This window comes from Brevibacillus laterosporus (assembly GCF_030489605.1).
Taxonomy (GTDB): Bacteria; Bacillota; Bacilli; order Brevibacillales; family Brevibacillaceae; genus Brevibacillus_B; species Brevibacillus_B laterosporus_E.
In genome coordinates this window covers 115,343-173,013 of sequence record NZ_JAUKFY010000004.1, presented here as the reverse complement: position 1 = coordinate 173,013, position 57,671 = coordinate 115,343, and the positions used below count along the sequence as shown (strand labels likewise).

Genomic DNA, 57,671 nt, shown 5'->3' with positions numbered 1-57,671 from the left:
GAAAGGCAGACCTACGAGTAATTCGAATGCAAGGCTGGAAACGAGAGATGACATGGGATCAAACTGGATTGTTATGGGTAGCTCCTTCTCCTAATCTGCCCACAGTAGAGTCTGCTTGGTTATATGCTGCTACGGGATTGATAGAAGGAACCAATCTTTCAGAGGGAAGAGGGACCACTCGTCCATTCGAATGGGTTGGTGCACCTTTTATTCATGCTCATCGTTTGCGAGCAGATCTTGCCGGGGCAAATCTTCCTGGGATAGCAATTCGGGAAGCACATATGGAACCAATGTACGGTAAATATAAGGGACAAGCCATTCACGGTGTGCAATTGTATGTAACAGATCGAACAGCTTATAATAGCACATTAACGGGGCTTACCTTGCTTCATCTTATTAGAAAGCGTTATCCCCAGCATTTTAAATGGAGAGACGATAACTGGATTCATTATATGGCAGGTACGCGCTCCCTGCAGGAAGCAGTTGATCAGCAAAACCTAACCTTACAGGCCCATAATCCCCAGCAAATAATTCAAAAATGGAGAGCAGCTCTACAACCATTTGTAAAGGTGCGTCAAAAATATTTGCTGTATCGTAAAAGTGGATCAGGGAAACGTGATAAGGGAATACGCGATGAAATGAACCAGGCGATTGAACAGGCCATTGAGGACAAGATTATCCCGGGTGCCGTCGTAGCGATTGTTACAAGAGGACAAAGAAAAATACAGCAAGCCTATGGACATGCCTATCTATATCAAAATAAAGCTGGCAAACTGGCAGAAAAGCCTGTAAAAATGACGGATACACATTTATTTGACATCGCTTCTCTGACAAAGCTATTCACGGCTGTGTCCATTATGCAATTGGCAGAAAAACGAATGCTGCAGCTAGATAAGCCAGTAGCTGCCTATCTTCCCGCTTTTGCGAGCAAGGGAAAGCAGGATATTACTATTCGGCAGCTTTTGATTCATACCTCTGGATTTGCTCCTACTATGCGGCTGTACAGAGTACCGGGGGGGCGTGAGCAACGAATGAAGGCTGTACTCATGCTTGGACTCAAAAATCATCCCGGTGAAAAAATGGTGTACAGTGATCTTAATTATATTGTACTGGGGTATCTGATTGAACAGCTAACAGGGAAACGGCTGGATCAATATATGCAAGAGAATCTGTTTCAACCATTGGGAATGAAGCACACAGGGTTTTGTCCGAAAATAGATAGGCAGAAAATCGTAGCCACTGAACAGCAGCCTTGGACAATGCGCGACATGATCTGGGGAAGCGTTCATGATGAAAAGGCTTGGGCTTTGGACGGCGTCGCTGGACATGCTGGATTGTTTAGCAATGCAGACGATCTAGTGCGATTTGCTACGATGATTCTTCATAACGGAAAAGCAAGGGGAAAACGGATACTTAAGGCTGAGAGTGTACAAGAAATGCTCACGAATCAATTATCAGATAATTGCTCGAAAGAAATGGGGCTTGGATTTGAGCGGAATCAAGCCTGGTACATGGGGCATGGTTTTGTCACGCCTAGCGTGGGACATACTGGATTTACGGGCACTTCATTGTTAATCAATCAACAACAACAGTTTATCGTGCTGTTATTAACGAATCGAGTGCATCCGACCAGAGAAAAGCCTTCCCTTAATGCGTTGCGCCAAAAAATTGCTACCTTGGCTGCAATAGAAGGGGAGTAATCAACATGTGACGGAGGCCTGTATTCATGAAACGGAAGCATATTTTTGCTTATACGTCAGTTAGCTTGATTCTTCTTGCTTGTTTTTTCATTCCCTTTTTATCAAGAGACAGGGCAGATACCATGCGAACAACAACTGTGTCCACGACCCACCCCACAGATTTATTGTTGGCGCAAAATCTGCCTGAAACGCCGAAGACATATCCCGCCACGCAGATTCAACTACAAGCGTTGCATACCTATGCTGATGGCCATCTGTCTATGGTGCAAGCTAATGTAAGCTGGAGCTCTAGCAATCCGCAAGTAGCAACCGTTACGAGAGAAGGGCTTTTAACGATACAGGATAAATTGGGTCAAACAGTCATTTTAGTGTCAGATGGAACCTACCATGACCGATTGGTGCTTGAAAAGACGGACAAGAAAAGTGTGAAAGTCATTACCGAGCAACAGGGCAGATACGATGTTATTTCTCGAATGCTCGCTAACATGAGCGTGGCTGAAAAAGTAGGACAGACATTAATGCCGAGTTTTAGTATGTATGGCGGCAAACCTTTTCATGAGTTGACGCCAGAGATTGCAAATCAGATAAAGAGGCTTCAGCTAGGAGGTATCATTTTATTTAAAGACAGCCTAGATGAGACCAAACAAATTGTTCAATTGACAAATGCTCTACAGAAAAATCAGCATAAATTTGGCTTACTTATCGGTACAGATCAGGAAGGCGGAATTGTTTCGCGACTAAAGCAAGGAACGAATATGCCAGGTAATATGGCATTAGGTGCAACACGAAATCCGAAGCTAGCATATCAGGCTGGACAATCAATGGCAGATGAACTGCTCTCACTCGGGATTAATTTGGATTTTGCACCAACTGTAGACGTCAATAATAATTCTAAGAACCCAGTGATTGGGGTGCGTTCTTATGGTGAAAATCCACAATTAGTAGCCGAAATGGGTACTTCCTTTATTGCAGGCATGCAGGATGCAGGGGTCGTAGCTAGCGCAAAGCACTTTCCCGGACATGGCAATACATCGGTAGATTCCCATGTTGGTTTACCAGTTATTTCGTATGGGAAAAAACAGTTGGAGCAAGTAGAGTTCATTCCGTTTCGACAAGCGATCAAGAAGGGGGTGGATTCTGTTTTAGTCGCTCACATAGCCTTTCCACAGCTAGAGCCTATAAGGGTAGTGTCTCATCAAAAGGACAAATCCGTTTTTCTTCCAGCTACACTCTCACCTAAGCTTGTTCAAGGGTTATTACGCAGAGAGTTTGGCTATGATGGCTTAGTTATTACGGATGCTATGGATATGGGAGGGATTACACAGCACTTCGAGACTGTAGATGCCAGTATTCGTGCAATGAATGCTGGGGCAGACATTATTTTAATGCCCCCAGATGTTGAAAAGGTTAGTGTAGGAATGCAGAAGGCAGTCATGTCGGGAACAATTAAGAAGGAACGTTTGGATGAAGCAGTTAGACGGATTCTAACAGTGAAGATTAGAAGAGGAATTTTTCCGCAGGAACAGATGCCACATGTTCCTATTCTTCAACAAATCGCAGAGAAATCAGTCACTTCACCGGCTCACAAACAAGTGGAGCGAGCTATCGCTGAGCAATCAATCACAGTAGTTAAAAATGATGAAATACTGCCGCTCGATCCTTCTTCTGGACAAAAAATAGCTGTGATTGGGTCGCGATATACGAGTGAAATGACTAGGGCAATCCAGAAATATCATCAAAATACAGTAGCCATTAAGCTTTCCCATGTGATTAAAGCACAGCAACAACAACAGATGGAGCATGCCGACATTTTGATGGTTTTACCCGACTCATCCGCAGGAGGCATAAAGCCGGTAAATCAAATCATAAAAAAGCTGATTGACCAGAAGCAAAAGCCGGTAATTATGATTTCTACACGAAACCCATATCAGCTTACTGATTTTCAAAAGGTCCCTGTGTATGTGGCGCAATATGGAAATGCAGATGCAAGCTTTCAAGCCACAGCAGCGATTCTGTTTGGTCAAGGGAAATCCAAAGGGAAGCTGCCCGTTACAATATATGATACGAAAGGCAACATTTTGTATCCCTACGGTCATGGACTGTGAACTGTGTGTTTGCAAATGGAGTGAAAGCGGAAGACGTTGCACATACTAACAAAAAAGTTGTAAAGGTAGGTTTATGTATGTGGATTGCTTCTAAACTAGGAATAGTCTTGATGCTGTGCGGAGCTTTTGTCTGTTCCTCAGTCACCGCTTCTGAACAAAAGATTCCCGATTCCATTAAAATGCGCAAAGTGGCCCTGATTATAGACGATTTTGGCAATAATATGCGGGGAACAGAGGAAATTCTTAATTTACCTATTCCATTAACGATTGCAGTCATGCCATTTTTACCAAGTACAAAAAAAGATGCTGAGATGGCCCATCAAAAGAAACATGAAGTAATTGTTCACATGCCAATGGAACCGATGAAAGGGGCTAGAAAATGGCTAGGACCCGGAGCACTTATGGCTAACTTAAGTGATGAGGAAATCCGCGATCGAGTGAACAAAGCAATTGACGATGTTCCGCACGCGATCGGTATGAATAATCATATGGGGTCTAGAATTACCCAAAATCCACGTATCATGCGGATAGTATTGCAGGTATGTAAAGAGCGAGGACTTTTTTACATTGACAGTAAAACCTCTTATAGAAGCATTGTGGGGCAGGTCGCTCGGGATTTACAGGTTCCTTATATTGAAAACATGGTCTTTTTAGATGATGTGCATACGTCTTCACATATTGCGAAACAACTGAGACTTATTAGTGAAAAAGTAAAGCAAAATGAAGTATGTATTGCTATTGGCCATGTGGGCCCTGGAGGAAAAAAGGTTGCTCAAGCAATCCGCAACTATTTACCTCAGTTACAAAAAGAAGCCACAATTATGCAGGTATCCCGAATGGTAAAAGAGAAACAAGCGACACCAACAAAGACAGACGAGGGAACGAAAAAATAAAGAAAAAAGCTATACCTGTAACCTTTTGTGGAGCATTCGCTGTTTATTCTTTAATCAAAACTGTTTATTCCTTCCTATAAAAAGTAACAATTCATAACATCTCCCACAAGGGATGGACAGTATGTTACAATAGGAACTGTACTAGCTATTTATGTACAGATAGGGAGGTGAGATGCACGTGGTGGATGAATTAATTGGTTTGTCATTACCTTATGTTTGGTTGCTCTTCTGGGTATCTGTAATTGTGGTTCCATGCTGTCAATTATTATTTACTCACATCGTTGGTAAACATCAGTCAATGCAATACGAAGAACGTTTTGAATGGCGTCAGCAGCTTGTGACAATGCCAATGCGTTCGTCTTTTATTAAATTATATCGACGAGTACCTATTCGGAAAGAGAAGCGAGCAACCACGTCATCTGATGATACACTCCCAAACCCTCTCCTTGTTAGTTTATAGAGTTTGTAAACAATAAGGAGGATTTGTTCATGAAAGCTGTACGTAAATCATTACCTGTATTTTTATTTGGTGCTCTGGTGGTATTGCTGAGCGGATGTAGCAATACTGCTCCGATAACATCAGATAGTCCTGGTATCTGGGATCACTTTTTTGTTTATCCATTTTCGTGGTTAATCCAAAACGTTGCTAGCGTAACAGATGGTAATTATGGGTTAGCGATTGTCATTATGACGTTGTTGATTCGAACACTTTTATTGCCTCTCATGATGAAGCAAATGAAAAGTGGAGCTGCCATGAAAAAGCTGCAACCCCAGATTGATAAGCTGAAAAAAAAGTATAGTAATTCCAATCAAGACCCTAAACAGGCCCAAAAAATGCAAATGGAAATGATGGAATTGTACAAATCAAGCGGAGTTAATCCAATGGCGGGCTGTCTCCCTGCTCTGGTTCAAATGCCGATCTTAATGGCATTTTACTTCGCGATTCGCCGTACACCAGAGATTGCTGACCATTCATTTATGTGGTTTAACTTAGGACATGCCGATCCATATTATATCCTGCCTTTACTAGCAGCAGCTACAACCCTGTTCCAAACGATGCTGTCGACGAAAATGACTCCTGCCATGGGAGCTAATAATATGAAAATTTTCTATTACATGATGCCGATTATGATTTTTATGGCAGGAATGAATTTACCAGCAGCCCTTCCGTTATATTGGGTCGTGGGTGGAGTATTTTCGCTCGTGCAAACCTATTTTTTAAATAAGGTTTATCATGTGCCATTAACTTCGTCTGCAAGTGCTAAATAAAATAAATGATCATGAAAGAGGATAGTTATCCATTTGAAGGGGATAACTGTCCTTTTTTTATTAAAAATGCTGCTAAGCAAAACCAGCATATGAACTAGGGGGCAGCGATATTTATGTGAATGGCCTATTCATTTTTATACAACACCAAGGTAATGGTAGGTGAAAAAGCAGGAAATTTGAAAGTAATAAGGAGTCTAGTTAGTTCAGGATAATCCTGCCAACATGTCGAACTTATAAGGAAGAGTACCATGATTATACATATTGAGCAGGTTCATGATGATAAGCATACCATCAGAGAAATAGTAGAGAGCCCTCTGACGGAATAAAATTGTTGGAGGGCTGTTCGATTTTCGTCTAAGGCTTGCTATTTCATGTTTTTCTTCAAAAAAATGTACAAGAAAACAAAATATTATTCTATATCCTTTAAGTAGTTGAACATACAAGCCATTTTTGATCTTTCTAATAAAGTATTAGAAGGAGGTGTAGAGATGACAATACAATTCCAGGCTAAGCTACGAGGCTCTGAGGAAGTCCCGCCTGTTCTCACAAATGCTTCTGGGACCGCTACGTTCAAGCTAAGCCCAGATAGTAGCAGACTTGATTTCCGTTTATCAGTACATGATTTACGTAACTTGACCCAAGCTCATATTCATATCGGGGTTAGAGGTGTTAATGGACCGATAGTGGTCTTCCTCTTTGGACCGGTACAACGTGGAATTAGTGTATGTGATGCCGTAGTGACTGGATCCATTACTAGTGCAGATTTTGTTGGTCCGCTCCAAGGAAGAACACTTGCGGAATTAGTCCAACTGATGCTAAGCGGAGAAACCTATGTAAATGCACATACCACTCAACACCCTGGTGGGGAAATACGTGGTCAGATACGCAGAGTTGAAAAAGTTTGTATTTGTAAATGCTAGGCTAATTACTCATCCTCATGTACAGGATGTAATTTTAGAATATATTCTTTGCCGCCCATTTTAAACGACTATTTATGTAGCAAAAATGTAGCAGAAATGGCGTGAAGGTGAGTGCTAGCCTGCATGAAAAAGTCGTTTCCTATTTTGATAAAGAAACGACTTTTTTATATACCAGTTTCTTTATTTAACAGGGGAGCCAAACCACAACCTCAGTTCCACCTGTAGGCGTTCTTCGCATCTCTATTCGACCATGATGCAAATCAACAATTGATTTAGCGATTGATAAGCCTAATCCGCTACCACCTTTTTCACGAGTCCGAGATTTATCCACTCGATAAAACCGTTCAAATACATTTGCAAGCTCCGCATCAGGAATTCCCACGCCAGTGTCTTGAATATGTATCTCGACCCAGGCATCAGTGGAAAAGACATGGACCTTAACAAAGCCTTCCTCTGTGTACTTTTTGGCATTATCTAACAAAATATCGAACAATTGACGTATTTTACCTGTATTCATAGGTAATGTTAATGGAGCATCCCATGAAAAGTGAAGCGAAAGGTGTTTAGGAAATAGGGTTGTCCAGGTTGTACGGATTTCTTTTAACAAAGGAACCATATCCTGCGTGGCAAATAAGGCTTCCTTAGAGGGATTATCTTGTAATTTAGCTAGCGATAGCAGATCTTCAATCAACTCAAAAAGACGCGAGCATTCTTGAAGCATGGCAGACAGAGCCTCATCCCTTACCTCTGGATTATGCTTTCCCCAGCGTTGCAAAAGGCGTGCATAGCCTTCGATGATAGAGAGTGGCGTTTTAAATTCATGAGATGCATCTGCAATAAATTGCTGTTGTTTACTGAAAGCTTCCTCTACACGATCCAATAGAGAGTTGAAAGCCAGGACTAAATCTTTGATTTCAGCATCATTTGTGATGACGGGAAGGCGAGAGCCTAAATCTTCAGCTTCTTTTTTTTGAATTTGCTCAATCAATTGGGTTAACGGCTGTAATCCAATTTGGGTCAATTGATAGACACCGATGGCTGAAATAACAAAGGTAGCGACAGCAGACCAGCAGAGAATTTGGATTAGAATGCTAAAAATGGGGCGAAGTTGATCATTGTCCTGAATGATGGTTAGCAAAAGGACGTCTGGAAAACCAGGTAATTGAACCGTTTGCATTGAGCTAATTACATTTTCTTGATTGCGTAAATCTTCTTCTGTCCAGCCAGTACCAATCACAGATGCTAGGGTTATATTAGTGGAGGTTTCTAAGAGAATCGCTTGATGAACATCAGCATATTTCAACAGTACATCCTTTACAACTTGAAGGTTAGTGTTTTTATGACCCAAAGTAGCTTTTTGCAACTCGTTTAAAATCGTAACAACCTTCTTTTGCAATTGCTTTTGTTCATATTGATAAACCAAATTAGTTGTAGACATGTAGACAAACAAATTCATAAATAACAAAAACAGAGTCATTGCAGTGGTTAAAATGACGGTTAATCGCCAAGTTAAAGAAGTTGGCAGGCGTCTAGTTACTTGTTTTAGCATTTATTCCACCCGTAAACTGTAGCCAACTCCACGAATGGTATGGATTAATTTTTTGGCTCGTTTTCGTTCAATCTTATTGCGGAGATAGCGGATATACACATCGACTACGTTGGTATTGCCCATAAAGTCGAATCCCCATACTGCCGTCAATAATTGTTCACGGGTTAAAGCTTGACCTTGATGATTAGCTAAGTAAAGCAATAAATCAAATTCTCTCGGGGTTAATAAAATTTCCTTCGTATCACGGAATACACGCCGGTTCTGTACTTGGATTTCCAGTGAGCCGATGTGTAGTATTTCCTGATTTTTGGAAACAACCGGGCGAAGATTAGCGCGGATACGAGCAAATAACTCCTCGATAGCAAAGGGCTTAGTTAAATAATCATTAGCACCACTGTCTAGTCCAGCTACAATATCCTGAACCTCATTACGTGCCGTAAGCATGATGATCGGCACCTCACTTCCTGCATCTCGAATACGCCGACACACTTCAAGGCCAGAGATTTGGGGAATCATGACATCCAACAGAATGAGATCGTATTCATGATGTAACGCTTTTTCAAGCCCGATCGCCCCATCATAACAAATCTCTACTTTATACCCCTCGTTCATTAATTCCAATTGTAAATAACGTGCAAGATTTTTTTCATCTTCAACTAAGAGAAAGCTCCCTTTGCTATCTGTCGGACTCACGCTGCTGTCACCCCCCGCTTTGTATGTAAATGCCGTTGCTTCAAAACAGGTATATCTGTTGTAGTGTAACCAATTAATCCCCCTTTTACCAATTCTCACGAAAATCTCAAATTCTCTTTTCGTTCCTGAAAGGATTTGTACAAAGTTTATTGCGAGGAATTTATTTTATATCACGGGAGGATGACAGATGAGGAAAAAAGCAACATGGAAAAGGAGCAATCAGCCTATCGGTTGTATAACTGGCCGAAATATTATTGCAACGGCCGAACAATATTTGGGCATACCATACAAATACGGCTCTAGCCGTAAAGGAAAACAAACGATGGATTGCTCGGGTTTTACAATGTGGGCTTATAAAGAAGGAGCAGGGATTGACTTGGGAGCAGGCGGGGCACGCTCCCAGTATAAACAAGGAACTCCCATTCCTCGAAGTAAACTGCGAGTCGGTGACCTCGTATTTTTTTCGACAAAGAAAACCATGAAATATCCCAAAAAATCCATTAACCGCATTGGCCACGTAGGAATTTACGCCGGAAATAATCAGGTTCTACATATATATGGAAAGGAAGGCGTTACGTACAGCAATATGTCAAAGGGCTGGTGGAATGATCACTATGAAAGAGCTGCGCGTTTCTTATACAGAAAATAAACAGAAAGCTCTCTCGTAAGGCGAATAATGGCCAACGGGAGAGCTTTTTGACATAAATAAAAAGATCAAGAATTCAGATCTTTACCCGTGGAAAGAGAAGCATTTTGAAGAAGCATATCTGCTGTTTTTTGGGAGAGATCCATCAAGATTTTTTAATTTGAAAGGTTTGATCCAACAGCACCCAGTTTTGTTTAAAGGGAATGCCTAGCCTCCAATAGCTAATTCCTCGTAAATTCAACTCTTGTAATAATGAAAACTTAGCTCGCATTGAACGGGCGTCCTCAAACCAGACTTCATGCTCACGGCCTTGTTCATCGTAATACCGAAAGTGCGGTGCTTGTGCTACCGGGTCAAATTGAATGGATTGATTGTAACGTCGTGCTAGGTTAACTGCCTCTTTAGGACTCACTACTTTCGCATATCTACCTCCGGGACGATAGGGGAGTGTCCAGTCATAGCCATATAAATTTTGTCCCATCATAATTTTTGTTGAAGGCATCTCAGTTAATGCATATTCAAGTACACGCCGCACCGGTCCGATTGGCGAGACAGCCATTGGAGGCCCCCCGCTATATCCCCATTCATAGGTCATAATAATTACAAAATCAACGATCTCTCCATGGGCACGATAGTCATGAGCCTCGTACCATTGACCTTGTTGGGTAGCACTGGTTTTGGGGGCAAGTGCAGTTGAGATCATATACCCATTTGCATGCAGACGATCCCTTGCTTTCCGTAAAAATTGATTATAGGCTTCGCGATCTTTGGGATAAAGGTGTTCGATATCAAAATGAATGTCACTAAATCCATATCTTTGCGCTCTCTGTATGATTTCATCGAGCAAGCGATTTTGTTTTTGCTCATCGTTTAAAATTTCCTCACCTAATTCTGCACTGAATTGATTATTCTCTATGTTCGTAATTACCATCATCAAGGTTGCTCCATTTGATGAAGCGATCCTAGGCAGGTCGCCCAGCTCCAGTGTGGTAAGACTCCCATCACGTTTGATTTGATAGCTAAATGGGGCAATGTAGGTTAGATAGGGTGCTGATTCTTGAGCAATTTGTTCAGTCATTGCGATGTTTCTGCGTGGCTCTATGTAGGCATTTACTTCAATCGTGGGCTGAGGTGCTTGGGGAATGGTTAAAACCATGCCAGGATAAATTGGCCTTGAAGCAGAAAGATTGTTTGCTGCTTCTAATTGTTGAACAGAGACATTAAATCTCAATGCAATCTCATAAAGCGTATCACCTGGCTGAACCGTGTACTGCCTAGGAGTAACGATTACTAGCGATTGACCTACTACCAGAGTTTGTTGGGGCGTAAGATCATTATCGTTGGCGATTTGCTCTATAGAGGTTTTATAACGATTGGCGATTTGATATAAACTGTCACCGGGTCGGACAACATAAATGATCATGAGGGCACCTCCTTGTTGTTTATCTCTTCTACTCATATTCAAAAGGAAACCAATTTAGGCGCTATTTTTCTTGGATGTATCTGGAGGGATTCATGTGATGCATGTTTTTTAAAAGGGCATAATAAGGAGGCGAATGAGAAGGGAATGAAATGTATGCAGGAATTGGACTACAGACGAAAAGTGACAGTTATGCTAGCTATTATGGCGGCGTTATTATTTGCTTCCATTAATCAAACAATTGTAGGGACAGCGCTCCCTAAAATTATAGCTAAATTGGGGGGCATGGATTATTACAGTTGGGTGTTTACGATTTATATGCTCACCTCAAGCATTGCAACCATATTAGTAGGAAAGCTTTCTGACATGTATGGTCGCAAGCCTTTCATTTTGATCGGGTTAGGAGTATTTGTTTTAGGTGCCTTTTTATGTGGAACATCTCACAATATTTTTGAACTGATTTTGTATCGAGGTATTCAGGGGGCAGGGGCAGGGGTAATCATGTCCACGGCTTTTACCTCCATAGCTGACCTTTTTGCTCCAAGAGAGCGGGGGAGATGGCAAGGCTTAATGTCATCGGTGTTTGGACTAGCCAGTGTTTTTGGGCCTGTGTTAGGTGGATATATTGTTGATAATGCAGATTGGCACTGGGTGTTTTGGGTGTTTTTGCCGTTTGGAATCATTGCAATTGGAATGATTTATTGGCTGTTTCCACGTGCGGTTCATAAAGAGAAGCAAACCGTTGATTACTGGGGGTCGCTGTTTATTACGACAACGATGGTGCCTTTTCTGCTAGCATTTTCATGGGCGGGCACAAAATATGAATGGGCATCCCTTACGATTCTCGGTTTGTTTGCCTTGACTGTGGTTTCATTGCTTTTATTTATTTATGTTGAAAAGCAAGCGACTAATCCTGTTATTCCATTACATTTATTTCGTAATGATATTTTCACGATCTCAAACGTAATTGGCTTTATTGTTGGAGCTGGGATGTATGCATCGATTATGTACATGCCATTTTTTATTCAGGGGGTACTTGGATATTCGGCTACTCATTCTAGCTATCTAACAATGCCTATGACACTTAGCTTGGTCGTGGGGAGTGCAGTATGCGGTCAATTGATGACAAAGACAGGTACTTATAAGAAATTTGCCTTGGGTGGCTTAGTGCTCATGCTTGTAGGGATGTATTTACTAGCCCGAATGGATCAAGGAACTGCGAGTAGTTCAATTGTGTTCAATCTAATTGTATTTGGATTAGGACTGGGAGTAGCTATGCCAGTATTTACGATCACTGTCCAAAATGCAGTGAAAAATAAGGATTTAGGAGTTGCTACAGCCGCGTCACAGTTATTTCGTTCCTTAGGTGGGACAATTGGCGTAGCTATTATGGGAACCATTCTTTCCGTACGCATTGGCTTAAAAATGAGTGAGTCGACGGCACAATTAGGAATTAGTCATCTGCCTAACATTCCGCCAGAACTTGTCCAGAAAATCAGCGCATTGCATAACCCGCAAATTTTACTGGATTTGCAACGACTGGATCAAATAGAAAAGAGTCTCCCACCAGTGCTGCACGAGCTGTTTAACCATGTAATTGCCAATTTACGAGATGCCTTACAGTATGCATTAACAGGAGTTTTTCTTACTTCTACCTGGTTACTTGTCTTTGCTTTAGTTCTTACGTTTTTTCTACGAGAAATTCCGTTGCGCAGTGAAGGAGATACACGGCAGATAGCTGCCAAAAAAGCTTCATGGGGGAGTAATTCCAAAAAGAGATAAAGAGCTTTGCATACGGCAAAGCTCTTTTTTTCCTTATACGGATGCGGCCAAGTGAATTTCATCCTCTGTTAAATAGCATTGTGGATCGGATGCCCAGAAATCTCCATAGAAACCTTGTGCGCGAGGCCGGAAGTTTCCGTTACAGACGGAGAAGTATTGACAGGTCGCACAGCGCCCATGAATTTTGCTTTTCCGGTCACGCAATCCCAGAAGAATAGGATGATCTCCCTGCCAAATCTCTGCGAAGGACTGTTCCCGCAGATTTCCAAGTGCGATGTTTTGACTAAATTGGTCAGGATGTACAATTCCACGGTGATCAATATTGCAGAAAGCGATACCGGAGCGATTACCGCCATTACGTTGCAGCTTTTCCCAAATGCGTCCTGCTAGCTCAGGATCGGTTTCCATTACTTTTAGATATAGATAGATTGCATCTGCATGGTTGTCAACCGTTAAAATTTCGCGAGGTTGCCCTGATTTTTGGAAATAATGAATTTTTTCAATGATAAAATCTAAAGCCTCACGTGTCTGCTGATGAGTAATATCATCCTCGACCCCTCCACGGCCTGCATAGACGAGATGGTAGAAACAGACACGCGGAATATTCTCTTTTTCAATCAGATCAAAAATATCTGGCAACGCTTCAATATTGTGTTTGTTCATAGTAAAACGAAGGCCAACCTTTTGACCCACAGCCATGCAGTTTCGGATTCCGCGAATGGCTAAATCAAAGGCGCCTTCTTTTTGACGGAAAAAATCATGCGTTTTTTGCATCCCATCTAAGCTTATGCCAACATAGCTAATACCTAAGTCCTTTAAGCGCTTGGCCTTTTTCTCATCAATAAGCGTGCCATTGGTTGAGAAGGTAATTCGAATACCCCGAGAAATAGCATGCTCTGCTAGCTCAAAAATATCTGGTCGAATCAGAGGTTCACCGCCCGAAAACAGAATAATGGGCACCTTCATATCCGCTAGCTGATTTATAACATCGTGGGCTTCCTCTGTGCTCAGCTCTCCTTCATATTTTTTATTTTCGGAGCTGGAGTAGCAATGTAAGCAGTGAAGATTGCAAGTTTTTGTAATATTCCAAGCAACAACAGGTCCATGCCCATGATGGGTTCCTGTTTTTTGGTTTCGAGAAGCCTCTGAATATCGCAATTTATCTCCGAAGGTCGTAGTTGTTTCAAGTAAACTGGAAAGTCCTATCATCATATCCTCCCCTAAGCCTTTGTACAAACTTTCACGGCCTAATTCTAGCAAATAGCTGGAAAAGATTTTGTGAGGAATATCACTTCTTGGAATAGCCAACTTGGTTACAATCAAAAAGAGCAAGGAGGGATTGGTATGCTGGAATACGAGAGCGATTTCGCTGTGAAAAAGAAACATGAACACATTTTGCTTTCCTATTTGTACAATGACCACAGCGAGCTGGATGGAAAACTAAAGCACATTCTGTCACTGATTCGTTATGGCACAAAATGGAACGAAGCATTACATGAAGATTTACATCGTTTCCTTCAATTCCTTCAAACAGATTTCCGTCGGCACATTATGGTGGAGGACGATATTTTATTTTTTACGTTGACGAATCGACTGGCAACATTAGAGGAGCCATTACTGCTCATTAAATCAGAACATGATCGTTTATTAGAGATATCAGATCGAATTGGGGCAGAATTGAATCAGTGTGTTCGACAAGAACAAAAAACGTCGACGATGGTTTGTTTACTGAAGCAATTTGATGAGCTGTTTGAAGAGCATACGATCAAGGAGGACAGGGTGTTGTACCCGATGGCCAATCAACTGTTGACATTAGCCGAAAAGGATAGCCTGTATCAAACAATCTCCAAACATTATAAATAGATACCATCATGCCAATGGAGTGAACTAGATGAATTACGACCAGAATCCTTTTATCGCGATTTGGGAAGTGACGCGTGCATGTGCATTGCGTTGCTTGCATTGCCGGGCCGTAGCGCAGCCCAATCGTCATCCAGACGAGCTGAGTACAGAAGAAGGGAAGGAATTGTTAGATCAAATCAAAGAAATGGGCAATCCTCTTCTTGTTTTAACTGGCGGCGATCCATTGATGCGGGAAGATTTATATGAATTAATTGAGTATGCTGTAAAAATTGGATTACGTGTCTCTATGTCTCCTAGCGCTACCCCGCGTGTAACAGAAAAAGCGATCGTTAAAGCAAAAGAGGCTGGGCTGTCACGCTGGGCTTTTAGCCTAGATGGTCCTACTAAAGAGGTGCATGATTATTTCCGCGGAACACCAGGCTCGTATGATATTACCGTAAAATCGTTGGCTATTTTGAAAAAACATGGGTTACCTGTTCAATTAAATACAACGATTTCTGTTTATAATGCGCATTTACTAGAAGAAATGTCCCAGATGGTGGAAGAATGGGGCGCAGTTCTATGGAGTGTTTTCTTTTTAATTCCTACGGGAAGAGGGCAGGCAAGTGATGCGGTATCCCCAATGGAACAAGAGCGCATTTATCGCTGGCTGATCGAAAAGAGTCGGACTGCTAGCTACAGCATCAAAACAACAGCGGCCCCTGCCTATCGGCGAGCACTATACTTTGCAGCTCAAAAGGGCATGAAAACGCAACCTGTGAAAGTAAAAAGAATGGATCATTTAGGACGTTCAGCTGGAGGAGTTACGGACGGTAAAGGCTTTGTGTTTGTTTCTCATGTAGGGGATGTTCAGCCAAGCGGCTTTTTACCGATTAATTGCGGAAATGTGCGTCAAACACCTTTGGCAGATTTATATCGTAATCATGCAGTCTTTCAAGCGTTGCGTTACCCGGATGGCTATTCGGGAAAATGTGGTGTCTGTAACTTTAATCAGGTGTGTGGGGGATCACGCGCCCGTGCTTATGCCATGACAAAGGATTATTTGGCAAGCGATCCTTCATGTATGTATATACCGCCAAAATGGGAAGAAGGCTATGGCCAAAATCAATTGGGCCACTTTTAACACAGCAAAATGATCATAAATAAGACGTTGGAAAAGAAGCAAGAAATGTTAGATGACATGGCTTGCTTTTTTTGCGTTCCATTTTTAATTTTTTATATATTAATATATTTTTGTACAAAATGTGAAACCCTAAATCTATGTGATTAAAATCACAAAGCGCTGTATAAGAGTTGGGTATGATTTTGATGTAAAAAAGAATGTATATATAAAAAAGTTCAATTTCGTTTAAAAACATAGGTTGAGCGTTTGAACTTAGTAGAGGAGGTAACCTATGTCAATAAAAGGAGTAATGAAATGGGAGCCTGAGAATCCGGAATTTTGGGAATCTACAGGCAAAAGAGTGGCCAACCGTAACCTTTGGATTTCTATTCCGGCCCTATTACTTGCTTTTAGTATCTGGTCCATTTGGTCGGTTGTTGCTGTTAATCTGAATAAAGTCGGGTTTCAATTTACAGCAGATGAGCTGTTTAGCTTAGCGGCTCTTCCAGGTCTCTCAGGGGCTACACTGCGTATTTTATATGCCTTTGTCGTTCCGATTTTTGGGGGGCGTAATTGGACCGTTTGCAGTACAGCTTCTTTGTTAATTCCAGCCATTTGGATTGGATTTGCTGTACAAGATCCGTCTACCTCCTATGAGACAATGGCATTTCTCGCCATTTTGTGCGGCTTCGGTGGCGGTAATTTCGCTTCTTCCATGGCAAATATTAGCTTCTTTTTTCCACAAGCGAAAAAAGGCTCTGCCTTGGGGTTAAATGCGGGGCTTGGGAATCTTGGTGTAAGTATAGCACAATTTCTCGTACCAATCGTAATTGGGATTAGCGTATTTGGAAATATTGCTGGTGGACCACAAACAAGTGATACAGCGCAATTATGGTTACAAAATGCTGGATTTATTTGGGTAATCCCGATTTTACTGACTACAATTGCAGCTATGTTTGGGATGAACAATCTTCCGATGAAGCAATCGATTAAAGATCAATTGGTTATTTTTAAACGAAAGCATATGTGGATTTGTTCGTTTCTCTACACGATGAGTTTCGGGTCATTTATCGGCTTTGCAACAGCATTTCCATTGCTAACGCAGCACCAGTTTCCCGATGTAAATCCGTTGCAATATGCCTTTATTGGTCCTTTATTAGGAGCGTTAGTCCGGCCGGTTGGAGGTATGCTGGCAGATAAGCTTGGCGGGGCAAGGGTAACTCTCTACAATGTGATTCTGCTGATCGCTGCTACGGCTGGAGTTATCTACTTCATGAATGCGAAAGAATTCTGGGCATTTTTCGCCTGTTTCATCGTGATTTTCTTTACGACGGGGATATGCAATGGTTCCGTTACACGCATGATGCCTGCGATCTTTCCGCCAAAGGAAGCGGCGCCGGTCATCGGCTTTACATCAGCGATTGCAGCATACGGGCAATTCTTTATTCCAAAGTCATTTAGTATGTCAATTAAGGCCACGGGTGCCCCAGATATTGCTTTATACGGGTTCTTGGTGTTTTATGCAGTAGCTTTGATCTTGCTGTGGTACTTCTATGCACGTAAAAATGCCGAGGTAAAGTGCTAGAGTATAACCCTGCTTGATTCAACAAAAGAGTCTTGGTTGCCAGTGACCAAGACTCTCTTTTAAATCTGACATATTTCATTGGGACAATCATCGCAGCAGATGGCATCTTTTAAAAAGGAAAGATCCTTAATTAAAATATTTCCTTGGGAATTTTGCTCGATAACATCTTGTTTCTTTAAATCAGACAGCATGCGGTTTACACTTTCTCTGGTTAGCCCAATAAATTGAGCCAAATCTCGATTGGTGAGAGCAAGCGTGATATAAATCCCTTTTTCATGTGGTTCTCCGTAGCTGTTACTCAGCCGGATAAGCGTGGAGTATAGTGCTCCGATTTTGCCATTTAACAACAAATCACGGAATTTGGATTGGATGCGGCGATTCATGATACCCATCCACCGCAAAAATTCAGCACAGAATATCCCATTCTTTAAGAGAAGGCGTTCTAAGGATTGGCGGGGAATAATGTTGACTTCACCCGCTTGCAACATGCTGGCGGTAGTGTTGTAGCTTAAGTTCTCTTCGAACAATCCGGGCACACCTACTAGTTCTCCATTGCTGAAGACTTGCAGAGTTAATTCTTTTCCGTCCGTCGTCGTCTTGGTCAGTTTCAATTGTCCGGATTCAATCAGGTATAAATGATCAGCCTTGTCTCCATCCATAAAAAGCACGGAGCCAGCAGCAAATTTTTTAGAAATAGAAATCTCTTTTAGATGCCGGGTAAAGTCAGGGGAGACTTGTTGAATGAATGTAAATCCTTGATTGCCCACAACGAGACCTCCATGCAAATTGACGTATTCTTCGCGTTTTATTATAGCGATCAATAACTAGAAATGAAAGGCACTATTTCATAATGTTAAAAATTTGTGCAGGAATAAGTGATGCTCATCACAATGAGCAAGAAATGAATTAAGTACAATGACAATCGATCATTACCTAAAAAAGAAAAAATAGGGCAAGAAAAAAGAAAAATTCCAGGGGGGTAGTAGATCATGGATCGTGCTTTTGCATCCAAATTTGCCAAGAGAGCCTTTTGCATTATCTTGGTACTGTTTTTCATATCATATGTAGGCTCAAGATCATTTACACATATGGATTTAGCCTTATATGGGTATATGGTTGGCACAATAGTGTTTATTGGCGGATTTTTATATCGATTTGGCGCGTGGGCAGAACGTCCACCTACTAAGCTTATCATTAAAAAGGGGATAAAATTACTTTTTCGTAAAAATAGCCCTAAAACAGCTACAGAACAACTGGTAACGTATCGCTTCATCTGGAATCGCCATTGGTATCGCTGGACCCAGCATATCCTGATAGGATGGGGCTGTATGCTTGCCGCTTTCGTAACCTTCCCGCTTGTTTTTGGCTGGATGTACTTTACAATGCCGGTGAACGGAATGTACACGGTTGTATTTATGGGAATGGATTTAATGACGATTCAGGCAGATGGAATCTTAGCTTATTGTTTTTATAATGCTTTAAACATTAGCGCTTTTATGGTGATTGCTGGGGTTTCAATGGCCTTGTATCGACGGTGTAAGGATATGCAAGCTCGTGCGGAACAAAGCTTTGTTTATGATTTTTTACCGCTGTATTTATTAATGGCCATTAGTATCACAGGTCTATTCTTAACTGCGTCTAATGTCTTTTTGGCTGGCTTTGGCCATCCCGTATTAAAAATGATCCATCAGTTCTTTGTCATTATTACATTAATTTATCTGCCGTTTGGTAAGCTTGCGCATATTCCATTCCGTCCAATGAGTGTGTTTGCACGCAATTATCGGCTTCATTACAGCGAACAATCGATGAAAGCCTGTAAGCTATGCGGGGCAGAATTCGTCTCCGTAGAGCAATCCAACGACGTTATCGAGGTGCTACAAAAAAATCAAATCGCATTTGAAATGCAGGAAGGCTTTCACTTAGCAGAGCTCTGCCTGCCATGTCGCCGAAAATATCGGATGTTTCGCTTTACAGGCAAACCAACACACCACACTTTGAAGGAGGAGGGCAACCAGCATGCCAACGGATAAATTTCAAAAGCAGATTCCCAACAAAATTCATCCAGGTGAAAGGCTTGTTGATACTCACTGCAGCTATTGCGGCATGCAATGTGGCATGAAATTAAGAGTGGACATTGCCTCTAACAAGATCATCGGGGTCGAACCTCGCTATGATTTTCCCGTTAATCTAGGCAAGCTGTGTCCTAAAGGAACAACAGCTTATCAGCAGGTGAATCATCCTGATCGGATAAAACGTCCGTTAATTCGTGATAATGCAGCGTTAAAAGGAACATCAGAAGGCTTTCGGGAAGCTAGCTGGGACGAAGCCTTAGACCTTATTGTCCGGCAGTATCAGGAACTGCAAGAAAAGCATGGAAAGGATACTTTGTCCGTTTACTCTGGAGTTTCCATGACCAATGAAAAATGCTATTTAACCGGGAAATTTGCTCGGATTGCTTTACAAACACGCTATATTGACTACAATGGTCGCTTTTGCATGTCATCAGCGGCTGCAGGCTTAAATCGCAGCCTGGGAATTGATCGAGGCTCCACGATTCCATGGACAGATATTCATCAGACGGATTGTTTGTTTATCACGGGATCAAATGCAGCGGAGTGCCATCCTACGAGCATGTTTCGTATTTGGGAGGTTCAGAATCGAGGGGGATACCTAATTGTCGTCGATCCACGCGAAACACCGTTGGCACGCCGAGCCGACATTCATTTAGATATTCGTCCGGGGACTGATTTAGCCTTAGCAAATGGAATTGTTCATCTGTTGATTGAAAAAGGATATGTCGATGAAGAATTTGTGAAAAACCACACAAATGGTTTTGAGGAAACAAAGGAATTGGTAAAGGACTTTACACCAGAATATGTGAGTGAGATTACAGGATGTGGCATACAGAAAATCATTCGTGCTGCCGAGATTTATGGGAAAGCTCCAAATGCGATCGTTATGTTCTGTCGGGGTGTGGAACAGCAATCGAAAGGAACAGATAACGTATCAGCGTATACAAATATGGCTTTAGTAACAGGAAAAATTGGACGTCCCAAATCAGGGGTAGCAACATTAACAGGCCAAGGAAACGGACAAGGTGGACGTGAACACGGACAGAAAGCGGACCAATTACCGGGCTATCGTAAAATGGATAATCCCGAGGATGTAAAGCTAGTAGCAGAGCGTTGGGGAGTACCTGTTTGTGAGATGCCGAAAAAAGGGGTATCTGCCTACGAAATGTTCCAACTGATGCTGGATAAAACCATCCGTTCTCTATATTTGTTATGTTCTAATCCCGCAGTAAGTGCGCCTAACCAGAATCATGTACGGTCAGCGCTTAAGGAACTTGATTTTATGGTTTGTGTGGATTTTTATTTATCGGAATCGGCTGAATATGCAGATGTGATTTTACCAACGACAACATGGGCAGAGGATGAGGGCACAACCACTAATCTTGAAGGACGTGTAATTCGTCACAAACAAGCTCAAGACTGGTATGCGGAATCTAAGCCTGACTGGTGGATTCAAGTTGAAATTGCCAAACGTATGGGACGGGGAGAATATTTTGGGCATTTACAATCTCCACGCGATATATTTACTGAGCTGACGGAGCTGTCTCGGGGGGCTGTTGCAGATTATTCGGGCATTACGTATGAAAAAATTGAACAAAAAAATGGCGTTTTTTGGCCCTGTACATCAGATGAAGATCAAGGACAGCCGCATTTATTTTTAGACAAACAATTTTATCATCCTGATGGCAAGGCGAAGATTTGTGCCCTGCCTTATCGCCCGCCAGCAGAAGAGCCATGCAAGGAATATCCTTTGCGCTTAACAACGGGGCGTGTAGTCTTTCATTATCTTTCTGGTAATCAGACCCGCCGGATTCCTTTTTTGAAAGAAATGTATCCTGATCCATTGCTAGAGGTTCATCCTGAAACAGCAGAGGCATATGGCATCAAGCATGATGAGGTTGTTGTATTAAAAACCCGCCGCGGTCAAGCGAAGTACAAGGTAAAAATTATCGAAGCGATTCGCCCTGATACTGTTTTTGTACCCTACCATTGGGGAAAGGACGAATCGATTAATCTGCTTACGAATCCAGCGCTTGATCCTTACAGCCGGATGCCAGAATTTAAGGCATGTGCAGCCGAGATCGTCAAGCTAGACAAGGGAGGGAAATGACATGGCTAAGCACACTTTATATATTGAAATGGAAAATTGCATCGGGTGCCGGAGCTGTCTAGCGGCCTGTACGCAGTGTGGTGGCCATGATATGCGCAATCGCAACTATGTGTTGGAGACCGACCCGTTTGTCAGTCGTCAGACGATCCCGCTAATGTGCCTGCATTGTGTAAATCCGGCTTGTGCCAGAAGTTGTCCTGCTCAGGCGATTCAGATAGCCGATAATGGAGCGGTTTTATCAGCTCTAGTAGAAAAATGCATAGGCTGTCAAAACTGTACGATTGCTTGTCCGTATGGTATCCCCAAATTTGATGAAGAACAGAACCTGATGTACAAATGCGATCTTTGCTACGATCGATCAAAGGACGGGATTCCTCCTATGTGTGCTTCTGTTTGTCCTACCAATACATTGCAATGGCTAACAGAAGAAGAGCTGGCCCAGAAGGAGTCTCAGGTAAAGCTGGCCAACGGTAAATGGACAGCCAGCATGCTTGGGGCCTTAGAAGGGGAAACGAATGTCAAGATCAGTCTGCCTGGCATCTTACAAGGAAAACAGAAGCTATTCTAAGGGAGGGTGTCAAACGATATGGAAAATAAACGAAAAATGATAGTTCCGAAGCAGGATGATAACTATACACATAATATTCATCGAGATAATGAACGCAAGCTGGATCGGCGCGGATTCATGAAAACGATGGCAGGCGCTGTAGGAGTATTTGCCGTAGCTTCATTGCCCTGGGGAACATTGGCTGCCCGTGAGCTACTGGGGCTTGCACCTAAGCAGGAAGATAACCTGCTAAAAATAGCGGATATAGCTCAAATCGGGATCGGGGAAGCAGTCAATTTTGCTTATCCGAGCAAGCATGATCCAGCATTGCTAGTACGTATAGGGAAGGACGAATATAGAGCTTATCAGAATTCCTGCCCTCATTTGAAATGCCCTGTGTTTTGGAATAAGGAGCAACAAGAGTTATTATGTCCGTGCCATCATGGTAAATTTAGCATTATGACAGGAGATCCGATCGCTGGCCCACCTAAACGTGCTTTACCGGAAATTAAGCTCAAAATCGAAGGTGGAGCCATTTATGCGACAGGAGTGAAGCCATATGAAATCTAGCCACTGGAGAGTTGTTTGCATGAGCTTGCTTTTGTTGGCGAGTATCACGTTTGTGCAATTGTGCGTCGATATGTTTTATGCCCAGCGTTTTATGGCGGTGTTGTTATACAGCGGTCTGGCTATCATTTGTGTACCGGTGGCTTTCTTTATCTATGCACTTGATAAACGCCGATAGGAAGGACGATTAGAAAGGAGGAGTGACGATGAACGCAGAAAAGCAGGCTGTTTTTTTATTGCAAAAAATACTGCCTGATTTTGTGAATTGCACTATGGAGATTCAGATCATTGATGTTGCCGAGGATGCAGAAAAAGAGGTGGCACCTCCGATTCATCGTCATTTGGCTAAATGGGAATTGATTGAGAATGATACCATTGTTCGTTTATATTTTAATTCCTGTCAGTTTATCGCAATTCCTGCGGTTGGAGTTGGGATCAGCGTAAAACAGTTGGCAGTACAGAGGAAACAGAGTAACCAAGAAAAGCCGGAATGCTGTAAGGATCGAGAGATTGATCAGAGGAATAATGAACAACATACCATGCTTCAGATAAATGATAATGAGCGTGAATTAATCTATCAAATTATGTTTCACAGGCCTACTATCAAAGATACTTATAGCTTTTAGATAAAGGGTAAAATTTATCCCGTTCCTCTAAAAATGATGTAATGCTCATATTTAGAGGAACGGGATTTTTGTGTAGATTGAAAAAGGGAATTTCTACTCCTGTTGCAGCTCATACGTCTCAGAAGAAACTGACGAGATAAATGGACTAGTGTCCTGGAGGCAGTAGAGGTGCAGTTCGTGCATTGCCCGGGTACATGCTGTATACAGTAGCTTTCGATCGCTTTCTTTTCCATATTGATCTGCCGAGGCGTTGTAGATAAGGACGGCATCAAACTCAACACCTTTTGAAAGAGCGGCAGGAACGACAAGCACGCCCGGCTCAAAGCTAGCTGTGTCTTGCTCCACTAGCCGTACGGATAGCTTTGCTCGCAGAAGCTCATATGCTTCCTTGCTTTCTTTCATTGTTTTACAGATGACGGCAATGGTGCGGTTCCCTGTCCGCTGTAATTCTTGAAGGCGTTTTGTGATACCACAGGCAAGCGTGGTAATGTTTTCCACTATTGTCAGGGTAGGTTTTCTGCCGTCCCGATTGAAAGGAATTATATCTCGGCCACCTTCAACAAGTTCACGTGTAAACAAAACGATTTGCCGAGTAGAACGGTAGCTGCGGGTCAGTTGAATGATTTCGCTATTGGCAGTAGAAAATGTGGACGTAAATGCTGTCCATTCGTGAGTGGAAGCTGTATGGGCTAAGATCATTTGATTGTAGTCTCCAAGTAAGGTCATTTTACTGAAGGGAAACATTTTTCTAAAGAAGGCTAGTTGAAAGGGTGAGTAATCTTGTGCTTCATCTAGGAAAACATGTAAAACCCGAGTATTTACACCGAAGCCTTTGAGTAAGCCTTGCAGATAGAGATAAGGAGTAGCGTCTTCATAATAAAGCTCACGATGACTAATCTTTTCTAGAGTCAAGGAACAAATTTTTTCCCAGTGATTGGGAAGAGTAATCGTATTACTTTCTGTATCGAGAGCAGTTGTAAACAACTGTTGGTAGATGGAAGGAAGATCAAGGAACCCAAGTCGTTTGATTCGAGCCCGCAATGGCTTAAAGTGTTTGTTTACAATCATGCGCGCTAGTATTTTTTTCTCTTGCTCATGATCGTCAAAAGAATTTCCTTTTAAGCGATTTTGTTTTGCTAATATGTTATAAGCCTGTTGAAAATCATCCTTATCTAATAGCTCAAGCTCATCCTCGACCCAAGACTTCGTTTGCTCTTTACGCGCCGTTAGTTTTACTTGTGCAAGTAACCAGTCAGCTAGTTGTTTGATTCGCAAGGGGATGGATACAGAAGGATCAAAGGAATAGAATTTTTCTGCAATTTGCTTTTGATTGATTAACACGTCGCCTTGAAATGACAGGTCATGAAACATAAGACCCTGCTTGCCTAATCGGTGGGCGTAGCATTCAATGAGCTGTATAAAATCGGAGGTAGCCTTGAAGCGAATCGCCTCTGCTCTTGCTTGATAATCTGACTCCTTGGAAGCTGTCTGAACATATTCTAATTGAGAAAAGGGGTCTTCTATTGTAAAAGCTTTTCCAATATGCTTGCTCAAATAATCCTGGAAGGTTGTTTGCTGCATATTCTCTTCGCCAAGCTCTGGCAACACGGTAGAGATGTAGCTAGTAAACATCTGATTCGGTGAAAATAAAACGATTTGATCTGCACGTAGACGATCTCGATAGCGGTAGAGTAAGTATGCGATACGTTGGAGAGCAGCGGAGGTTTTTCCGCTCCCAGCGGCTCCTTGTACGACTAATAGCTGACTTTTTTCATTGCGGATGATCTGATTTTGTTCACGTTGAATGGTGGAAACGATGGTCTTCATCTGATTGGTTCCTTGTTTGCCAAGTACCTCTTGCAACAGCTCATCTCCAATAGTGACACCAGTATCAAATAGCCCCTCGATCGTACCGTTCTTAATGATAAACTGTCGCTTTAATTCAAGTGATCCGGCCACGCTGCCGTCTGGTGTGTCATATTGGGCCTCTCCAGGTGGATAATCATAGTAGAGGCTGGCAATAGGGGCACGCCAGTCATAGATTAATAGCTCATCGTCTGTTTGGTTAAGAAGAGATGCAAGACCAATATAGATGCGTTCTGCTTCTTTTTTCTGCAAAGCATAATCAACAAAGTCAATTCGTCCAAAGTAAGGAGATTCGCGTAAGCGTGTTAAGGTACGCAATTGATTTTGGGTATGCACATGCGTTCGTTCACGTTCGGATAATATTTCTGCTTGCTGCTTGACGGTAGCATAGGTTTCGACGGCCTCATGAGGATCATCTAAATTCACGGTCACATCGTCCCAAAAGGTTTTTCGCATCTCAACCACATCAGATTGAAGAACATGTACATCAGCCTCGTATCGCTTTATCCGGCGATCAATTTCATGAATGACTTGATTAACACGTATTTGCTCTTGTTTCCAATTTGGATCTGTCATAACGAGATAAGTCAACTCCTTTTATTGAATTAAATGTGCAGAAGAGAATTGACAATTGACTGTTTGCATGATAAAATCTAAGTATATAATTATGATATTTTAAAATAAACTGCAGAAGTACCTTTCATTCTATCATCATGAATGGATTTTTTCAATGTATTTACAAGGTCTTACATATAATTTCTAGATCAGTTCTCGTTAACGATACCTCCCAACTGCCTTTAAGGTAGATGGGAGGTTTTTTAATCGGCAAAAAGAAGAGCCTGCAAACGAATAGCGCAGGCTCTTCTTTTATTGTGCACAAATTTTAACGAGCGTCTGTTGTAACCGAATTGAAATCGTTTTTCAATCATGTTGTGTACTACTGAGGTTCTTTCATAAGTTTTTTTAGAAGATACTTCAGGTTCCCGTAATTGGTGAACCATTTATTTTATAATTTGTGGGAACAGAGGCCTTCCCTGAACCAGCGCCGCCAATTGTATAGGATTTTCCGGGTGCGATTTCCGTTGCCCAGCTAGGAGGCTTCACTGTGTAGTTGTTTTGACCTGGTGTGAGAGTGGCATCCCAAACAGAAGTGAGCTGACCTGTATAATCAAATTGCAAGGTCCAATTTGTAATAGGTGTTTTCCCTGTGTTGGTTATTACCAGATTAAAATTGTACCCATTATCCCACTGTGAGGTTATCTGAAAATCCACCTTAGCTTGAACTTTGCTTGGGTCAGGATCGGTAGGGCCTTTAGGCTCCTGTTTGTATTCGATAGTGACAGGATGTGTTTGCCCTTTGGCAACGTGAACGGTAGCTGGTTTAACGATTGGAGAGTATTTGTAGGTGGTATCCTCAAATGGTTTTGCCGTGATCGCGTAAGTACCTGTTGGCACCTGCTCCACTAGCTTTTTCTGCCCAAAAGCAACGTTATAGGTAGCGCCATTAAAGGTAATTTCAGGTGTGAAGGAGAAGGACTGCTTGGCAACCTCTAAGGAAACAGCTCCATATTCTGTAGGAGTGGCGCCAGATTTGAAGCCATTTGCGATTACACTGATTAATTCTTCTTTTGGATCCCCTGTCACTTCCCAGACAATGATTCCGCCATATCCATTTTGGTTAACAAAATTTACTTTTTCTTGTAGGGAAGTTGGATCCTCATAAGTAAACATTTGTTGTTTACTTTCGCTGTAAAGATAAGGAGCTTTGGCAACAGGATCGTAATACTTTTTGAAGGCAGGATCTTTTTCTAGCACCTCTTTGATATGGTAGTAAGGATTGTTCCCCGCGTTTCGGCCGCCATCCCAAATTCCCTTTACACTTTCAGGAACAGTGGAAGCAAACAAACCAGGAAGTTCAGGAATCGGACCATCATTTTTAACTTGTCCCCATCCACGCGAGTAGAAAGGAGACCCGACAATTAGCTTGTCCTTTGAGATGCCAAATTTTTCGAAGTTTTTCACAGCTTGAGCCGTATTGTAATTTACTTTGATGAATTCTTCATAGGGTTCTTTCGGATTTGGGAAAAGAGGGGAGTGATGACCTGTTTTATTTTCCCACGCACCGTGGATGTCATAGGTCATGACATTGATGAAATCGAGGTATTGGGCGTATTTATCAGGCTCGGTCTTGGCGATTTTGTCCAATCCGCAACCTACTGCTGCTGTCAGCTCATAGTATTTTCCATCTTCTTGACCAGCTTTAGTAAGCGCTTCCCTAAGATCTTTTAAGAGGAGAGTAAATGTTTCTTTTTCGGTATCATCTGCTTTTGGTGTACCAAGATCATTAGGATTGTCTACTTTATCAGGGTCCCGTTTAAAGCCGGGGTATTCCCAGTCGATATCTGCTCCATCGAATTGCCATTGACGAATAAAATCGACCACACTTTTGGAAAATTTGGCTCTTGCCTCAGGCGTTTTGGCAACGTCATGGAATCCGGCAGACCTAGACCAGCCGCCGATGGAAATCATCGTTTTGACATGTGGATATTGCTTCTTATGCTTGCGAATAGAACCTAGAGTACCTGCATCGGGAGAACCCCATGTTGCTCCATCCATTAAGGCTTCTGTCGCTGCATATTTGTCAAAATAATCGATGGTTCCCGTTGTCATGTTAATGTCTGCGAATGCATAGTTGAGATGGGTAATTTTACTCCAGGGAATTTTTGCAGGCGTATAATTGTTGTGGCCTGCATAAATCCCCCATTCTGGATAATACGCTACAATCCGTTTGTTATAGGGTGAAGCAGCCGTCTTTGAATCTGAGGTTGAGGAGTTGCTCCTGTTCTCGGCAAAGGATGTGTTGGGTACAAGCATTGCTACCAAAACGAGAAGCGTAGATAGCCATGAGAAAAATCTTTTCATTTTTCAGCCTCCTTGTTAATATTTATATCAACTATATTTTTATTATTTCCTGTTTGTGGTTTTTTTTCAATACTTTTTTTAATTTGAAATTGTAAAAAATATTTTGTTAATGAATAATTGTTTTTTTGTAACGTTTTATTACTATTCATTAATTTTTTATAAAAACATCAAGTTCAAATCGTTTATCGTTTCGTCTGTGAAGTATCGAATTTTGCACCATCTGATAGGGAAAGGAATCGAACTTTAAGAAAAGAGGAGACGGACATATAATGAAATCAACCAGTGATGGATGCGCTTACAACATTGATGAGACGGGAAGGAGAGGAAGGCATGCTTTCTTCGCGATCGCGTGAAATTATTAAAACGTTGGTGCTAGCACCAGAACCACTCCGAATAAAAGAAGTAGCACAAGTCTTTCAAGTTAGTGAACGAACCGTCAAATATGATTTAGAGCATATCCGCGCTTGGCTGAAAGAACGAAATATTCCCTTGCTATCTCAACCCAATAAGGGAATCTGGCTGGAATGTGAGGGGCAGATCAAAAATCAGATAATAGACTGGTTACAAAATCACCGGGCAAATGAAATTTTTTTACATCAAAACGAAAGAGCGCGCTATATCGCTCTGGAGCTGCTATGTGAAGTCCGATATCTGCGAATCAAGGATTTCACTGAGAGCTTATTTGTAAGTCGCAATACAATCATATCAGACCTTGAAAAGGTAGAGTGCTTCTGCAGCTATTGGCAATTGCATCTTGAGCGAAAGCTGCGTGTTGGCTTACGAATTGTTGGTACTGAGCTTCAGCGTAGGCTAGCACTAGAGCAATTAATGCTGGATTTACTAGACGGTGCTCAAATGTTTCAGCTAGTACAGAGCATTTCACAAGAACAGGATAGTCTGGCTCTCATCATGCCAATTTTTCAGAGATTGAAAATAAGAAAAGAGGAAGCATACCGTTTAAAAGAAGCATTAAACCGGGTCATTCTTCATATAGGGAAAGAACTACGAATTCATCTGTCAGACCGAGTTCTTATAAGCCTATTGATACGGATGGGGATAGTCGTCCAACGCCTGCGTAGCGGATATAGCAACCAGCTAGATACGCTGGAGATTTCAGCTATCCATCAGTTTTCTATTTTTGCCTATTTCCAAAATGAACTTCAAGTCTTGTCTGAACAACTGTCGCTTCCGATCACTGAGAAGGAAATAGCCTTTATTTGTATGCCGACCATCGGGATGATCGTGGACCCCCATGCCTATGAGTATACGGTCGATTCCCACGAGCAAGCAGAGATTTATGCACTGACCGATGAACTTATTCAAGCGGTAACCGATAAATGCGGGATTCGATTTCGAGAAGATCCAGGCCTAATGGAGCATTTATTTGCGCATCTGTCAGATCGAATTGTGAAATACAGAAATGGTGTTTTGGACCCGAATCCACTGACTGATGATATCATCCGGACATATCCTTCCTTGTTTACAGCATTGAAGCAAATTTGCCTAGAAAAGTTTGCAAAGTATCAAATTCTGCTTTCTAATTCTGATATCGCCTACATTGTCCTTCATTTTCAGGCTGCTCAAGAAAGATTGGCAGGTCATAGGCGAGTGCGGACATTAATTGTGTGTGGAACGGGACGAGGAGCCGCAAGATTTCTACAGACCCATTTAGAAAAAGAAATCAAAACATTACAAGTGGTAGGCCTTTGCTCTAGCTTGGAGGTTGACAGCTTTCTACAAAGCCGCTCTGTTGACCTTATCGTTAGCGTAATCCCTCTACAGGCGAAAGTACCTGTTGTGCAAATAAATGCCCTGCCCACGAAACAGGATCGAGAAAAGCTACAAGCTGTTTTAAACGCTGTAAAAGCAAAGCAACTAGAGGGAGCCGCCCAAGCAGGAGAATGGCAAGCAATAGTAGAGAAGTCACATACAGCTAAGCAGCTATCAAGTGCAATAGATATATCCTGTAATGATTCATTTTCAAGCAGAGAGCGAACAAATTCTAGTCTACCTGTGAAGCATCTTTCATCTGTCATGGCTCAGGAAATGGAACATATGACACAGGACATTATCCTGCAAGGCTTTGAGATTGGAATGAAATTAACGAGTCGATTTGCTCATCTTTTGCCTGAAAAGAGGCAGCAAGGCTTGCTTCTGCACATTCTGCTAATGGTGAATCGCCTGTCGCATGGCAGCTCTTATCTAAACTATGAGACAAGCGGATTACAAGAATCCCGTCACATGAAGGCCTATCGGAAGGAGTTAACTCAATTTTTTGAGCAGGAGCATCTTACAGTACCGACCAGCGAGCTTACCGCCATCATGCGATATTTCTCTGAAGAGAGGGGCTAAAGAAAATGGACTACGATGTACTTGTTTGCAATGGTCTTGTGATAGATCCAGCTAACAGCCGAAACGGTCGCTTTCATATTGGGATTCGAGGGGGAAAAATTCAAAGGGTTTGGGAAGCAGATAATCATATGCCTCTTCCAGCCTCTAAAATCGTGATTGATGCGAAAGAATTGATTGTGACGCCTGGATTAATAGACTTGCATGTGCATATATTCACAGATTATACGCCGCTGGGTATTCACACTGATCGGATTGGCGTGCAGCAGGGTGTAACAACAGTGGTGGATGCTGGGAGTGCAGGCGTGGAAACCTATCCGGTCTTTCTGGAAAAAGCTGTTGCGAGCAGTGAGACGGAAGTACTTGCTTGGATCAATATTTCACGATTAGGGCTTTGTGGTGGACTTTCAGAGTTAGCTGATTTATCCCTATTGGCACCAGCAGAAACAGCTCATCTAATAAAAAGCGATTCGCGTATCTGTGGTATTAAAGCAAGAATGAGCGCTTCTGTAGTAAAAGAAAACGGAAATAAGCCCCTGTATATAGCTAAACAGGTGGCAAGAGAACTAGGGGTGCCAGTAATGGTTCACATAGGAAATGCGCCCCCGGCTCTACAGGAAGTATTGGAATTACTAGAAGCTGGGGATGTTGTTACACATGCGTTTCACGGGAAAAAAGGCGGTATTTTTACAGAGGAGGGTAGCTTGCTTCCAGAAGCAGAACGGGCATTGAAGCGTGGTGTAATCTTTGATGTCGGTCATGGTACCTCCAGCTTTAGCTTTGCCACGATGAGACGTGCGCTGAAATGTGGGATTAAGCCATACACCATTAGTACAGACATTTATCGTCATAACATAGATGGCCCTGTACACAGCTTAGCAATGACAATGAACAAATTACTAGCGTTAGGTGTTTCTCTCGATGAAGTGGTAGAGATGACCACATGTAATCCAGCTAGGATTTTACGAAAAGAGCATGAAATCGGCACCTTAGAAGAAGGGACGCGAGCTGATATTAGCCTGTTAAGAATGATAAAAGGGCCTTTGGAACTAACTGATTCCAAGCAGGCTACCCTCACCGCACCAAGTTATTTGCAGCCAGAGCTCACTATTAAATCAGGAAAGGTATTGAAATGCGTATGATGATAAGCATCGTGGAGGAAGTAGCTAAATTATCCCCCATGCAAGATACAGAAGCGTCCGAGCTAATCAAGCTGCTTGAGGACATACAAGAGTTGACGAGTCAGATTCCGTTGATGATTAACAAGGAACGCTGGATTGCGATGGGAGTTCACCTGCTGGCCTTTATAAGACGAGTGCAAGATAAGGAGAGACTAGCTGCAATGGATTTATCTTTCATGGAAGAAGGAGATGGAAGGTTACAGCAAATCTCCCAAAAGGTTTTGGATGCTTATGGTGTGCAAAATGGTTTTTCGATCGAACCAATTGAAGTCTTTCTGCTGCAAGTTCATTTAGAAACAGCAAAGGCTATATTAGAAGAAATGAATTAGGAGGGAATTGTAATGGATGAAATTAAGGTGGTTATTGGAGATCGTTTGGGGAAAGGACAAAATATTGCGAAAGGGATTAAAGCGGCTGGAGGACTGCCTATCCTTATTCCCGGAGTCGGAGCAGATATGAAGGTCGGTGATTACATGCATAAGGAGAATGCCGATTTTGGGCTATCTTTTTGTGGAAGCGGTGGAGCCGGCGCTGTTACAGCTAAAACGAAATATGGTTATGAGATTGAATTTGGATTACGTTCCATAGATGCGGGCATTACGGCCTTGCGCGAAGGGAAAAAGGTGATTGGCTTTGGATTTATGGATACGGAGGAATTGGGGAGACGAATGACAGAAGAGTTTAAAAAAATGAAAGGATAGGAGGAGAGAGGAAATGTATAAAGAGCTTGATTACACGTTGACGTTAAGCGGGAGCGGCGATTCCAAAGAAGCTGCCTTTCAAATTGTGTTTAGTCAAATTAAAAGCAAGATGGCTCGCGAAATTCCCGATCTGATTTTACGGATTGAACCGATGGATGTTGAGGTGTTGAAGGCAACGCAATTTTCCTATAAAGAGCGCTTTCTAGGGATTCTGTTTCCGCGTACTAGAACGAAATACACGATTGAAGTGCGCATTTTGGTCCGTTTGCGTGTAATTGAGCTTTCCAAAATACCGTTTACGGAAGAAATACAATCGATTTCCAGCAGGCAGATCAAACTAGCGAAGAATCCTAACACGTAGGCACAGAAAAGAGGGAGTAGCGGATGGGTATCACCTTGGTCATTATTGTGAAATCAATTATTATTGGTGCACTCGTTGGGTTTGGGGTTGGAGCAGGTGCAGCTCGTATGTTTCACGCTCCCAATGTGCAAGGGATGGGTGCTTTTCGTACCTTTGGTGAATTAAATGCATGTGAAGGAGATCCAATATCTCACTTTTCATTCGGTTTGGGATTTTTGTTTAATGCATGGGCGTCTGTTGTAGGTGCAGGTGCGTTGACTCAGGACGTTGATCATCGCATTATTCCAAACTGGGCAGCAGCTGGTCTGTTATGGAAAAATCGGAATGTTTCTGAAACTTTACATAATCCGAAAAAAATGGCATTTGTAGGTGCCCTTGTAGGGGTTGCTGTGGTGACTTTATTGAATTCTACCGCTTCCTCCATACCATCCTCCATGCAGTTAGTAGCAACCAAAGTATTGGTCCCGGCTGCAAACTGGCTGATTAACCCAATCATGCCCATCGTTTTCTGGATGGCTGCGATGGATGCTGGTAAACGTACTGGTTTATGGGGGACGGTACTAGGTGGATTGGCTCACTTAATCATGGGGAATGCTGTACCTGGTATTGTTCTTGGTATTCTCATCGGTAAAGGTGTGGACGATAGCGGCTGGAACCGTATTACGAAAACCTTGGTGTTTGCGGTAGTGCTTTTATACGCATTAAGTGGTTTCTTCCGTGGTTTCGATGTAGCGTTTCTGCATAGTATTCAGGTGGATATTCCTCAATGGCTCGTTGATTTGCACAAATTATTTGGATCAGAGGTGAAATGATATGGACCAATCGTTAGAAAAACAAGGCTTTTGGATGTCTGAATGGGCTTTTCCTATCTTTGTTGCTTGCTTATGCTCGGGGATATTTGCTGGTACACATATGTACTATGTGCACCATGTAGGGGCATTTAATGATATTGCTATTGTAGCGATGTTAGAGGCAGGGATCAAAGGCGGAAGCTATGGTGCAGCAGCAGCATTTGGCGCTAGCTTCTTGTTTGCCCGTGTCTTAGAAGGCCCCCTAGTCGGGATTTTGGATATCGGCGGTGCTCTTCAAACGGGAATTGGGATTGGGGTACCTGCCCTGTTATTAGGAGCTGGGATTGTGGCTCCCATAGAATCGTTTCCGCTCGCATTGCTAGTAGGTGCTGGTCTAGGTTTATTGATTGGGAGCATTATTATTTTCATTCGGCGCTATACTGTAGCTGGTTCCACCTCAACCTTTGGGGCAGATGTCATGATGGGAGCGGGAAATGCTGCTGGTCGCTATTTGGGCCCCTTAATTGTTATCACAGCGATTATGGCTTCGATACCAGTGGGCATTGGTGCGACAATTGGTGCGGCCCTGTTCTATGCGTTTAAAAAGCCCATTGCAGGGGGCGCAATCATTGGAGCTATGATTATGGGGGGAATTTTTCCGATTCCAGCCTAAAAAAGGTGCTTTTTGAAATTTGTTCTGCGTGTACTTAGATTACTGTATCTTTTTACACATACGCTAGAAACAGAAAGGCTGAGGAAATCATGTCAATCTATCAACAGCTAGGTCTTCACGCTGTCATTAATGCTAGTGGAAAGATGACGGCGCTGGGTGCAAGTGCTGTTCACATCGAAGTGGCTCGCGCTATCTCAGAAGGTTCGATGGATTATGTGGATATGCAGGAGCTGTTAAGCTGGGTTGGGAAACGTATCGCAAAAGCAACCGGTGCAGAAGGAGGCTGTCCAACACTTGGAGCCTCGGCAGGCATAGCAATTGCTACTGCCGCCGTTATTGCAGGAAGCAACCTTTCGAAACTGGAGAAAATTCCATTTTTACAAGGTGTTCCGAATGAAGTGATTATACAGAAGGGGCATTCTGTACATTTTGGTGGAGCTGTCCCACAGATGATGGCTTTGGGAGGAGCCCGCGTAATTGAGGTAGGTCATGCCAATTTTGCAGAAGCTGAGCATATAGAGGGGGCGATTAGTGAGAAAACGGCTGCGCTCTTTTATATCAAATCCCACCATGCCGTACAGAAGGGGATGCAATCTCTTCAGACCATGCTAGAGATCGGGCATCGTCATCAGCTCCCGGTAGTTGTGGATGCAGCCGCCGAAGAAGATTTGGGCAAGTATGTTCAGATGGGAGTGGACTTGGTCATTTATAGCGGTGGTAAAGCTATCGAGGGACCAACCTCGGGTTTTATTTGTGGCAAACAGCACCTAATAGAAGCGTGCCATGCTCAATACAAGGGTATAGGTCGTGCCATGAAGGTAGGTAAGGAAGCGTTGATTGGTTTAGTAGTGGCACTGGAGCGCTACGCCAATAAGCGTGATACGGGTGAGGAGCAAAAGGCGCGCATGCAATCATTTTTGGAACAAATAAAGGATTTACCGGGAATCACAGGACGCATTGTTCAGGATGAAGCTGGCCGCGAAATTTACCGGGCACAACTAACGGTTGATCCAGCCATAGCTGGTATGACGGCTATAGAGCTGGCGCAAAAATTGAAGGAAGGGAATCCCTCTATTTATACAAGGGATCATTATGCCAATGTAGGAATCATCTATATTGACCCAAGACCCTTGCTTTTCCAACAAGAAAATCTGATTGCTCAGCGTTTACGTGAGATATTAGCAAGGTAAGAGGAGGAGAATGATGAGTAGCCATGTAAAAGTACGCGTCAATTTATTAGCCAGAGACCCTGAGAATGCAAAGGATATCATGGAAATATTGAATGGACAGGTATTCATTGGTCTTATGGTCAAGTCATTTTCAAATATAAAATTGGCAGTTGAAAAGGTGAGGGAGTATCAAAAAGCAGGGATCCCAGTATCAGTAGGCTTAGGGGCGGCTGACCCCACTCAGTGGAAAAAAGTAGCTGAGGTAGCTAAGCAAACGATCCCACCACACGTGAATCAAGTATTTCCAGCAGCCGGCTACACGATTGGACTATTGGAGGCTGAAGGTGGGGCAAATACTATTGTTAATGCGGTAATTACCCCAAGCGGAACCGTAGGGAGGGTGTATGTAACCACAGGGCCTGAGAGTCAGAGGTATAAGGAAGCCATCTCGTGTGAAGCGGCGGCGGCATTAATCGCGGACATGGGCATTCCCTCTGTCAAATTTTATCCACTGAATAACCGAGTAGATGAACTGGCTGCAATGGTAGTGGCTGCTGTAGAAGCAGGTATTACGATTTTTGAGCCCACAGGGGGAATTACGATTGAAAATATGGCAGAAACGGTGCGCGTTTGTATCGAAAATGGTGCTAGAGAAGTGATTCCACATATTTATACGTCTATCGTGGATAAAGAGACTGGTTTGACAAGAATAGAAGATGTGCTAGCTTTAAAAGCTGCATTGGCTGAGTGGTTATAGATTATATTTGATTTCGGAGTGAAATTTTTTCCGTATGATCCTTTTGATTAGGCTTCGTTGGTCGTATAAAACAATGTAATGATAGACTGATTGGATATATCCCATTCAGTCTGTCTCTTTTTGCTCCTGTAAGCTAGGCAGCATACCTGCTATAAGGACAGCGTTTTTAACTGTATGTAGAGGGTGGATACAATCAAGCGTATCACTATTTTGATAGCTGATGATAAAAGCGGAGATTGCAGAGTTGATTGCGTTACATGTAAAAAAAGAGGGATACCATTACATTAAGGTGTCTGATGGATAAGAAGCAATTCAGGCGGTTCAGGACCATTCTATTGATCTGGCTATTCCTAATAACGGAATGTTACGTGTCATAGCTGAGAGCAAATGTGAAAAACAGGAAATAAACGATGTAAATCACTAGCACATGAATATGATATCTAGTACAAATTTTTTGAATAAACGGGGCGATGAATGCATTCGCTAATTGAAATAATACATATAACAGAGCTAATTCGATAAGCAAGAGAACATAAATGCTATCGAACGAGTTTTGTAGTAATTGGTCAATATAAACGACTATACCCAGAGCAATGAAATAGGAACACAACGAATATTTATCTACTTTAATAAACCTTCCTCCTTTTATAGGGGCACTCACGAATAAATCCTGCACGTAAGGCTTGTATTTATTCAGACCAGCCTCACTCACCTGTTTGGTCATTTGTGCCAGCCTTTACGGCCTTGTTAACAATCGATTCAAAGGTGATGATTTTCGTCGTGTTGGTTGGATATACTTGAAATTGATAATCAGCGGAAATGCTAATCTGCTGAAATCCAATTTTTTCAAGAATCATTCTAAATTCCTCTACGCCATACCAACGTAAGGGAAAACGTTCTAGCTCAGTTTCTACTAGCCTGCCATTACGCCATTTTTCATATCTGCCGTAGGAAATACTATATTGATTAATATAATCTACCTCAACCAAAGTATCTTGATATGTGATCACATCAGCGTTATCGCATGTCCATGTTCTTGTTGAGGTTGTTCCAAAGCTGAACTCTGTTTGTAAAAATAAATCAACGATTAATTTTCCGCCGTTTTCCAGACTGTGATAAAAATTTTGTAAGGCTTTGATGGATGCTTCTCTCTCATGTATCAGTAAAAATGTCCCAGAAGGTATGATAATGGCCTGATACAGGGTAGGTGAAATATAGGTTTCCATCGTTGCTTATAAAATTCTACATCACCAAATGAATGACCAATTGGTTTATCCAAATCATATACTTCTGAAGATAAACGGTTATAAAAGCCAAGCATACTAATACCTCCTTTTCTTATCAGAAAATTATAACACTTTATTGGCTAAATGAAAAAATCCGCTTGCCACATGGATTTTCATGTACAAACGGACTTTTGATTTTTAAGAGGATAGCTAGTAATGAATATTTAGCTTTCTTTGGTAAACGTAAAGTTACGTGCTATATATAAAATCGGTGTAGAAGCAGCCGATACCACGAATTTAATCAAATAGGTTGTGAGTATAATGTCAAACCAAATATCCATAGGTAGCTCTCCTAAAAAAGCAATGGTGCAGAAGAGTACGGTATCAACTAATTGGCTAATTAAAGTGCTTCCGTTATTTCGAATCCATAATTGATTTCGTTTCGGAAATACCTTCTTTAAGAAAGTATAAATACGGACGTCTAAAAACTGACTAATAAAATATGACGTTAAACTAGCAATTACCAGTCGAGGCATAATACCAAAAATCATGGCTAAGGCGTCTTGCTTCGCCAGCTCATCTGGATGAGGTACAAATGTAAGGGACATCTGCATGATAATGGTTGTGGCAATTAGCGTAAAGAAGCCAAACCAGACAGCTTTTTTCGCTTGCTCTTGCCCATATTTTTCATTGAGCAGGTCACTGCACAGATAGATGGTTGCATACATCGTATTTCCAAGCGTCATGGCAAAACCAAACAGCTCAACGATTTTCACTACTTGAATGTTGGCCAGCACGGTAGCAAATCCAATCCAAGCATACAAGCCTACTTTGCCAAAAAAACGATAGCATAATAAGAATAAGACAAAATTGACCAGCACAAAGCCGATCCCAAACCATAAATTAAACATGTATCCTCCTAGTTTTGATAACGCGGGAGATCTCGAACCGCGAAGAGTGTATGAAGTTGTTACAAGGACTCATTGTAACAAGCTTCACCCTGTGGTTCAATGCTTTTTTTCACATCAATAGTTATTCTTTGATGGAGGGGCATCATTTAACCAGCAATCAAAAAATTTTTTAGAAAAAACAAAAACTAAGCAAAAAAGATTCTCTTTCTCTCAATGCAAAGAAGAGCAGCAAATAGCTGCCCCATATGGAATATGCAATAGGTCTCATGAGCATAAGCAAAAAATGTGGAGCGCCATATCTTAATTTCTTCTGCTGTTGGCGTATATATGAATTGCATGGACTGCTCCAAAATGCTGGTCATCAATCCATCCGTATATTTTGTAACCAGATGGAGGGCTGCATGCCTTCTGCTCGATAATAAAAGGAATCTACTTTATAAAAGAAGAAAAATGCGCAACACTGTAATTTGCCAACGGGTCATCCTCATAAAATAAAACACTCCCCCAGTTATGCTCGTTGCTTTTTCCTTGCTCGGTATTCTCCAGAAAATTCATCTTTATGGATACGAAGATCAATGTCAGAGTACAGATCGGTATTTTGGTTGTCAATTGACCCTCCATAAAACACGGACAAAATATTCGAATTCTTCAACAAATCCTGTTCTATTTTTTTCATAATAGTTTGTCGGTGCATGGGAAAGCAGTAAGTCTCGTTAATTATGTTTTGTTTCAAATCCTACACATAATAAAATCAATCCTTTGCTTTTGTAATTCTATTTATAGTTCTGTTTATATGGATATCCTTTTCTTTTTTATCTAAAAATTATCTATTTGATAGATATAACTCAATCAAGGACGCTTACCGACAGCTTCTTTACAAAACAACCAATGTCGGTCCATAACGTGTTCAAGCTGAACCTCAATCCCAAAAAAACGGGATAAAAGCTCTGGAACAAGCATGTCTTGTGTCTGACCAGAATCAAAAATGCTCCCATCCTTGAGTAAGAGCGTATGCGAAAAACAAGGCAAAATTTCTTCTATATGATGGGTAACATAGATAATGGTGGGAGAATTAGTCTGCTTTGCCACTGTTTCAACGTACTGTAACAATTGTTCACGAGCTATAAAATCAAGACCCGTTGTAGGCTCATCTAAAATCAACAAACGCGGGGATGCCATTAGGGCACGGGCTAATAAAATACGCTGACGTTCGCCTTGTGACAAAACCTGATAGGGACGATGCTCTAAATGAGCACAACCAAATTGTTCTAATAGAGCTTTTGCCTGCTCTATCTCTTCTTGAATCTTTGGCTCGTATAGGCTTAAAGAAGCGTGTTTACCAGATAATACAATATCTAGCGCGGTATCGCTGCCTCGAAGCTGTTGTTGCAGAGAACTGCTGACAAGGCCGATTTCTTTGCGTAACTGTCGCAAGTCATAGGTACCGAACTTTTTCCCAAGAACCTCAATTTCTCCAGAAGTAGGCCAAATATAGCCGTTTAGAAGCTGCAGGATGGTTGATTTACCTGATCCATTTAGACCGAGTAGACACCAATGCTCTTGAGAGTGAATGTTCCAGCTTATTTCTTTAAGAATCGGTGTATCACCGCGTTTCCAGCTTACCTTGTTTAAAGTAAGAATTGGTTTTAGCATGCACAAGTAGGTTATCTCCTTTTTCGTTTTTTTAATCATTGTACTAATTTTCTGTCATATATATCAATCTAGAATTGAAAGAATAAGAAGGGTATTTCATTAAATTATATTATCTGCAAAGAACAATGATAAAAGAATAAAACGAACAAAAAATGAATATTAGATAAAAATGTTCGGATTATTTCTTGATTATTTAAGAAGCAATGTTATAATCAATAAGGCTTGTAATTTCCTAACATTTTCAAGGGGGCAACATCTATGAATTATGATGTTATCATTGTCGGAGCTGGTCCAGCAGGAATTTTTACGGCATATGAATTGATCCTTAACAAACCTGATTTACAGATCCTGTTGATTGAAAAAGGACATAATATATACTCGCGTCGCTGTCCCATCCTTGAGAAAAAAATCAGTAAATGTCCGCCTCCAGCAGGTCGAAAGGATTTTAGCGGTTGCTTGCCAGCCTGCTCAATTACCAACGGATTTGGTGGAGCAGGAGCTTATTCAGATGGAAAGTTTAACATTACGACAGAATTTGGCGGCTGGATGACCGATTATTTAGCACCTTCCGAAGTGCTTGAATTGATTAAATATGTTGATGCAATTAATTTAAAACACGGAGCAACTCCTACTATAACCGATCCAACCACGGAGGCAGTCCGTGATATAGAGCGAAAAGGGCAAGCAGTTGGACTGAAACTACTGCGTGCAAATGTCCGCCATTTAGGCACGGAACAAAACTTGGAGATTTTGAAGAGTATCTGCGAAGAGCTAGAACCAAAAATAACAATGATTTTTAAGCAGGAAGTGGAAGATATCATTGTTGAGACAACAGAAAACGGTAAAGAAATTCGCGGAATTACCTGTAAAAAGGGTCATGAGTACCGTGCGAACAAAATCGTAATTGCTCCTGGCCGAGACGGTTCACAATGGTTCGGTGAGATTTTGAAAAAACAGGGTCTGCGATTGAGTAATAATCAAGTAGATGTAGGGGTTCGTGTAGAAACGACCAATGTAGTCATGGAAGAAATCAATAAGCATCTATATGAAGGGAAGTTCTTGTTCAAATCTTCTACGGATCAAATTGTGCGAAGCTTTTGTTCCAACCCAAGCGGTCATGTTGTTGTAGAAAATCACAGCGGAGTAATGGCGGCTAACGGGCATGCATACAAGGATGAGAAGCTTGGTTCCCCTAACACGAACTTTGCTCTGCTTGTGTCCCATGTGTTTACAGAACCATTTGATAAGCCAAACGAATACGCTAAAGAGGTGTCAAGGCGGGCGAATGATCTTTCTAACGGCTCCGTGATTGTACAGCGCTTTGGCGACATAAAACGCGGTCGGCGTTCTACAGAAAAACGGCTGAAAGAGGGATTTATTGAGCCAACGTTAAAAGAAGCCGTACCGGGTGATCTCGGCTTAGTATTGCCGTATAATACAATGAAAAGCTTAATTGAAATGGTGGAGGCACTCGATCATGTTACGCCGGGTATTGCAAGTGAACACACGCTGTTTTATGGAGTAGAAGCGAAATTCTATTCAGCACGTCCATATTTGAACCCCCACTTTGAAACAGAAATTATTGGTTTATATGCAGGCGGTGATGGAGCAGGTTTAACGCGAGGGCTTGCGCAAGCAGGAGCATGCGGCGTTCATATTGCTCGGGGAATTTTACGCCAACTGTCTTAAAATATGGAAGAAGACAACTATATTTTGTCACAACAGTATGATTGTCAAGTCCATTTCTTATGCTATAATATTTTCAAATGGGTCACACCTCATTAATGTAAATAATAATAGTTTTAGGCAATGGAAGTTTGGTGCAAATCCAACGCGGTCCCGCCACTGTGATAGACTGTTTTCCAGTCTTAAGTCAGGTCTTTTGCCTAAAAACTACTGAAAGGCTAACCATTTCGAGGCGAAAGTGGTTAGTCCATGTCTAGTGATGTTCCCGCCTCACTAGACTTTTTTAATGGAGAAAGGAGCGAATATGGTAAGAAGAGTTTGTCAAATCGCCTTACTTGTTGCACTTGCGATGGTAAGTGTAGTGGGTTGTTCAAATAATGACGCAGCACAAAACGCAGCAGCAGAAGAAAAGGTTGAAAACAAGATCGTTGTAGAAGTTTCAAGCGATCGGGGCAAAACCAAAATTGCTGAAAAAACAATTCAATTCAAAGGGGATCAAACCTTGTATGAGTTGATGAAAACCAATTTTAAAGTGGAAGACGACAATGGATTTATCACGTCGATTGAGGACGTGAAGCAAAATCCAGCAGAGAAAAAGTATTGGCTGTACGAAGTGAACGGAGCACCAGCGGTTACAGGAGCCAAGGATCTTACAGTTAAAGATGGCGATGTGATTAAGTGGGATCTACATGCCTCCTAACCACCGCATACAGAAAGCACCCATATCCAGTGTAAGAGGCATAACGCTGCTGGCTATCTTAGCTGCCTTGTCTGTTGCTGGCCGGATTGCACTGTCGTCCATACCTAACGTACAGCCCGTGACAACAATTGTCATTCTTATGACAATTCTAATGGGACTTCGATATGGTATGTTGCTTGCGATAATTGTGATGATTTTGTCAAATATGGTCTTGGGAATCGGGATTTGGATTTTCCCGCAGATCATTGCGTACTGTGTAATTGCCGTGGTAACCGGCATATTTATACGACCGGTGTTCCCAAAGCTTTCCTTGTTCGTGATGGCCTTATACGCCGGATTTACAGGAATGCTTTTCGGGCTTATTAACTCTCTTTGTCAGATACCGCTTTACGGTTCAACTTATTTTCTAATTTATTATTTAGCAGGAATCCCCTACGATGCGATGCATGCAATTGGGAATTTTGTTTTTTATTTCGTACTCGCACCTCTGTTACTTCCTTTGTTTTACAAATTGATAAATCAACATTTTGCTAAGTCTTGACAAACTGAACAGGCACAATGCAGTGCTTGCCGAATCATATCAAACCTTTGATGTAAAAGGTTTTTATACACAAAGACGTGTATAGTGTTTTTAAAAATAACAATCAATACATAGTTGACTATATGCTAAATATAGTAGTACAGTATTGGTAGAAAACAGAATACAGGTTACACAAAGACGTGTTACTTATGTAGATAGCAAAGAGGCTTTTAAAGGGTATGCTCCCTTCTAAAAAGCCTCTTTTTTTATTCCAAATGGAGGTGTCAGCATGGATAAGGTTAGTTTTAAAACAGATATTTACATGGGACAAGGCGCTTTGAATCGTCTGCAGGATCTGAAAGAGAAACGAATTTTTATTGTCACAGACCCTTTTATGGTTCAATCGGGAATGATTCAGCATGTCATTGACCAAATTGACGAAAGTAATAAGCACATGGTTTTTAGTGATATCGTTCCAGATCCGCCAATCGAGGTTGTTGTAAGTGGAATGAAAGCCCTCAGTGAGTTTGAAACTGATACGATTGTTGCACTAGGAGGAGGCTCAGCTATCGATGCGGCGAAAGCAATGAAATATTTTGCAAAACAAGTATCGAACCAAAAAGATCTTCCTTTCATTGCGATTCCGACAACAAGTGGAACAGGATCAGAGGTAACCGCATTTTCTGTTATTAGTGATCAACAAAAAAATATTAAGTATCCTCTAGTGTCGAATGATATGACTCCAGAAGAAGCTATTTTAGACCCCGAGCTAGTAAAAAGTGTCCCTGATTTTATTACAGCCGATACGGGAATGGATGTTTTGACGCATGCCATCGAGGCGTTTGTGTCTACTAAAGCAAATGATATTTCTGATGCACTCGCGGAAAAGGCGATGAAGCTTGTCTTTGAATATTTAGTAAGAGCATACAAGGATGGTAATGATTTAGAGGCACGTGAAAAAATGCACAATGCTTCATGCCTTGCAGGGATGGCCTTTAATGTTACATCACTAGGCCTAAATCACGGAATTGCCCATGTAGCTGGAGCTAAGTTCCACATTCCTCATGGCCGCATGAATTCCTTACTGCTTCCACATGTCATCGAATTCAATGCGAATTGTGGAAGAGGGTATAGTGAGATTGAAAATCAGGCGACAGCTAAGAGATACGCAGCTATTGCTAAAACCTTAGGTCTTCCAGCGAGCAATACGAGAAGCGGAGTGCGTAGCTTAATTAATGCGATCAAGCAATTGCAAAAACAATTGAAAATGCCAACCAATTTGCGGGATTGTGGCATAGAGTATAAGCAGCTTGAAGAAATGAGAAACGCGATCGCAGAAGGCGCGCTCAAGGATGGATGTACAAAAACAAATCCGCGTGTGCCAACGGAAGAAGACGTTATTGGAATTTTGAACAAAATGTTTCAGTAGCGAATATTTTGTCGAAATTAGTCTAATGAAGTATTGACATCGTTTACAAGTTCAAATATAGTGAAATTAACACAACGGCGTGTTAAGAATTTCAGTTGAGAGCGAAGAGGCTCCTTAAAAATTGCCATGCGTATTTTTTAAGGAGCCTTTATGTGTTTTTTACGTTTTTTCAAGCAGATGGGATGAGATTTATGAGCCAAAACAATGAGAAACAACGTGTCATTCAGGAGTATGTACCAGGTAAACAAGTCACACTAGCTCATATCATAGCTAATCCGAATGCAGATATTTATAAAAAGCTGGGATTAGGTAGTGATACGAAGGATGCAATTGGTATTTTGACCATTACCCCAAGTGAAGCCTCGATTATTGCTGCTGACATAGCAACAAAAGCTGCTGGAGTGCTAATCGGCTTTGTAGATCGTTTCAGTGGATCAGTGGTGATTACAGGTGATGTATCCTCTGTGGAATCCGCGTTAAATGAAGTGTTGCTCGGATTACAGGATATTTTAGGATTTTCAGCTACGAAGATAACGAGAACGTAGTTATGAAAAAAATAATTCTAACCGGAAATACAGGATGTGGGAAGACCACTTTATGCCAGCGACTTCACGGACATGTGATCGCCTATAAGAAAACACAAGCCATTGAAACCTTCGATCAAGCCATTGATACACCTGGGGAATGTATAGAAAATAGAGGTTTATACAGAATGTTGCTTGTGACAAGTGTCGATGCGGATGTCATTGGCCTTGTGCAAGATTGCACAAATGAAGATTGTTATTTTCCGCCTTCTTTTGGCTCTGTGTTTGCAAAACCAGTTATTGGTATCATTACAAAAGTGGACATTGCTAAAAATGCGGAGGATGTGAAAAAAGCCCGAGAATATTTACTAGCGGCTGGAGCTTCGACAATTTTCGAGATTTCTTCTACTGAAAACATCGGTATAGAAGAGCTGCAAAGCTATTTAAATGCTGATGAATAAGATTTGGGAAGTATTTATTTTGCTTAGACAATGAGGTGTGGTACCCATGAATGGAAAAATTGTAGTAGTCGATGATGAGCCTATTACAAGAATGGATATTCGTGAGATTTTAAAAGAAGCGAACTACAATGTGGTAGGGGAAGCTTCAGACGGTTTTGAAGCCATTGAGTTATGTAAAAAGCATTTGCCTGATCTGGTGATTATGGACATTCAGATGCCTATCCTAGATGGATTAAAAGCGGGAAAAAGAATCCTTTCAGAGCAATTAGCTGGTGGCGTCGTTTTACTGACAGCCTTTAGTGATAAAGAAAGTGTCGAAAAGGCTTCTAATATTGGTGCTTTGGGTTATCTAGTAAAACCACTTGATGAAAAGTCTTTCATTCCGATGGTGGAAGTAACTATCGCCAAGGGAAAAGAATTTCGCAAACTGGAAAAAAACTATACAAAAGTCTCTCAAAAGCTAGAAGAACGAATTGCAATTGAGAAGGCAAAAGGTATTTTGATGAAAGAAAATGGTTTTTCTGAAGAAGAAGCATATCAGACCATTCGTAAATTGAGTATGGATAAACGATGTCCTATGATTGAAATCGCTACCACAATCGTGATTTCCTATGATTAAAGAGACAATTACGCGATTGTGTAAAAAACATACTCATTTATCTGATGCTGAAATTCAGAAAATCATTGAAGTAGCTCATTCTAACGAGTTATTTGATTTGCAGGAGGGAAGGGACCTTTTTATCGATGTCCTTTCGAAAGCGACAAACGAAGCGATTGTTGTCTATCATCAAACTCATGGGATTGCACAGTCTCTCTATCAATGTCCAGTGGTTGGCGAGGTTGCATTAAGAGAAAATGAGCCTGGTGTACTCCGGACGCTAGAGACTGGAGTTATGTCAGTGGGTCTTGTTGCAAAAACCCAAGAGAATCAATTGGTTCGACAAACGGTATATCCCATTCATTTAGATGGAAAAGTCATCGCTGTGCTTATCTATGAAAAAGATGTAAGCGAAAACGTCAATGCGAACTTTAAAGTAACGAAAAATGATTCCCAATACGAAGATATAGCATCTACCGTAACAGCTATGATCCGTTTTAATGAATCCGTTATCAATCAGCTGGATGACGCTATTTTAATCTTTGATAAAGATGGATTTTTAAAACTCAAGAATAGCAAAGCGGACAAACAATATAAAAATTTGGGGTATTTAGAAGATATACAGGGTTTACATTACGATAATCTCTCTCTAGATCAAACCTTGTTTGTCGAGGTAATGAGAGAATTTGATGAAACCCGTCTGACTCAATTCCAGAAAGATGTACATGTTGCTAAGTATTTCTTTCAGGTAAAAAGATTGTTGATTGATGAGCGTGATTTACGTTTAGTTGTTATTTTGCATGACGTAACGGAAATTAAAGATAAAGAAGCTGAAATTATCTCAAAATCCGTGGCTATTCGTGAGATTCACCATCGTGTTAAAAATAATTTGCAAACCGTAGCTTCCTTACTGCGTATTCAATCTAGACAATGCGAGAGTGAAGAGGCAAAGAAATGTCTAAATGAGAGCGTTAGCAGAGTATTAGCTATCGCTGCCACGCATGAACTGCTCTCCGCACAAATAGAAGCTAACGTAGATTTGCTTGAGGTTATCGAGCTAATCGCAGCAAATATTCAACGTTGCTTCGTTAATTGTAAGAAGATTGATATACGTATTGAAGCTAATCAAAAAATTTGTATAGATAGTAATCGTACAGTTGCTATTGCTCTTATTGTCAATGAGCTGTTGCAGAATTGCTACGAGCATGCCTTCTCTGATTGTGAGGAGGGAATTGTAAGGGTTTCCCTTTGTGTCGAAGGGAAGTATGCTACCCTTGAAGTGGTGGATAATGGAAAAGGTTTCAAAGTTGATAAAAGTTCACAAGAAAGCCTAGGTTTATCTATTGTAACAAGCTATGTTAAGGATAAACTAAAAGGGAGCATGAAAATTGCTTCTAGCGAAAATGGAACATCTGTTACTTTTTCTTTCAAAATTTAATAATGATACTACAAAGACGTAGTATGAAATAAGCAAAGAGGCTTAAGGTTATATATTCTCGTTAGATGGGGATGTATGTAACTTTAAGCCTCTTTTCTTTTTTCTAACTAGCTATAAGGGGGTGACAAAATGAAAGAGGAATTGCTAAGCGTAGGTATCGATATGGGAACATCAACAACCCAAATAGTGTTTTCTAAGCTATATATTCAAAACTTGGCCTCAACGTTTTCTGTTCCACGTATCGTCATCACCAACAAAGAAGTGATATACCGTAGCGATATTTGCTTCACACCATTGCTCTCTGCAAACAGAATTGATGTTCAACAAATTAAACTGTTTGTACAGGAGCAGTATGAAAAAGCTGGCATAAAAAAAGAAGAGATTCAAACTGGCGCCGTGATTATAACCGGCGAGACGGCACGAAAAGAGAATGCGAACGAGGTATTACTTACCTTAAGCGGCTTTGCCGGTGATTTCGTTGTTGCAACAGCTGGTCCTGATCTTGAAAGCCTAATTGCTGCTAAAGGGGCAGGGGCACATACGTATTCGAAGGAGCATTCTACTTCAATTGTTAACATTGACATTGGTGGCGGTACTAGTAATTTAGCGGTATTTAGCCACGGAGAATCACAGGATACGGGTTGTTTAGATATCGGTGGACGATTGATCAAGGTAAATCCCGTGACTCATGAAATCATCTATATCGCACCTAAAATCAATATGTTGATTCAAAAAAGAGGATACGACATACAGCTAGGACAAACCGCTACACCAGAGAAGTTGCAACCAATCATCCAAGAAATGGTTTGGCTACTAGAAGAAAGTGTGGGTCTAAAAGAAAAAAGTGATTTCTATGAAACGATTCTCACTCATAGAGGTTTAAAACTAGACAAACCGATTTCATGCATTTCCTTTTCAGGTGGCGTAGCCGATTATATCTATCAGCATGAAGAGAAGGATGTGTTTCATTACGGAGATATCGGCATCCTGCTGGGAAGAGCGATTGCTGCTTCTCCACTGATGACACAAATGAAAGTTTTTCATTCTGTAGAGACAATTCGCGCAACAGTTGTTGGTGCTGGTTCTCATACGACTGAAATAAGTGGCAGTACGATCACTTATACAGATGAATCGTTTCCGATTAAAAACGTACCGATTCTAAAAGTTTCGACCGCGGACGAATCAGGAGACGAAGAGAAGCTGGCACAGGCCATTCGTGAAAAATTAGAGTGGTTCAAACTAGATAATGATTTACAAAAAGTAGCGATTGCCATTGAAGGGAAAAAGAATCCTAGCTTCCCCGAAATTCAGATATACGCTAAAGGAATACAAAAGGGGATGGCTGAGTTACTAGAAAGAGAGTATCCATTCATAGTGATTGTTCACCATGACATGGCGAAGGTACTAGGACAAACCCTGTATGCACTACTCGACTACAAAAAAGATGTTGTGTGCATCGATAGTATTCAGGTAGACAATGGCGATTACATTGACATTGGGAAACCAATTGCCGATGGAAAGGTATTACCTGTAGTGATCAAAACACTCGTATTCAACTAAGAGATGTACAAATGAGAGGAGGAGCTTTTGTGATCTTAAAGACGAAATTATTTGGTCGGATGTATCAATTTTCATCCATCATCGAAGTTCTAGCAAAAGCGAATGAAGTAAAATCTGGGGATACATTAGCCGGTGTTGCTGCTACTTCTGCTGAAGAACGCGTTGCTGCTAAGGTTGTTCTAGCCCAACTAACATTAGCCGATTTGCGTAACAACCCAGTGGTTCCTTATGAAAAGGATGAAGTAACACGCATCATCCAGGATCAAGTAAACGAAAAAATTTACGCTGAAATTAAAAACTGGACAGTTGAAGAATTGCGCGAGTGGATTCTGGATGAGAACACAAAAGAGTCTGACATCAAACGCATTTCCAGAGGTTTGACTGCTGAGATGATCGCAGCAGTAGCAAAAATCATGTCCAACCTTGACTTAATTTACGGGGCAAAAAAAATCCGCATTACTGCTCATGCGAATACAACAATTGGTCGCGCAGGAACGCTATCTGCCCGTCTACAGCCTAACCATCCTACAGATGATCCAGACGGTATTACAGCATCCTTGATGGAAGGTTTAACCTACGGTATTGGTGATGCGGTACTTGGTTTGAACCCGGTAGATGACTCCACTGAAAGCGTTGCGCGTGTCCTAAAAAGATTTGAAGAGTTTAAGCAAAAATGGGAAATTCCTACCCAAACTTGCGTATTAGCTCACGTAACGACACAAATGGATGCTATTCGTCAGGGTGCTCCTACCGATTTGATTTTCCAATCAATCGCTGGTTCTGAAAAAGGAAACGAAGCATTTGGTTTTAATGCTGCAACAATTGCAGAAGCACAGCACTTAGCTTTGCATGAAGGGACAGCTACTGGTCCAAACGTAATGTATTTTGAAACTGGACAAGGTTCCGAATTGTCTTCTGAAGCTCATCATGGAGTGGACCAAGTAACAATGGAAGCACGTTGCTATGGTTTTGCTAAGAAGTTTAGCCCATTCCTTGTAAATACAGTTGTTGGCTTCATCGGACCTGAATATCTCTACAACTCAAAACAGGTTATTCGCGCAGGTCTTGAGGATCACTTCATGGGTAAATTAACAGGTATTCCAATGGGATGCGATGCTTGTTACACCAACCATATGAAAGCGGACCAAAATGATATTGAAAACCTAGCAGTATTATTGTCGGCTGCTGGATGTAACTTCTTCATGGGTATCCCTCATGGTGACGACGTAATGTTGAACTATCAAACGACTGGATACCACGATACAGCTACATTGCGTGAGCTGTTAGGCTTGACTCCAATTAAAGAATTCGAACAATGGATGGAAAAAATGGGCTTCATTGAAAATGGAAAACTTACGAAAAAAGCCGGAGACGCTTCTGTGTTCTTAAAGTAGAGAAAGGAGGAAACAACAGTGAACGAAAAAGAACTAAAATCCATGATTGAAAGCATTCTATCTCAAATGATGGACAGCCCGAAAGAGGCAGCAGCTACACAGGATGTAGTATCACAGGAAATGGTTACTCAAGCAATTGCAGCAAGTGCTCAACAACATCAAGAGGAATCTATGATCAGTGATGAATGCCTAGACGACATCACAGAGATTGACATTAAAGGGCAGCTTTTAATTCCAGACCCTGAGGATAGAGAAGGGTATCTGAAAATGAAAGAAAGAACTCCTGCTCGTTTAGGGATTTGGAGAGCAGGCCCGCGTTACAAAACATCTACCTCCTTACGTTTCCGTGCGGACCATGCAGCGGCACAGGATGCAGTTTTCTCCTATGTACCTGAAGAATTTGTAAAAGAAATGAATTTGGTATCGATTGAAACGCTTTGCAAAGACAAAGACGAATATATCACTCGACCAGATTTAGGCCGTCAGCTATCTCCAGAAACCATCCAATATGTAAAACAGAACACAACGCAATTTGCGAAGGTTCAATTGGTTGTAGGGGATGGATTAAGCTCTGCTGCCATTGAGGCTAATCTTCGAGACATTTTACCATCCATTACTCAAGGTTTAAAAATGTATGGAATCGAATTGGGCAATATTTTATTTGTAAAACATTGCCGCGTACCGTCCATGGATGTCATCGGTGATATTACCGGAGCAGATGTTGTATGTCTGCTAGTAGGAGAGAGACCTGGTCTAGTTACAGCAGAATCAATGAGTGCTTATGTTGCTTATAAGCCAACAGTTGGTATGCCAGAAGCAAAAAGAACAGTTATCTCTAATATTCACCAAGGTGGTACACCAGCCGTAGAAGCTGGGGCTCATATTGCAGAGCTAATCAAAACCATGATTGAGAAAAAAGCTTCTGGCATTGATTTGAAATTGTAGGAAAGGGAGGAAGTCTGATGAGAAACGAGCCTATCTATGCAAAAGTATTAGGAACCAAGTTGATCTCCAACGTGAGTCCTGATATGGCTGAGAAGCTAGAATTAAAACCGCATCACAAAAGCTTGGGAATCATCACAGTTGATATTGATGATGTGACATATACAGCATTAGACGAAGCAACCAAAGCAGCCGATGTAGATGTTGTTTATGCAAAAAGTATGTATGCAGGATCAGCTAATGCATCAACCAAACTAGCTGGTGAGGTAATTGGAATCATTGCAGGTCCAAGCCCAGCGGAAGTGAAAAGTGGACTTAGCGCTGCTATCAGCTATATCGAAGACTCAGCACATTTCGTAGGTGCTAATGACGATAACTCCATTACGTATTTCGCACATTGTGTTTCCCGTACAGGTAGCTATTTGTCTCAAGTAGCTAATATAAATGAGGGCGAAGCGATTGCCTATTTGATTGCACCTCCTCTCGAAGCAATGTACGCACTTGATGCAGCGCTCAAAGCAGCCGATGTGAGCATTGGAGCTTTCTTTGGACCTCCATCTGAAACCAACTTTGGTGGTGCCTTACTAACGGGTAGTCAATCTGCATGCAGAGCAGCATGTGATGCATTTGCAGCAGCCGTTCAATTTGTGGCTGACAACCCTACCAGTTACTAAGGGATAATCCATGAAAAATCAAGCATTAGGACTTGTAGAGACAAAAGGACTCTTGGGAGCAATGGAAGCTGCTGACGCTGCTCTCAAAGCCGCAAACGTAACATTGATTGGTCTTGAAAAATTAAAAAAAGATGGTTTGATTACAGTTAAGGTCAAAGGCGATGTCGGAGCGGTACAAGCTGCTGTTGATGCGGGAAGTGCTGCTGCCAGACAACTAAACTGTCTCTTTAATAGTCTTGTCATCGCAAGACCGCATGAAGAAACAGCAAAAATCGTAACTGTTGATTTGCCAAAACAAACATCAAAACAAGCACCTAAGGTTACGCCTAAGGAATTACCTGAAAAAGACATCAAAAGTACTCCTCTTGAAGTGATTCCTGAAGAAAAAGTGCCAGAGACAGCACCTGTTGTTGATCACCTTGAAGAAGTCTCTGTTAAACCAAAGGATCATGCCCAAGAGGAAGAACAAGATCTACATCATGGGGTAATTCAAGAGCTACCACTAGAAGAAGCTACCTCCCTTGTTTCTTCTAGCAAAAAGAAAGATAAACGACTAGAAGATATGAAACTAGCGGAGTTAAGAAAAATAGCTTACAAGTTAAAATTAACAAACATTACAAAAGGGCAAGTAAAGTATGCCAAAAAGGATCAGCTTATCAAAGCAATCCAACAACATGAGGGAGAGAAGGAGTAGAAAATGGAAGTTCTAGATAAAGACCTAATGTCCATTCAAGAGGTACGTACTTTAATCAAAAAAGCAAAAGAAGCTCAAGCCAAACTAGCTTCCATGACACAAGCACAAATTGATTCCATTGTAAAAGCAATTGCGGATGCTGCTTATGAGAATCGTGAGAAGTTAGCTAAAATGGCAAACGAAGAAACAGGCTTTGGTCGTTGGCAAGATAAAGTTGTTAAAAACGCATTTGCTTCCAAGCATGTTTATGAAGAGATTAAAGACCTAAAAACTGTAGGTATCTTGAGTGAAGATAAAGAGAAGAAAACAATGGAGATCGGTGTACCTGTAGGTGTTGTAGCTGGTCTTATTCCATCAACAAATCCTACTTCTACCGTTATCTATAAAGCAATGATCGCTCTTAAAGCGGGAAATAGTATTGTATTTTCCCCACATCCAAATGCACTGCGTTGTATCTTGGAAACAGTAAAAATCATTAGTGAAGCTGCTAAAAAAGCAGGTTGCCCAGATGGTGCGATTAGCTGCATGACTGTACCAACTATCCAAGGAACAGACCAATTGATGAAACACAATGATACGGCTATGATCCTTGCTACTGGTGGTACAGCTATGGTAAAAGCGGCTTACTCCTCTGGTACACCAGCAATCGGTGTTGGACCTGGTAATGGACCAGCATTTATTGAAAGAAGTGCTAACATTCCATTAGCAGTAAAACGTATCATGGATTCTAAAACGTTTGATAACGGAACGATTTGCGCTTCTGAACAATCCGTTGTTGTAGAAAGAGACAACAAAGAGACAATTATGGCGGAGTTCAAAAAACAAGGAGCTTACTTCTTGTCCAAAGAAGAGAGCCAAAAACTTGGAAAATTCATCATGCGTGCAAATGGAACAATGAATCCTCAAATCGTAGGAAAAAGCGTTCAGCATATTGCAAAATTAGCTGACCTACAAGTTCCAGAATCAACTCGAGTTCTAATCGCTGAAGAAACAGAAGTTGGAAGCAAGGTTCCATATTCTCGTGAGAAATTGGCTCCAATCCTTGCTTTCTACACAGAAGACAACTGGAGAACAGCATTAGATCGTTGCATTGAGATTTTAAATAACGAAGGTGCTGGACACACAATGATGGTTCATACAAACAATGAAGCTATCGTTCGTGAATTCGCTTTGAAACAGCCTGTATCCCGTATCCTTGTTAATACACCAGGTACTTTAGGCGGTATTGGTGCAAGCACAGCTCTATTCCCAGCATTAACATTGGGTTGTGGAGCGGTTGGAGGAAGCTCAACTTCCGATAACGTTGGTCCATTAAACCTACTTAACATTCGCCGTGTAGGTTATGGCTTGAAGGAATTAGAAGATATTGTAGGAACAAGAGCAACTGAAGAAAAAGAACCTACTCTTGAAGCTACTAATAAAGAAGAATTGATCAGCTTGATTGTGAAACGCATTTTAGCTGAAATGTAAGACCCTGTTACGCTATAAACTTGGCTAGTTCAAGTTTACTTATAAACATGTTGCACATCATATGTACTTTTCTAAAAATCATAAATCTAAAAAGATTCTAGGAGGAATTTTATTATGGCAAACGCAAACGCATTGGGAATGGTAGAAACTAAAGGACTAGTTGGAGCTATTGAAGCAGCAGATGCAATGGTTAAAGCAGCAAACGTTACATTGATTGGTAAAGAACAAATCGGTGCAGGTCTAGTAACAGTTATGGTGCGTGGAGACGTAGGTGCAGTTAAAGCGGCAACAGACGCTGGAGCAGCAGCAGCAGAACGCGTTGGAGAATTACTATCTGTACATGTAATTCCAAGACCACATACTGAAGTAGATGCAATCTTGCCTAAAACAGCTGAATAATTATAGACGGATGGATGCAGAACTTTTTGCATCCATCTCCCTATCTACCATATTGGGGTCAGGTAAGCTTCTTGACTAGTAATTGTCAGAAGTTTTTCCGACGAGGGATGTGAACATATGGCTCTTATCACAGAAAGCGATTTGCGAAAACACTTTAAAAATCAAGAAGCTAAAGATAGCAAGATTTATGAAGTGAAAAAAGGCGTCATTCTCACGCCTTCTGCTAAAAGTTTTTTAACAGATCATCAGATAGAGCTTCGCTACTATGATGAGAATGCTACCCAACAACAGAATGCTCCTGTGCCACCAACCGAAATTTCAAATAAGCCATCTATTCGTTATGAAACGATCTATGGTGGATATCTTGAAAGTAAGCCGGAGCATATGACTCATTTATATGGAAATCTCCTTGTCTATAAAGATCATCCTCGCATCATTTTTCGTGGAAAACTAGATTCATTAGAAGCAAAAATTCTCGAAGCTCAAATCACTGGAGTAAAAGCAGGTTTGCCAAAGCTGGCAGTTGACTTGGAAGAAGTGCTTCTATTTGTACGAAATATTGTGCGCTGTGAAGTTCTTGGTGAGCGGCTAACAAATATCCAATTGCTAGATATGACATCCGATGAAATAAGAGAGCAATCGCATCATCCCAAGAAGTACTTCGGTTTAGATCATTTTAAACCGAGCTATGAAATGGGGGAGATGGTCATTGCCTTAAACTCATTGCGTACTTTCACTAGAGAAACGGAATTGTTGGCTTATCAAGCATTTAAACAAGAGCATGGAAGTGTGGAACGTGAAGACATCATTCAAGCGTTGAATCGACTTTCCTCCTTATTTTGGATATTGATGTTCCGCGTTCGTCTAGATAAATACAAAGCTTGAGGAGAGAACTATGAAAAACGATCTAATTGAAAGCATTGTAGATGAAGTAGTAAAACGTGTTAATGAAGAAATGTGTGTTCCTATTGAGGCATCCGGGAAACATGTTCATTTGAGCAGAGCTGACATTGACACTTTGTTTGGCCCAGGGTATGAGCTGACAAAAATGCGCGATTTGTCTCAGCCTGGACAATATGCTTGCAAAGAACGTGTTACGCTAATTGGTCCTAAAGGTGCTTTGCATAATGTAGTTGTACTTGGACCTGAACGTAAAGAAACGCAAGTAGAGATTGCTTTAACCGATGCTGTTGCCCTAGGTGTAAAAGGGATTATCAAAGAGAGCGGACAGCTAGAAGGAACACCAGGAATTGTAATCGCCTCAGCTACAAATATGGTTCAATTGCAAAGAGGTTTAATCGTAGCAAAACGCCATATTCATATGACTCCTGAAGATGCGAAAAAACATAATGTTGTCAATGGCGAAACGGTTCAAGTTAAGGTATTCAGCAACCGACCATTGATTTTCGATGATGTAATGATTCGTGTCAGTCCTTCTTATGCAACATTCATGCATATTGACTATGATGAAGCGAATGCGTGTGGATTTACGAAAGGTACTATGGGGAAAATTTTGAAGAAAAGTACCTAGGAGTGTGAAAAAATGAACATAGAAGCTTTAGTTGAAGCGGTTACAAAAGAGGTATATAAAAAGCTTCAAGGTATGAAGCTTTTGCAGGAACAGCCAATCAAGCGGCAAAAAGCAATCATTATGGCCAACCAAGCACACCCTGAAATTGAAGCACAAATCGAATCACACTACGATTTTCAATATTACGATGAGCAAACGAAGGATTGCGATCTCGTTATCATCCCGACTATTTGCATACAGCTGCTAGGAAATTTGGCAAATGGCATCAGTGCGGGAAGTCGTGAACGTTTTATTTTAACCATGCTTTTAAAAGGTAAAAAAGTAGTCGCTTTAGAAAATTCCATGGTTTATAAAAAATATAAACAGACGGCAAACCCGGTGTTGTTTAAGCAATACGAGGCGTTTGAAGAGAAAATCAAAGGTTTTGGCATTCAAATGGTTCAAGTATCTGACTTACTCAAAATTGATGACAAAGAACATAATCCAGAGGTTGTAAGTGCTAAGCAAGAGAGCGAGATTGAACGAGAAGAAGTAATTCAGGAAGTTATTTCCAAGAAGCTGATTACAGAATCTGATTTGAAGAAATTTCATCTGCGCCACGTGAATCAAATCATCGTGAGTAAAAACAGCATTATTACACCACTTGCAAAAGATTATATCAAAATGCAACAGATACAAGTACGGAGAAAATAACGGGGTGAACGTATGATTGTTGGAGTAGTTGTCGGCAGTCTTTGGGCTACGCGAAAAGATGAAAAGCTAAATGGTTTAACGTTCCTAGTAGTTAAACCTCATTCATATGATGAAAATACTTCAAAGGAATGCTTTGTTGCGGCGGATCATGCCGGTGCGGGTATAGGCGACACCGTTCTCGTAACAAAAGGCAGCGCAGCAAGAAGCTCTATGAAAGATCCAAACGTACCTATTGATGCAGTTATCGTGGGTATTGTAGATTCTCTGGAGATGAACGATGAGTAGTTCTATTGGCATCCTGGAATTAAGAAGTATAAGTAAGGGATATGAGACGGCTGACTTCATGCTAAAAAAATCCACTGTGGATATCCATCATATGCGTTCCATTTGCCCGGGTAAATTTCTGATCATTGTTAGTGGTGATACTGCAAATGTACAAGAGTCCATGGAGATTGCAAAAAAGGTCTCAAAGGATTTTCTTGTGAGTGAATTTATTCTAAATGGTGTTCATAACGACATCGTTAATGGTTTGAAAAAAAGCTACTCAACTGAGCCTATAAATGCCATTGGAATTTTCGAAACATCCAACGTCTCGTCTGGTATTTACGCGATAAACCTTGCCTTAAAAGGTGCCCATACCTTCTTGAAAAGAATCAACCTAGGTATGGGTATCGGAGGCAAGCTTCTCGCTGTCATTACTGGAAGTGTAAGCGATGTTGAACAAGCGATGGATATAGCTGTTTCATCCATCGATCAGAAGCGAATCGTTCATTATACCGTTATGCCATCACCAAGTGAAGAGATCAAAAAACAGTTTCGGTAAGAGCGGAGGAAGTCATGTATGGGAATAAATGAAATCATTATTTACCTAATGGTCATTTTTATGGTTCTGGGTGCGATTGATAAGTGTATTGGGAATAAATTTGGCTTAAGTCAACAATTCGAAGAG

The 57,671-nt window shown here is 41.4% G+C and carries 57 protein-coding genes, 2 pseudogenes and 1 riboswitch (2 of these 60 running past the window's edge); of the genes and pseudogenes, 48 read left to right on the top strand and 11 right to left on the bottom strand.

Going from position 1 to position 57,671, the window contains the following annotated elements:
* The 6 genes from QZ995_RS06145 to QZ995_RS06120 form a co-directional block, all read left to right on the top strand.
* A protein-coding gene (locus QZ995_RS06145) for an exo-beta-N-acetylmuramidase NamZ domain-containing protein (RefSeq protein WP_301804415.1) crosses the window boundary here: on the top strand, positions 1-1,700 show its 3' portion. Its footprint begins 712 nt before the window's first position; the window shows 1,700 of its 2,412 coding nt (coding positions 713-2,412); its start codon lies beyond the left edge, outside the window; its stop codon occupies positions 1,698-1,700.
* A gap of 26 nt (positions 1,701-1,726) precedes the next feature.
* The gene (locus QZ995_RS06140) at positions 1,727-3,805 is read left to right on the top strand and encodes a glycoside hydrolase family 3 protein (RefSeq protein WP_301804413.1); all 2,079 of its coding nucleotides are present in this window, start codon (positions 1,727-1,729) and stop codon (positions 3,803-3,805) included.
* Positions 3,806-3,882: 77 nt separating this feature from the next.
* A complete protein-coding gene (locus tag QZ995_RS06135; RefSeq protein ID WP_301804410.1) occupies positions 3,883-4,698 on the top strand; it encodes a divergent polysaccharide deacetylase family protein in 816 nt (271 codons plus the stop codon).
* A gap of 172 nt (positions 4,699-4,870) precedes the next feature.
* A complete protein-coding gene (locus QZ995_RS06130) occupies positions 4,871-5,158 on the top strand; it encodes a hypothetical protein (protein WP_301804409.1) in 288 nt (95 codons plus the stop codon).
* A 29-nt stretch (positions 5,159-5,187) separates the two neighbouring features.
* Positions 5,188-5,967 carry a membrane protein insertase YidC gene (gene yidC, locus QZ995_RS06125; protein ID WP_301804406.1) on the top strand — a complete coding sequence of 260 codons (780 nt, stop codon included), beginning with the start codon at positions 5,188-5,190 and terminating at the stop codon, positions 5,965-5,967.
* A 488-nt stretch (positions 5,968-6,455) separates the two neighbouring features.
* On the top strand, positions 6,456-6,887 hold the full coding sequence (locus tag QZ995_RS06120; RefSeq protein WP_301804403.1) for a CHRD domain-containing protein: 432 nt from the start codon (positions 6,456-6,458) through the stop codon (positions 6,885-6,887).
* A gap of 184 nt (positions 6,888-7,071) precedes the next feature.
* On the opposite strand, the gene QZ995_RS06115 is transcribed toward QZ995_RS06120, so the two are convergent.
* Positions 7,072-8,436, bottom strand: a complete 1,365-nt coding sequence (locus tag QZ995_RS06115; RefSeq protein ID WP_301804401.1) for a sensor histidine kinase — start codon at positions 8,434-8,436, stop codon at positions 7,072-7,074.
* A complete protein-coding gene (locus QZ995_RS06110) occupies positions 8,437-9,129 on the bottom strand; it encodes a response regulator transcription factor (protein ID WP_301804398.1) in 693 nt (230 codons plus the stop codon). It abuts the gene before it with no gap.
* A 187-nt stretch (positions 9,130-9,316) separates the two neighbouring features.
* On the opposite strand from QZ995_RS06110, the gene QZ995_RS06105 reads away from it, so the two are divergent.
* Positions 9,317-9,778 carry a C40 family peptidase gene (locus tag QZ995_RS06105; RefSeq protein ID WP_301804396.1) on the top strand — a complete coding sequence of 154 codons (462 nt, stop codon included), beginning with the start codon at positions 9,317-9,319 and terminating at the stop codon, positions 9,776-9,778.
* 142 nt (positions 9,779-9,920) lie between these two features.
* Here QZ995_RS06105 and QZ995_RS06100 read toward each other — a convergent pair whose 3' ends face one another.
* Positions 9,921-11,198: a glycoside hydrolase family 18 protein gene (locus tag QZ995_RS06100; RefSeq protein WP_301804395.1), complete on the bottom strand. Its 1,278-nt coding sequence runs from the start codon at positions 11,196-11,198 to the stop codon at positions 9,921-9,923.
* A 153-nt stretch (positions 11,199-11,351) separates the two neighbouring features.
* Here QZ995_RS06100 and QZ995_RS06095 point away from each other — a divergent pair, with 153 nt between their 5' ends.
* Positions 11,352-12,977 carry an MDR family MFS transporter gene (locus QZ995_RS06095; RefSeq protein WP_301804858.1) on the top strand — a complete coding sequence of 542 codons (1,626 nt, stop codon included), beginning with the start codon at positions 11,352-11,354 and terminating at the stop codon, positions 12,975-12,977.
* A 33-nt stretch (positions 12,978-13,010) separates the two neighbouring features.
* Here QZ995_RS06095 and QZ995_RS06090 read toward each other — a convergent pair whose 3' ends face one another.
* Entirely contained in the window at positions 13,011-14,189 is a 1,179-nt protein-coding gene (locus QZ995_RS06090) for a radical SAM protein (protein ID WP_301804392.1), read from the bottom strand.
* Between the two features lie 132 nt (positions 14,190-14,321).
* Here QZ995_RS06090 and QZ995_RS06085 point away from each other — a divergent pair, with 132 nt between their 5' ends.
* From QZ995_RS06085 to QZ995_RS06075, 3 genes are all read left to right on the top strand, one after another.
* Positions 14,322-14,840: a hemerythrin domain-containing protein gene (locus tag QZ995_RS06085; RefSeq protein WP_301804390.1), complete on the top strand. Its 519-nt coding sequence runs from the start codon at positions 14,322-14,324 to the stop codon at positions 14,838-14,840.
* A gap of 28 nt (positions 14,841-14,868) precedes the next feature.
* The gene (locus tag QZ995_RS06080; protein ID WP_301804388.1) at positions 14,869-15,963 is read left to right on the top strand and encodes a TIGR04053 family radical SAM/SPASM domain-containing protein; all 1,095 of its coding nucleotides are present in this window, start codon (positions 14,869-14,871) and stop codon (positions 15,961-15,963) included.
* 271 nt (positions 15,964-16,234) lie between these two features.
* Positions 16,235-17,527: a NarK family nitrate/nitrite MFS transporter gene (locus tag QZ995_RS06075; RefSeq protein WP_301804386.1), complete on the top strand. Its 1,293-nt coding sequence runs from the start codon at positions 16,235-16,237 to the stop codon at positions 17,525-17,527.
* Between the two features lie 59 nt (positions 17,528-17,586).
* Here the strand turns inward: QZ995_RS06075 and QZ995_RS06070 are convergent, their stop codons facing one another.
* On the bottom strand, positions 17,587-18,294 hold the full coding sequence (locus tag QZ995_RS06070; protein WP_301804384.1) for a Crp/Fnr family transcriptional regulator: 708 nt from the start codon (positions 18,292-18,294) through the stop codon (positions 17,587-17,589).
* 222 nt (positions 18,295-18,516) lie between these two features.
* On the opposite strand from QZ995_RS06070, the gene QZ995_RS06065 reads away from it, so the two are divergent.
* Genes QZ995_RS06065 through QZ995_RS06040 form a run of 6 tightly spaced genes read left to right on the top strand, consistent with a single transcriptional unit; the run spans position 18,517 to position 23,449 of the window.
* Entirely contained in the window at positions 18,517-19,557 is a 1,041-nt protein-coding gene (locus QZ995_RS06065) for a hypothetical protein (RefSeq protein ID WP_301804382.1), read from the top strand.
* The gene (locus QZ995_RS06060) at positions 19,544-21,709 is read left to right on the top strand and encodes a molybdopterin oxidoreductase family protein (RefSeq protein WP_301804379.1); all 2,166 of its coding nucleotides are present in this window, start codon (positions 19,544-19,546) and stop codon (positions 21,707-21,709) included. The genes QZ995_RS06065 and QZ995_RS06060 overlap by 14 nt, the downstream gene beginning before the upstream one ends.
* 1 nt (position 21,710) lies before the next feature.
* The gene (locus QZ995_RS06055; protein WP_301804376.1) at positions 21,711-22,277 is read left to right on the top strand and encodes a 4Fe-4S dicluster domain-containing protein; all 567 of its coding nucleotides are present in this window, start codon (positions 21,711-21,713) and stop codon (positions 22,275-22,277) included.
* Positions 22,278-22,295: 18 nt separating this feature from the next.
* Positions 22,296-22,826, top strand: a complete 531-nt coding sequence (locus QZ995_RS06050; RefSeq protein ID WP_301804373.1) for a ubiquinol-cytochrome c reductase iron-sulfur subunit — start codon at positions 22,296-22,298, stop codon at positions 22,824-22,826.
* Positions 22,816-23,001: a hypothetical protein gene (locus QZ995_RS06045; protein WP_301804372.1), complete on the top strand. Its 186-nt coding sequence runs from the start codon at positions 22,816-22,818 to the stop codon at positions 22,999-23,001. The genes QZ995_RS06050 and QZ995_RS06045 overlap by 11 nt, the downstream gene beginning before the upstream one ends.
* 28 nt (positions 23,002-23,029) lie before the next feature.
* The gene (locus QZ995_RS06040) at positions 23,030-23,449 is read left to right on the top strand and encodes a hypothetical protein (RefSeq protein ID WP_301804369.1); all 420 of its coding nucleotides are present in this window, start codon (positions 23,030-23,032) and stop codon (positions 23,447-23,449) included.
* A gap of 93 nt (positions 23,450-23,542) precedes the next feature.
* On the opposite strand, the gene helD is transcribed toward QZ995_RS06040, so the two are convergent.
* Together helD and QZ995_RS06030 are read right to left on the bottom strand one after the other, a co-directional pair.
* On the bottom strand, positions 23,543-25,891 hold the full coding sequence (gene helD, locus QZ995_RS06035; protein WP_301804366.1) for an RNA polymerase recycling motor HelD: 2,349 nt from the start codon (positions 25,889-25,891) through the stop codon (positions 23,543-23,545).
* A 399-nt stretch (positions 25,892-26,290) separates the two neighbouring features.
* Positions 26,291-28,237: a glycosyl hydrolase family 18 protein gene (locus tag QZ995_RS06030; RefSeq protein WP_301804364.1), complete on the bottom strand. Its 1,947-nt coding sequence runs from the start codon at positions 28,235-28,237 to the stop codon at positions 26,291-26,293.
* A 330-nt stretch (positions 28,238-28,567) separates the two neighbouring features.
* Between QZ995_RS06030 and QZ995_RS06025 the strand changes: the two genes are divergently transcribed.
* From QZ995_RS06025 to QZ995_RS05980, 10 genes and pseudogenes are all read left to right on the top strand, one after another.
* Positions 28,568-30,589 (top strand): BglG family transcription antiterminator, encoded by a 2,022-nt coding sequence (locus QZ995_RS06025; protein ID WP_301804361.1) that lies wholly within the window; start codon positions 28,568-28,570, stop codon positions 30,587-30,589.
* Between the two features lie 5 nt (positions 30,590-30,594).
* Positions 30,595-31,728 (top strand): amidohydrolase/deacetylase family metallohydrolase, encoded by a 1,134-nt coding sequence (locus QZ995_RS06020; protein ID WP_301804358.1) that lies wholly within the window; start codon positions 30,595-30,597, stop codon positions 31,726-31,728.
* Entirely contained in the window at positions 31,719-32,096 is a 378-nt protein-coding gene (locus QZ995_RS06015) for a hypothetical protein (RefSeq protein ID WP_301804355.1), read from the top strand. The genes QZ995_RS06020 and QZ995_RS06015 overlap by 10 nt, the downstream gene beginning before the upstream one ends.
* 12 nt (positions 32,097-32,108) lie before the next feature.
* A complete protein-coding gene (locus QZ995_RS06010) occupies positions 32,109-32,468 on the top strand; it encodes an SFCGS family glycine-rich protein (RefSeq protein ID WP_301804353.1) in 360 nt (119 codons plus the stop codon).
* A gap of 13 nt (positions 32,469-32,481) precedes the next feature.
* Positions 32,482-32,829, top strand: a complete 348-nt coding sequence (locus QZ995_RS06005) for a DUF4312 family protein (protein ID WP_301804352.1) — start codon at positions 32,482-32,484, stop codon at positions 32,827-32,829.
* Between the two features lie 23 nt (positions 32,830-32,852).
* Complete coding sequence (locus QZ995_RS06000) at positions 32,853-33,641, top strand: DUF4311 domain-containing protein (protein ID WP_301804349.1); 789 nt, start codon at positions 32,853-32,855, stop codon at positions 33,639-33,641.
* A 1-nt stretch (position 33,642) separates the two neighbouring features.
* Positions 33,643-34,293 carry a DUF4310 family protein gene (locus tag QZ995_RS05995; RefSeq protein WP_301804347.1) on the top strand — a complete coding sequence of 217 codons (651 nt, stop codon included), beginning with the start codon at positions 33,643-33,645 and terminating at the stop codon, positions 34,291-34,293.
* Between the two features lie 89 nt (positions 34,294-34,382).
* The gene (locus QZ995_RS05990) at positions 34,383-35,483 is read left to right on the top strand and encodes a DgaE family pyridoxal phosphate-dependent ammonia lyase (RefSeq protein ID WP_301804345.1); all 1,101 of its coding nucleotides are present in this window, start codon (positions 34,383-34,385) and stop codon (positions 35,481-35,483) included.
* A 13-nt stretch (positions 35,484-35,496) separates the two neighbouring features.
* Positions 35,497-36,219: a KDGP aldolase gene (locus QZ995_RS05985; RefSeq protein ID WP_301804343.1), complete on the top strand. Its 723-nt coding sequence runs from the start codon at positions 35,497-35,499 to the stop codon at positions 36,217-36,219.
* A gap of 192 nt (positions 36,220-36,411) precedes the next feature.
* Positions 36,412-36,520 (top strand): annotated as a pseudogene (locus QZ995_RS05980) (DNA-binding response regulator); the annotation flags it as partial.
* Between the two features lie 63 nt (positions 36,521-36,583).
* On the opposite strand, the gene QZ995_RS05975 reads toward QZ995_RS05980, so the two are convergent.
* From QZ995_RS05975 to QZ995_RS05960, 4 genes and pseudogenes are all read right to left on the bottom strand, one after another.
* The gene (locus QZ995_RS05975; RefSeq protein WP_301804341.1) at positions 36,584-36,943 is read right to left on the bottom strand and encodes a hypothetical protein; all 360 of its coding nucleotides are present in this window, start codon (positions 36,941-36,943) and stop codon (positions 36,584-36,586) included.
* Positions 36,924-37,540: pseudogene (locus QZ995_RS05970) on the bottom strand (class I SAM-dependent methyltransferase). The gene QZ995_RS05975 and the pseudogene QZ995_RS05970 overlap by 20 nt, the downstream one beginning before the upstream one ends.
* A 129-nt stretch (positions 37,541-37,669) precedes the next feature.
* Complete coding sequence (locus tag QZ995_RS05965; protein ID WP_301804340.1) at positions 37,670-38,356, bottom strand: queuosine precursor transporter; 687 nt, start codon at positions 38,354-38,356, stop codon at positions 37,670-37,672.
* Between the two features lie 849 nt (positions 38,357-39,205).
* Positions 39,206-40,009, bottom strand: coding sequence for an ABC transporter ATP-binding protein (locus QZ995_RS05960; protein WP_301804337.1), 804 nt, complete (start codon positions 40,007-40,009; stop codon positions 39,206-39,208).
* A gap of 258 nt (positions 40,010-40,267) precedes the next feature.
* Here QZ995_RS05960 and QZ995_RS05955 point away from each other — a divergent pair, with 258 nt between their 5' ends.
* The 21 genes from QZ995_RS05955 to eutH all read left to right on the top strand — a co-directional run.
* Positions 40,268-41,698, top strand: a complete 1,431-nt coding sequence (locus QZ995_RS05955; RefSeq protein ID WP_301804334.1) for an NAD(P)/FAD-dependent oxidoreductase — start codon at positions 40,268-40,270, stop codon at positions 41,696-41,698.
* Between the two features lie 96 nt (positions 41,699-41,794).
* A riboswitch (adenosylcobalamin (AdoCbl) riboswitch) is annotated at positions 41,795-41,947 on the top strand.
* A gap of 52 nt (positions 41,948-41,999) precedes the next feature.
* Positions 42,000-42,395, top strand: coding sequence for a DUF4430 domain-containing protein (locus QZ995_RS05950; RefSeq protein WP_301804332.1), 396 nt, complete (start codon positions 42,000-42,002; stop codon positions 42,393-42,395).
* Positions 42,385-42,936, top strand: coding sequence for an ECF transporter S component (locus QZ995_RS05945; RefSeq protein ID WP_301804330.1), 552 nt, complete (start codon positions 42,385-42,387; stop codon positions 42,934-42,936). Before QZ995_RS05950 ends, QZ995_RS05945 begins: the two co-directional genes overlap by 11 nt.
* 268 nt (positions 42,937-43,204) lie before the next feature.
* Entirely contained in the window at positions 43,205-44,344 is a 1,140-nt protein-coding gene (locus QZ995_RS05940) for a 1-propanol dehydrogenase PduQ (protein ID WP_301804329.1), read from the top strand.
* Between the two features lie 191 nt (positions 44,345-44,535).
* Positions 44,536-44,889, top strand: coding sequence for a BMC domain-containing protein (locus QZ995_RS05935; RefSeq protein WP_031415394.1), 354 nt, complete (start codon positions 44,536-44,538; stop codon positions 44,887-44,889).
* 2 nt (positions 44,890-44,891) lie between these two features.
* On the top strand, positions 44,892-45,329 hold the full coding sequence (locus tag QZ995_RS05930; protein WP_031415393.1) for a EutP/PduV family microcompartment system protein: 438 nt from the start codon (positions 44,892-44,894) through the stop codon (positions 45,327-45,329).
* A gap of 46 nt (positions 45,330-45,375) precedes the next feature.
* A complete protein-coding gene (locus QZ995_RS05925; protein ID WP_301804326.1) occupies positions 45,376-45,948 on the top strand; it encodes an ANTAR domain-containing response regulator in 573 nt (190 codons plus the stop codon).
* On the top strand, positions 45,944-47,365 hold the full coding sequence (locus QZ995_RS05920; RefSeq protein WP_301804855.1) for a sensor histidine kinase: 1,422 nt from the start codon (positions 45,944-45,946) through the stop codon (positions 47,363-47,365). The genes QZ995_RS05925 and QZ995_RS05920 overlap by 5 nt, the downstream gene beginning before the upstream one ends.
* A 129-nt stretch (positions 47,366-47,494) precedes the next feature.
* The gene (gene eutA / locus QZ995_RS05915; protein WP_301804325.1) at positions 47,495-48,925 is read left to right on the top strand and encodes an ethanolamine ammonia-lyase reactivating factor EutA; all 1,431 of its coding nucleotides are present in this window, start codon (positions 47,495-47,497) and stop codon (positions 48,923-48,925) included.
* Between the two features lie 29 nt (positions 48,926-48,954).
* The gene (locus QZ995_RS05910) at positions 48,955-50,319 is read left to right on the top strand and encodes an ethanolamine ammonia-lyase subunit EutB (protein WP_301804320.1); all 1,365 of its coding nucleotides are present in this window, start codon (positions 48,955-48,957) and stop codon (positions 50,317-50,319) included.
* A 171-nt stretch (positions 50,320-50,490) separates the two neighbouring features.
* Positions 50,491-51,264: an ethanolamine ammonia-lyase subunit EutC gene (gene eutC, locus QZ995_RS05905; RefSeq protein WP_369799677.1), complete on the top strand. Its 774-nt coding sequence runs from the start codon at positions 50,491-50,493 to the stop codon at positions 51,262-51,264.
* Positions 51,265-51,281: 17 nt separating this feature from the next.
* Positions 51,282-51,935: an ethanolamine utilization microcompartment protein EutL gene (gene eutL, locus QZ995_RS05900; protein WP_301804319.1), complete on the top strand. Its 654-nt coding sequence runs from the start codon at positions 51,282-51,284 to the stop codon at positions 51,933-51,935.
* A gap of 10 nt (positions 51,936-51,945) precedes the next feature.
* Positions 51,946-52,629 carry a BMC domain-containing protein gene (locus QZ995_RS05895; protein ID WP_301804318.1) on the top strand — a complete coding sequence of 228 codons (684 nt, stop codon included), beginning with the start codon at positions 51,946-51,948 and terminating at the stop codon, positions 52,627-52,629.
* Between the two features lie 3 nt (positions 52,630-52,632).
* Positions 52,633-54,099, top strand: coding sequence for an acetaldehyde dehydrogenase (acetylating) (locus QZ995_RS05890; RefSeq protein ID WP_301804317.1), 1,467 nt, complete (start codon positions 52,633-52,635; stop codon positions 54,097-54,099).
* Between the two features lie 114 nt (positions 54,100-54,213).
* Positions 54,214-54,498: a propanediol utilization microcompartment protein PduA gene (gene pduA / locus QZ995_RS05885; protein WP_003336180.1), complete on the top strand. Its 285-nt coding sequence runs from the start codon at positions 54,214-54,216 to the stop codon at positions 54,496-54,498.
* A 117-nt stretch (positions 54,499-54,615) separates the two neighbouring features.
* Positions 54,616-55,383 carry a cobalamin adenosyltransferase gene (locus QZ995_RS05880; RefSeq protein WP_064017592.1) on the top strand — a complete coding sequence of 256 codons (768 nt, stop codon included), beginning with the start codon at positions 54,616-54,618 and terminating at the stop codon, positions 55,381-55,383.
* Between the two features lie 10 nt (positions 55,384-55,393).
* The gene (gene eutD, locus QZ995_RS05875; protein WP_031415383.1) at positions 55,394-56,029 is read left to right on the top strand and encodes an ethanolamine utilization phosphate acetyltransferase EutD; all 636 of its coding nucleotides are present in this window, start codon (positions 55,394-55,396) and stop codon (positions 56,027-56,029) included.
* Positions 56,030-56,041: 12 nt separating this feature from the next.
* Complete coding sequence (locus QZ995_RS05870) at positions 56,042-56,722, top strand: ethanolamine utilization protein (protein WP_301804312.1); 681 nt, start codon at positions 56,042-56,044, stop codon at positions 56,720-56,722.
* A 12-nt stretch (positions 56,723-56,734) separates the two neighbouring features.
* Positions 56,735-57,007, top strand: coding sequence for a EutN/CcmL family microcompartment protein (locus QZ995_RS05865; RefSeq protein ID WP_301804310.1), 273 nt, complete (start codon positions 56,735-56,737; stop codon positions 57,005-57,007).
* Positions 57,000-57,545, top strand: coding sequence for a BMC domain-containing protein (locus tag QZ995_RS05860; RefSeq protein WP_003336185.1), 546 nt, complete (start codon positions 57,000-57,002; stop codon positions 57,543-57,545). The genes QZ995_RS05865 and QZ995_RS05860 overlap by 8 nt, the downstream gene beginning before the upstream one ends.
* A gap of 18 nt (positions 57,546-57,563) precedes the next feature.
* On the top strand, positions 57,564-57,671 hold the 5' portion of the coding sequence (gene eutH / locus QZ995_RS05855; protein ID WP_301804301.1) for an ethanolamine utilization protein EutH. Its footprint extends 1,008 nt past the window's final position; the window shows 108 of its 1,116 coding nt (coding positions 1-108); its start codon is at positions 57,564-57,566; its stop codon lies off the right edge, out of view.

Bases quoted from the DNA above. Each gene is read 5' to 3' on its own strand.
- QZ995_RS06140 (WP_301804413.1), top strand. From the start codon at position 1,727: ATGAAACGGAAGCATATTTTTGCTTATACGTCAGTTAGCTTGATTCTT.
- QZ995_RS06135 (WP_301804410.1), top strand. From the start codon at position 3,883: ATGTGGATTGCTTCTAAACTAGGAATAGTCTTGATGCTGTGCGGAGCT.
- QZ995_RS06130 (WP_301804409.1), top strand. From the start codon at position 4,871: ATGCACGTGGTGGATGAATTAATTGGTTTGTCATTACCTTATGTTTGG.
- yidC (WP_301804406.1), top strand. From the start codon at position 5,188: ATGAAAGCTGTACGTAAATCATTACCTGTATTTTTATTTGGTGCTCTG.
- QZ995_RS06120 (WP_301804403.1), top strand. From the start codon at position 6,456: ATGACAATACAATTCCAGGCTAAGCTACGAGGCTCTGAGGAAGTCCCG.
- QZ995_RS06115 (WP_301804401.1), bottom strand. From the start codon at position 8,436: ATGCTAAAACAAGTAACTAGACGCCTGCCAACTTCTTTAACTTGGCGA.
- QZ995_RS06105 (WP_301804396.1), top strand. From the start codon at position 9,317: ATGAGGAAAAAAGCAACATGGAAAAGGAGCAATCAGCCTATCGGTTGT.
- QZ995_RS06100 (WP_301804395.1), bottom strand. From the start codon at position 11,198: ATGATCATTTATGTTGTCCGACCCGGTGACAGTTTATATCAAATCGCC.
- QZ995_RS06095 (WP_301804858.1), top strand. From the start codon at position 11,352: ATGCAGGAATTGGACTACAGACGAAAAGTGACAGTTATGCTAGCTATT.
- QZ995_RS06090 (WP_301804392.1), bottom strand. From the start codon at position 14,189: ATGATGATAGGACTTTCCAGTTTACTTGAAACAACTACGACCTTCGGA.
- QZ995_RS06085 (WP_301804390.1), top strand. From the start codon at position 14,322: ATGCTGGAATACGAGAGCGATTTCGCTGTGAAAAAGAAACATGAACAC.
- QZ995_RS06080 (WP_301804388.1), top strand. From the start codon at position 14,869: ATGAATTACGACCAGAATCCTTTTATCGCGATTTGGGAAGTGACGCGT.
- QZ995_RS06075 (WP_301804386.1), top strand. From the start codon at position 16,235: ATGTCAATAAAAGGAGTAATGAAATGGGAGCCTGAGAATCCGGAATTT.
- QZ995_RS06065 (WP_301804382.1), top strand. From the start codon at position 18,517: ATGGATCGTGCTTTTGCATCCAAATTTGCCAAGAGAGCCTTTTGCATT.
- QZ995_RS06060 (WP_301804379.1), top strand. From the start codon at position 19,544: ATGCCAACGGATAAATTTCAAAAGCAGATTCCCAACAAAATTCATCCA.
- QZ995_RS06055 (WP_301804376.1), top strand. From the start codon at position 21,711: ATGGCTAAGCACACTTTATATATTGAAATGGAAAATTGCATCGGGTGC.
- QZ995_RS06050 (WP_301804373.1), top strand. From the start codon at position 22,296: ATGGAAAATAAACGAAAAATGATAGTTCCGAAGCAGGATGATAACTAT.
- QZ995_RS06045 (WP_301804372.1), top strand. From the start codon at position 22,816: ATGAAATCTAGCCACTGGAGAGTTGTTTGCATGAGCTTGCTTTTGTTG.
- QZ995_RS06040 (WP_301804369.1), top strand. From the start codon at position 23,030: ATGAACGCAGAAAAGCAGGCTGTTTTTTTATTGCAAAAAATACTGCCT.
- helD (WP_301804366.1), bottom strand. From the start codon at position 25,891: ATGACAGATCCAAATTGGAAACAAGAGCAAATACGTGTTAATCAAGTC.
- QZ995_RS06030 (WP_301804364.1), bottom strand. From the start codon at position 28,237: ATGAAAAGATTTTTCTCATGGCTATCTACGCTTCTCGTTTTGGTAGCA.
- QZ995_RS06025 (WP_301804361.1), top strand. From the start codon at position 28,568: ATGCTTTCTTCGCGATCGCGTGAAATTATTAAAACGTTGGTGCTAGCA.
- QZ995_RS06020 (WP_301804358.1), top strand. From the start codon at position 30,595: ATGGACTACGATGTACTTGTTTGCAATGGTCTTGTGATAGATCCAGCT.
- QZ995_RS06015 (WP_301804355.1), top strand. From the start codon at position 31,719: ATGCGTATGATGATAAGCATCGTGGAGGAAGTAGCTAAATTATCCCCC.
- QZ995_RS06010 (WP_301804353.1), top strand. From the start codon at position 32,109: ATGGATGAAATTAAGGTGGTTATTGGAGATCGTTTGGGGAAAGGACAA.
- QZ995_RS06005 (WP_301804352.1), top strand. From the start codon at position 32,482: ATGTATAAAGAGCTTGATTACACGTTGACGTTAAGCGGGAGCGGCGAT.
- QZ995_RS06000 (WP_301804349.1), top strand. From the start codon at position 32,853: ATGGGTATCACCTTGGTCATTATTGTGAAATCAATTATTATTGGTGCA.
- QZ995_RS05995 (WP_301804347.1), top strand. From the start codon at position 33,643: ATGGACCAATCGTTAGAAAAACAAGGCTTTTGGATGTCTGAATGGGCT.
- QZ995_RS05990 (WP_301804345.1), top strand. From the start codon at position 34,383: ATGTCAATCTATCAACAGCTAGGTCTTCACGCTGTCATTAATGCTAGT.
- QZ995_RS05985 (WP_301804343.1), top strand. From the start codon at position 35,497: ATGAGTAGCCATGTAAAAGTACGCGTCAATTTATTAGCCAGAGACCCT.
- QZ995_RS05975 (WP_301804341.1), bottom strand. From the start codon at position 36,943: ATGACCAAACAGGTGAGTGAGGCTGGTCTGAATAAATACAAGCCTTAC.
- QZ995_RS05965 (WP_301804340.1), bottom strand. From the start codon at position 38,356: ATGTTTAATTTATGGTTTGGGATCGGCTTTGTGCTGGTCAATTTTGTC.
- QZ995_RS05960 (WP_301804337.1), bottom strand. From the start codon at position 40,009: ATGCTAAAACCAATTCTTACTTTAAACAAGGTAAGCTGGAAACGCGGT.
- QZ995_RS05955 (WP_301804334.1), top strand. From the start codon at position 40,268: ATGAATTATGATGTTATCATTGTCGGAGCTGGTCCAGCAGGAATTTTT.
- QZ995_RS05950 (WP_301804332.1), top strand. From the start codon at position 42,000: ATGGTAAGAAGAGTTTGTCAAATCGCCTTACTTGTTGCACTTGCGATG.
- QZ995_RS05945 (WP_301804330.1), top strand. From the start codon at position 42,385: ATGCCTCCTAACCACCGCATACAGAAAGCACCCATATCCAGTGTAAGA.
- QZ995_RS05940 (WP_301804329.1), top strand. From the start codon at position 43,205: ATGGATAAGGTTAGTTTTAAAACAGATATTTACATGGGACAAGGCGCT.
- QZ995_RS05935 (WP_031415394.1), top strand. From the start codon at position 44,536: ATGAGCCAAAACAATGAGAAACAACGTGTCATTCAGGAGTATGTACCA.
- QZ995_RS05930 (WP_031415393.1), top strand. From the start codon at position 44,892: ATGAAAAAAATAATTCTAACCGGAAATACAGGATGTGGGAAGACCACT.
- QZ995_RS05925 (WP_301804326.1), top strand. From the start codon at position 45,376: ATGAATGGAAAAATTGTAGTAGTCGATGATGAGCCTATTACAAGAATG.
- eutA (WP_301804325.1), top strand. From the start codon at position 47,495: ATGAAAGAGGAATTGCTAAGCGTAGGTATCGATATGGGAACATCAACA.
- eutC (WP_369799677.1), top strand. From the start codon at position 50,491: ATGATCAGTGATGAATGCCTAGACGACATCACAGAGATTGACATTAAA.
- eutL (WP_301804319.1), top strand. From the start codon at position 51,282: ATGAGAAACGAGCCTATCTATGCAAAAGTATTAGGAACCAAGTTGATC.
- QZ995_RS05895 (WP_301804318.1), top strand. From the start codon at position 51,946: ATGAAAAATCAAGCATTAGGACTTGTAGAGACAAAAGGACTCTTGGGA.
- QZ995_RS05890 (WP_301804317.1), top strand. From the start codon at position 52,633: ATGGAAGTTCTAGATAAAGACCTAATGTCCATTCAAGAGGTACGTACT.
- pduA (WP_003336180.1), top strand. From the start codon at position 54,214: ATGGCAAACGCAAACGCATTGGGAATGGTAGAAACTAAAGGACTAGTT.
- QZ995_RS05880 (WP_064017592.1), top strand. From the start codon at position 54,616: ATGGCTCTTATCACAGAAAGCGATTTGCGAAAACACTTTAAAAATCAA.
- eutD (WP_031415383.1), top strand. From the start codon at position 55,394: ATGAAAAACGATCTAATTGAAAGCATTGTAGATGAAGTAGTAAAACGT.
- QZ995_RS05870 (WP_301804312.1), top strand. From the start codon at position 56,042: ATGAACATAGAAGCTTTAGTTGAAGCGGTTACAAAAGAGGTATATAAA.
- QZ995_RS05865 (WP_301804310.1), top strand. From the start codon at position 56,735: ATGATTGTTGGAGTAGTTGTCGGCAGTCTTTGGGCTACGCGAAAAGAT.
- QZ995_RS05860 (WP_003336185.1), top strand. From the start codon at position 57,000: ATGAGTAGTTCTATTGGCATCCTGGAATTAAGAAGTATAAGTAAGGGA.